The sequence below is a fragment of the Arthrobacter globiformis genome, from assembly GCF_030818015.1.
In the GTDB taxonomy this organism is placed as follows: Bacteria; Actinomycetota; Actinomycetes; order Actinomycetales; family Micrococcaceae; genus Arthrobacter; species Arthrobacter globiformis_C.
In genome coordinates this window covers 1535758-1592440 of the sequence record NZ_JAUSZX010000001.1, presented here as the reverse complement: position 1 = coordinate 1592440, position 56683 = coordinate 1535758, and the positions used below count along the sequence as shown (strand labels likewise).

The window sequence follows — 56683 nt, the reverse complement described above, 5'->3', positions numbered from 1 at the left end:
GCACGCTCGGCATCACCGTGCAGGCGTATGTGCTGGTGGACATGGACGGCTTCGCGAAGCTGATTGACGCGATGGGCGGCATCCGGATCAAGGCCGGCGGCTGGGTGCCCATCAGCGGCGACATGATTGACGAGGCCAACGGCATCCACGGCATGCCGCTGGGCTGGATCCCGGCCGGAGAACAGAAGCTGGACGGCTACCACGCCCTCTGGTACGGCCGCTCCCGGGAATTCGTGGACGACTACGCCAGGATTCAGCGGCAGCAATGCGTCCAGCAGGCCATGCTGAAACAGCTGGACCCCGCAACTCTGCTGGCGAAATTCGAGGACATCGCCAACGCCGGCACGAAGGTGGTGGACTCCAACATCTCCGCCAGCCAGCTCGGCAGCTTCGTGGACCTGGCCATGAAGGCCAAGGGCCAGGACGTCAAGCGGCTCACCATCGGCCCACCTGACTTCGACGCGTCCTTCTCCACGGTGCCCAACTTCGACCAGATCCATGACCGGGTCAAGAAGCTGCTCGCGTCTGCCAGCTCCGGGTCGTCGCCAGCCGCCGCGTCTGAAGACACGTTGCTGCAGCCGGGTGCCGTGCCCGGCAACGGGCTCTCCGCCGCAGGCGCCGCAGCAGGTCCCCTCGCGGGCCTTCCGGCCACCACCCCCTCACCGTCACCATCGTCGGCGTCGGACTTCACCCCGGTGACCACCACCCCTGAGGGGGAACCGATCACGGAAGCGATGCTGAACCAGTTCAAGCGCGAGGGCAACGAGCAGGCCATCCGCGACCTCGTGGCCACCAACGGCCAGTGCGCACCGCTTTGAGCAACACCTACAGCACGCTTTGAGCACTACGTACATCAAAAGAGGGGGGACACCAGGCGTGTACCAGATAGAGAATGTCCTGCGGCGGTATGCCTGGGGATCGACGACGGCGATCGCCGGCCTGCTCGGCCGGCCGGAGTCCGGCGGTCCGGAAGCCGAGTTGTGGATAGGTGCCCATCCTGATTCGCCGTCGGTGGCCATCCGGCCGGACGGCACGACCACGCCGCTTGACGCACTCATCGGTGAGGACCCGGAACATTTTCTGGGCGCGGCTTCGGTGGCCGAGTTCGGTCCCCGGCTGCCGTTCCTGGCTAAGCTCCTCGCTGCAGCCAAGCCGCTGTCCCTGCAGGTGCACCCGAGCCTTGAGCAGGCCAGGGCCGGGTACGCCCGCGAAAATGACGCCGGCATTCCGGCCGACGCGGCGAACCGCAATTACCATGACGACAACCACAAACCCGAAATGATTTTCGCGCTGACCCCGTTCGAGTCGCTGTGCGGATTCCGTGAACCGGAGAAGTCCCGCGACATCTTCCTCCACCTCGCAGGCTGCCTGGAGCTTCCCGGGAACGGCGTCCCGCAGGTTCTGAAGGACGTCATCGACGACCTCTCGCAGCCCGAGGAGGCGACAGCGCTGAGGTCGGCGTTCGAACGGCTGATCGCCGGTGGCGAGGAAGTCAGGGAAGCTACGTCCCGGGTGGTCGATGTGCTGGCCTCGGGTGCACCCCTTGCTCCCTACCAGCCGGAGCTTTCCACGGTACTGAGCCTCAACAGCGAATACCCCGGCGATCCCGGCGTGCTGATCTCCCTGCTGCTGAACCGGCTGTCCCTGAAACCCGGCGAGGCCGTATACCTCCCTGCAGGCAAGATCCATGCCTACCTGCACGGCCTCGGCGTCGAGGTGATGGCGTCCTCGGACAACGTGCTCCGCGGCGGACTGACTCCCAAGTTCATCGACATTCCCGAGCTGCTGAACACGATCGCCTTCGAATCGGTGGACGTTCCCATGCTCCGGCCGGAGACCTCCGAACTCGGACAGGAACTGTACTTCCCGCCCTTCCGCGAGTTCCAGCTCCAGCGGATCGAACTGCAGCCGGACGGCGAGCCTGTTCCGCTGGCGCAGTCGGGCGCCGCGGTGGTTATTGTCGTCACCGGTTCCGTGATCCTTGACTCGCCGAAGGGCGACCTCCAGCTGGGCCACGGCGCAAGTGCCTTCCTGCCGGACGCCGACGCCCCCGTCAACGTCCATCCCGTGTCCGGGGCCACGGAGAACGCCGTGGCCTTCGCCGTGACCACCTCGACGAAGGCCTGACCCGCTGTGGAATATTTCCTGCAAACAAAAGCCTGGGAGGACTTCCAGAAGTCGCTGGGACGCCACGTGCACCGGCAATCCGGTCCCGGCTGGAGTTTCCTGGCCATTGAGGAGAAGAACCCCGCGGGCAAGGTCCTGTATGCGCCGTACGGCCCTGTGGCCGAGTCGGTGGAGGCGTTCGACGCCGCACTGGCGGCCCTCCGGACGCTGGCGAAGTCCTGTGGCGCCGTCTTCATCCGGATCGAGCCTGTGACTGCGGGTCTCGATCCTGAGGGCGCGCCCGAGGCGCTGCGGAGCCGTGGCCTGCAGCCGGCCCCGGTCAACCAGCAGCCCGAACTCAGCTGGATCGTGGACCTTGACCGGGACTTCAAGGAGGTCCTGGCGGAGATGAAGCCAGTCAACCGCAACCTGTACCGGAATATTCACAAGAAGGGCGTCACGTTCCGCGCCACGCAGGATCCCGAGGACATCCGCGTACTCCTGAACTTCCTCCACATGACCGCACGGCGGAACGGCTTCAAGCCGCAGAGCGACGAGTACCTGACGCAGGTGGCCCAGTCCCTCATGCCGGCGGGCGCGGCCACGCTGTTCATCGCCGACCTGCACGGCGGCCCAGTGGCGGCAGCCCTGGCCTACGATTCGGCGGACACTCGGACGTACGCCCACGCTGCCATGGATGACACCCACCGCAAGCTCAGTGCTGGCATTCCCCTCCTCGTGACGCTCATGGCCGATGCCCAGGAGAGGGGCCTGAAGCATGTGGACCTTTGGGGCGTGGCCCCCGCCGACCAGCCCGACCACAAGTGGGCAGGGTTCACCGCGTTCAAGAAGTCGTTCGGCGGGCGGGAGATCGCCTACCCCGGCACCTGGGACCTGCCCGTCAACCGGCCCCGGTACGCGGCCTACCAGGTGGCCCGCAAACTCCGCGAAAGCATCAAGGCCCTCATCAAGCGCCCCACCTCCTGAGCGCGAAGAGCGCGAACGGACACTTGAGCCCGCAGTTCAGGGCCACAAGTGTACGTTCGCGCTCTCCCGGAGTTTGCGTCTGTGGATAACCTCCCCGCGGCCCTTTGCCCGGTGCACACTGGAGCATGCGTCTCTCACCACTGCCCCAGGATCTGGCTGCGGGATCATTCACTTCTTCCGACGCTGCCGCCTGCGGTGTGTCCAGGAAGCGCCAGCGGCAACCGGACCTGGCCATTCCCTCCCGCGGGATCCGCGTTCCGCTGAAAGGTGAGGCCACCACGTCCGCGAACCTGCGCGCTTACACCTCGCTGGACGACGCGTCTACACTCACGCACCGCTCCGGCGCGCGGATCTGGGGTTACGGCCTTCCCGCCTGGATGCAGGAGGACTGGAGAATCCACGTCGCACGCGAGAGAAACGGCAGCAAGCCCCGCCGGCGGAACGTCGTTGGTCACCGTATGACTTTCAAACCCGGCGAGGTGGTGATCCACGACGGCGTCCGGGTCACCTCGCCTGCAAGAACCTGGCTCGACCTGGCGAACCTGCTGAGCGTCGACGAACTGATCGCCGCGGGAGACTCCGCGGTGGTTGCCCATGGATCGGAATTCCCGGTACCGCGGCTTGCACTGGCGACGATCGAGGACCTGCGGCGCATGGTTGCCTCACACCCGGGCATGCGTGGCATGAAGACGGCGCGGCTCGCACTCCCCGAGATCCGCATTGGGGCTGACTCCCCGCAGGAGACCAGAATGCGCCTGGTTCTTGCCCGCACCAAGCTCGGCGAACCAGTTCTAATCCATGTCATCCGCAATAGTTGGGGCCAACCGGCTGTATGGCCGGACGCCGCCTATCCGGAACACCTCCTCGCGCTCCAATACGACGGCGGGCACCATTCGGATCCGATCCAGACGGCACGCGACAGGAAGCGCAAGGAAACCACGGAGCGCCTCGGCTGGACCGAGCTCAGAATATTCAAGGACGATCTTGACGGCGAGAAGCCCTTCGTTCTCGAGAAGGTCAGGGCAACGTTGCAGGGGCGGCTCCGGCGCCAGGCATAGGGAACCTGGGACGCCTTCCGTTGAAAGGCCCGCGAACGTACAGTTGTGGCCCCTAATCCGGTCGGAAAAGGGGCCACAACTGTACGTTCGCGCTAGGAGGGCGCTGGGAGCGGCCGAAGCCGGAGGGGCTAGCTCTTGCGGGCGTAGCCTTCCCACTTGCTGGCCTGGTGCTCGCCGTCCACGAAGCGGATGGTGCCGGACTTGGAGCGCATGACGATCGACTGCGTCAGCACCTTCTCCTTGTTGTAACGGACGCCGCGGAGGAGGTCGCCGTCGGTGATGCCGGTGGCGGCGAAGTAGCAGTTGTCGCTGGTGACGAGGTCGTTGGTGGACAGGACCCGCTCGAGGTCGTGGCCGGCGTCGATCGCCTTCTGCTTCTCGTCGTCGCTCGTGGGCCATAGCCGGCCCTGGATCACGCCGCCCAGGGACTTGATGGCACAGGCCGCCACGATGCCTTCCGGGGTTCCGCCGATACCCATGAGGGCGTCCACGCCGGTGCCGGAGCGGGCAGCGGCGATGGCACCTGCAACGTCTCCGTCCATGATGAACTTGGTGCGCGCGCCGGCTTCACGGATTTCCTCGACCAGCGGCCGGTGGCGGTCACGGTCCAGGATCATGACGTTGAGCTGGTTGACCTTCACGCCCTTGGCCTTGGCGATCAGGTGCAGGTTCTGCTTGACCGGCAAACGCAGGTCAACCATGTCGGCGGCCTCAGGCCCGGTGACCAGCTTCTCCATGTAGAACACGGCGGAGGGGTCGAACATGGAGCCGCGCTCGGCGACGGCCAGGACAGCCAGGGCGTTGTTGATGCCCAATGCGGTCAGGCGGGTTCCGTCGATGGGGTCGACGGCGACGTCGCACTCGGGGCCGGTGCCGTCACCAACCTGTTCGCCGTTGAACAGCATCGGGGCTTCGTCTTTTTCGCCTTCACCGATGACCACGACGCCGTTGAAGTGGACAGTCTGAAGGAACGAACGCATTGCGTCGACGGCGGCGCCGTCCGCCTTGTTCTTGTCGCCGAAGCCCACCCAGTGGCCGCCGGCGATCGCCGCTGCTTCGGTGACGCGGACAAGTTCAAGGGCGAGGTTGCGGTCCGGCTCGTCAATGCCGACGGCGAGCGACGGGGAAAGTGTTGAGTACTTCTGGGTAATGGACGCTGGTGACACGTGAACCTCTTCTTCGAGTGGCGATCATTGGGCCCGCTAGGCCTGAGTCGACCATCGCGGTGATTCCTCTGTAACTGATCATAGTCTCCGCCGCGGGGCCCTGGGCGTGGGATTACCCCGCCTCGTAACGGACCGCGGCCCTCACCGCCGTCGGCTTCGAATGTGAGTTCGGACCCCGCATGGGCGACTATAGAAGGGTGAGTGATACGCAGGACCAGTCCGCCCCCACGAGCCGCGCGCAGGCTCCCGCCCCGTCCCCGTCGCCGGCCAGCCAGCCCGTCAAGCCCGTGATCCCCGCTGCCGCCGCGAAACGGGCCAATGCCTCGGTGATCGGAATGATCATCGCCCTCCTGGTGAGCGTCGCAGCGTTTCTGCCCATCGTCCTGATGAATCCGTCACCGAAGTCGGATGGCTTCCGCCCCAACATCGATGTCAGCGCCGTCGCCCAGAACGCCGCGGGTGTGGCGGGATTCACACCGGTGGCCCCCGCGGCGGGCGACACATTCCACCCGAATTACGCCCGCTGGGCGGCAGCCGCCGGCACGGGCGTTGCGGCCTGGGAGGTCGGGTATGTGACCCCGAAGGAAAAATTCATCGGCCTGACCCAGACCAGCAAGGCCAACCCCACCTGGCTGGTGCAGCAGACCAAGAACGCCCCGGTCACCGGCACGCGCAACGCCGGCGGCAAGGAGTGGGAACTCCATGACACGGGCAAGGGCGAGAAGAGCATGGTGCTCGCCTACCGCGGCACCACCGTCGTACTGGCGGGCGACGCCCAACTGGAGGAGTTCGCGGTTCTGGCTGCCGCCGTCGTCAAGTCCCTGGAAAGTAACCCTGCTGTCATTGTTTCCCCCTCGGTGAGCCCCACGCCGTAAGGTGGGGCCGTGACAACTTACCTGACTCCTGCCCTGGCCTGGCGCCGTCTGCGTGAAGGCAACGAACGCTTCGTAACCGGTGAATCCTCGCACCCGAACCAGGACGCCTCCCGGCGGTCCTCGCTCGTGGAGAACCAGCATCCTTTTGCGGTGATCTTCGGCTGTTCTGACTCGCGGCTCGCCGCCGAAATCATTTTCGACGTCGGACTCGGCGACGTCTTCGTGGTCCGCACCGCCGGCCAGGTGATCGACGACGCCGTCCTCGGCTCGCTCGAGTACAGCATCGGCGTGCTGGGCGTGCCGCTGATCGTGGTGCTCGGCCACGACAGCTGCGGAGCTGTCAGCGCCACGAAGTCCGCCGTCGAAACCGGCCAGATGCCGGTGGGCTTCATCCGCGACCTCGTGGAGCGCATCACGCCGTCGGTCCTCACCTCCCTGCGGAACGAGCAGACGGAGGTCAATGACATGGTGGTGGAGCACGTCAAGCAGACCTCGCAGCGCCTCGTGGACAGCTCCCGTGTGATTTCGGACGCAATCGAGTCGGGCCGGGCAGCGGTCATCGGCCTCTCCTACAGCCTCGGCGAGGGCCACGCGGAGCTTGTTTCCGGAATCGGCGACCTCTAGAAGTGTCCCGAAAGCGCCCGGGCGGGCCGCCTGTAGCAAGTCGTTCACGGTTTTCGATGCGGCGCCCGGGCGTCCTAAGCTAGCCCCATGACTTCCACTGAAGAGTTCCGCATTGAACATGACACGATGGGCGAAGTCCGCGTCCCCGTGAACGCCCTGTACCGCGCGCAGACGCAACGTGCAGTCGAGAACTTCCCGATCTCCGGAAAAACCCTGGAACGCGCCCACATTGAGGCGCTGGCCCGGGTCAAGAAGGCCGCTGCCCAGGCCAACGCTGAACTGGGTGTGCTCGACGGCGAGCTGGCCAAGGCGATCGCGGACGCTGCCGACGAGGTGGCTGCGGGCAAGTACGACGGCGACTTCCCCATCGACGTCTTCCAGACCGGTTCCGGCACGTCCTCGAACATGAACACCAACGAGGTCCTCGCCGAGCTGGCTTCGCGCGCCCTCAAGGCTGCGGGCAGCGACAAGGTGGTCCACCCCAACGACCACGTCAACGCCTCGCAGTCCTCCAACGACGTGTTCCCCACCTCCGTCCACGTTGCAGCCACCTCGGCCCTGATCAACGACCTCATTCCGGCCCTCGGCTACCTCGCCGAATCGCTGGAGCGCAAGGCCGTCGAGTTCAAGGATGTGGTCAAGTCCGGCCGCACGCACCTCATGGACGCCACCCCGGTTACCCTGGGCCAGGAGTTCGGCGGCTACGCCGCGCAGGTCCGCTATGGCATCGAGCGCATCAACGCCGCACTCCCCCGCGTTGCCGAAGTTCCCCTCGGCGGCACGGCCGTGGGCACCGGAATCAACACCCCGGCCGGCTTCCCGGAGCGCGTCATCGAGCTGCTCGCCACCGACACCGGCCTGCCCCTGACCGAGGCCCGCGACCACTTCGAGGCGCAGGCCAACCGCGACGGCCTCATCGAAGCCTCCAGCCAGCTGCGCAACATTGCGATCTCCTTCATGAAGATCAACAATGACCTGCGCTGGATGGGCTCCGGCCCCAACACCGGCCTCGGCGAAATCGCCATTCCGGACCTGCAGCCGGGCTCCTCGATCATGCCGGGCAAGGTCAACCCTGTCATCTGCGAAGCCTCCATCATGGTCTGCGCCCAGGTCATCGGCAACGACACCGCCATCGCCTGGTCCGGCACGAACGGCGCCTTCGAACTGAACGTCGGCATTCCGGTCATGGCCGCCAATCTGCTCGAGTCCGTCCGACTGCTGGCCAACACCAGCCGCGTCATGGCCGACAAGATGATCGACGGCATCACCGCCAACGTCGAGCGTGCCCGCTTCCTCGCCGAGGCCTCGCCGTCCATCGTTACTCCGCTGAACAAGTTCATTGGCTACGAGAATGCCGCCAAGATCGCCAAGACCGCCGTCAATGAGGGCCTGACCGTCCGCCAGGCCACCGAGAAGCTGGGCTTTGTCGGTGAAGGCGAAGGCAAGGTTTCCGAGGCCGATCTCGACAAGGCACTGGACGTCACCACCATGACGGCTCCGGCCCACAAGGCCTGATTTACTGAAGTACGACGGCGGCCGCCCACCTTCCCAGCGAAGGCGGGCGGCCGCTGCATTTAAGGCAGTTCGGGGCCCACGGCAGTTCGGCGCCGCTCTAAGTGTCCGCCCGCAACAAATTGCACTAAAACCGCGGTCTCCGCGAGCGCAAGCGGGCGGCCACACGTGCGGCGATCAGGGACGCCGCCAGCTTAAGGACGACGACCGCGAGTTGGCCGGCCAGCGCCGCCGACCTGCCGCTTGGCTCGACCGAGGGCCCCGCGGCGTGTGCCTCGGGGCCCCAAGTGTCCGCTCGCGCTGTGGTTGGGGCCCCAAGTGTCCGCTCGCGCTGTGGTTGGGTTGCTGGTCAGGCGGGCAGCAGGACCATCGCCGCGGCCGCCCCGGCCAGCATGAACGGCCCGAACGGAATGGCCGACTTGAGGGTCCCGCGCCGCAGAGCCAGCAGGCCGATGCTCCAGAGGCCGCCGAGCAGGAACGCCGCGAACGTCCCCGCGAAAACGTGCGGCCAGCCGAGGTAGCCCAGGTACAGCCCCAGGACGCCGGCGAGTTTCACGTCCCCAAACCCCATGCCGGGCGGGTACACCACCCGCAGCACGAAGTAGAAGAGCCACAGCACAGCTCCCCCGGCCGCAATCCTCAGCGCGGGCACGCCGAAAAGGCGGGCCGCGCCGTCGGGCAGTCCGGACGGTTCCGCCGCTGCGAGGGCGAGCACAGCCCCCAGTAACAGCACACCGGCAATGCCATAGGAGGGGAAGACAATCCGGTTCGGCAGGAGGTGGTGCCGGACGTCGACGACCGTGAGCCGAACCGCCATCACAGCGAAGTAGGCGCACGCCGCCAGCAGCAGCCAGAATGCCGGCGGTGCTGCTTCCCATAATTCGCCAAGTCGTTGGATCACTCTCGGATGCTACTGGATTCGCCCGGCCTGCCGCTGGGAGCCGCGCGTAAACTGTGGATATGGGGACCTGGGACGCCAAACACCGGCAGGAACACGGCGGCGGTGCGACGCCCACGTCGGCCGCATCCTTTCGCAACCTGTGCCGCTCGTCCCCGTGGAAATGGCAGTCCCTGCGCTTCGAATACACCGAAACTCCCGGCAGCGGCACCGTCCGCGCCTGGCTGCGCCGCCCCGGCGCGCTCCGGCTGGAGTCCGGCGACGGCACCTTGCTCGGCAGCACCACCGGTATCAACGACTCCCGCGACGGCCTGTACATCAGCGCCACCCGCAAGTCGTGGCTTCTTCCTGCACATCTGGTGACGCCCGTCTACGACGACGGCGGGCTGGTGCGGCGCCGTCCGGAAGCCGCGTACGGCGAACCCTCATTCGGAAACGGCCGGTTCGCTGCTGCACTGGATCCGGTGGAGCTGGCGGGCAACGCCCCGGTACCGCTGGAGTTCCCCAACGCGAACGCCGTCGAGGTGCTGGAGCCGGTTCAACAGGTGACGCACGAAGGCCGTCCCGCGCTGGAAACTGTGGTCTCGCCGAACCCCGGGTACCGGCCTCTGGATCCGGCAGCGCCCCTCTGCGGCCCCGGCCGGACCAGGATCCGAGTCGATGCCGGAACCGGCGTGTGCGTGGCCGCCGAACCGGTCGACGGCGAGGGGCAGCTTCCCGGGCACCGCATCCGGATTCTGGCCGTGGATGAGTACATGCTGGACGATCTTTTCGTGGCCGAGCCGATGAACCTCACCGATGTGCGTGAGCACATCCAGTGGCCGTTGCGGCCCAACCCGGCCTGACAGGGCACCCGGAATGCGGGGGTCTACGCAGGCTTTTTCCAACCTGCCGGCCGCAGACTCGTGCCATGTCAACCACGGCTCCAGACGTATCGACGCCACCTGACGCGGCCGTCACCTTCAGGACCGGTACCCGGCGCCGCAGGAAGTTGCTGCTGATCCCGCTCTCCCTGCTCTGCGCCCTGGGGCTCGTGCTGGGATATCTCTTCCTCACCGCCAAGCCGGAGGCCAGCACTCCCCTGGGCGCCAGTGCGGTGATCCCCGGCGGAACGGCCCGGGTCAACGGCATCATCCCGCTGGAAAAGGACGGCTGGCTTCCGCCGGAACGCGTCCAGGTGCTGGACGAGGGCCCGTCCGCGGGGACCCACCGGGTGCGGATACTGGTGCAGTTCACGGCCCTGGAAGGCGAGGGCATCACGCTGGACACGTCGCAGTTCGCGGTAAAAGGGCTGGGCGCCAACAGCATTCATCCGCTGTGGACGTCACCTGCCCACTCGCAGCTCCGGCAAGGCGATTCGCTCGACGCCACCATGGTCTTCGAGCTTCCCAACCAGGCGATCGCCCTGGTGCTGGAGGGGCCCGGCAACACCCGGCTGTCCCTCGGCCTGTCGCACCACACCAGCTGACAGCGGCGGTCCCGGTATAGGCGGGCGCGCGGCTGCGGACACTTGTGGCGCGTCCATCGGCTAGGCTTCCGGCATGACCGAGCTGATCTCCGTGTGGCCTCCGTTCGCGCTCACGCTGGCCACTCCCCGGCTCACGCTGCGCCCACTGCGCGACGACCACATCCCCGCGGCTGTTGAAGCGGCTGCCAGCGGCATCCACGACCAGGGCCGCAATCCGTTCAGCACACCTTGGACCGCGGTTCCCGCCGACGAGCTGGGACCGAACATGGCCCGCTGGTACTGGCAGTGCCGCGCCGCCTGCACACCAAACTCCTGGACACTGACGCTGGGCATCTGGCACGACGGCACCTTCCTCGGCTGCCAGGACATCGCAGCGCGGGACTTTTCGGTTCTCCGCACGGTCACCACCGGATCATGGCTGCGGAGGAGCGCCCAGGGCCGCGGCTACGGCAGGGAGATGCGGGCCGCCGTCGCGTTTTACGCCTTTGACTGGCTTGGCGCCGAAGTCTGCGAATCCGAAGCCGCCGACTGGAACGCCGCATCGCTGGGCGTCTCCCGATCGCTGGGCTACGAACTGAACGGCGTTACCCGCACGTCCTCGGGCGGCAAGCAGGAATCTGTCCAACGGGTCCGCCTCACGCCGGAAGGGTTCCGCCGCCCCGATTGGAAACTCCAGGTGGACGGCCACGAACCCACGGCCAAGTTCCTCCTGGGGATCGCGGGCTCCCCACCCACCCCCTAACCTCGCAAGCTCGGCCGGGGAACCCGGTGGGCGTGGCCCCAAACGCAAGCGGCGAAGGGCCGTGGCCCGGCGAACCCGGCCACGGCCCGGCGCCCCGTCGCCCTTACGCCCCCTCGAGCAGGTCCGTGACGAGCGCCGCGATGGGCGAGCGTTCGGACCGGGTGAGGGTGATGTGGCCGAAGAGCGGGTGGCCCTTCAGGGTTTCGACGACGGCTGCGATGCCGTCATGCCGTCCTACCCGGAGGTTGTCGCGCTGGGCAACGTCGTGGGTGAGGACGATCTTCGAGTTCTGCCCGATCCGGCTCATGACGGTGAGCAGAACGTTCTTTTCGAGGGACTGTGCTTCGTCCACGATCACGAAGGCGTCGTGCAGGGAGCGTCCGCGGATGTGGGTCAGCGGCATGACCTCCAGCATGCCGCGGTCCATGACTTCCTCCACGACTTCCTGGCTCACGAGAGCGCCCAGGGTGTCGAAAACCGCCTGCGCCCAGGGGTTCATCTTTTCCGCTTCCGAGCCCGGCAGGTAACCGAGCTCCTGGCCGCCCACGGCGAAGAGTGGGCGGAACACGATCACCTTGCGGTGCTCGCGGCGTTCCAGTACCGCTTCCAGGCCGGCACACAGGGCAAGCGCCGACTTACCGGTGCCCGCACGGCCGCCCATGGACACGATGCCCACCGCGGGGTCCATCAGCAGGTCGATGGCGAGCCGCTGCTCCGCGGAGCGCCCGTGGAGGCCGAAAACGTCGCGGTCCCCCCTGACCAGGCGGACCTGCTTGTCGGCGCCGACGCGGCCCAGGGCCGAGCCCCGGCTGCTGAGCAGCACCAGGCCGGTGTTGACCGGCATCTCGGCAGCCGCCGGGATGAAGACCGGCTCGTGGCCGTACAGCGTGGAGATCTCCTCGTCGCTGGCGTCGATCTCCGCGACGCCGGTCCACCCGGAATCCTTGACGAGCTCGTTGCGGTATTCGTCGGCCAGCAGGCCCATGGCCGAGGCCTTGACCCGCATGGGGAGGTCTTTGGACACCACGGTGACATTGCGCCCCTCGTTGGAGAGGTTCTTGGCGACGGCGAGGATTCGGCTGTCGTTGTCCCCGGCACGGAACCCGGCCGGCAGGACTTCGGCCGAGATGTGGTTCATCTCGATCATGAGCGTACCGCCGGCGTCGCCCAGCGGGATGGGCCTGTTCAGCCCGCCGTGCTGGATGCGAAGGTCATCAAGGAGCCGGAGCGCCTTCCGTGCAAAGTAGCCGAGTTCGGGGTCATGCCGCTTCCCTTCAAGTTCGGTGATCACCACGATCGGCACAATGACTTCGTGCTCCGCGAACCGCAGCAGGGCGCGGGGGTCGGAGAGCAGCACGGAGGTATCGATGACGAAAGTGGAGACTGATGGCTGGGATTCAGTCCGTGGGCTGGAAACAGCAAGACCGGCTGCGGCGTCTTTCGTGTCCGCACCGGTCTTTGAATTGGCTCGCTTGGCGCGAGAGGTAGCCTTCTCACCCTTGTCCGTGATGACGTCGGGCAGTTGTTCAGAAATAGCCACATCGACTCCAGCCCCGGGGCACATGCCCGGAATTGTTATTGGTGAGGCGGCTCGGCCACGAGGCCGGATCCGGCCTCCCATACAACGGGTGCGAAGAATCGCTCCATGTACTGGCCTCCCCGATCAGCCGGCGGTTTGCCTGCTGATGGGTTTAACGTAAATCGCCGCGAACTAATTTCCAACGTCTTGTTCCGGCGATTCCTGTTGCCGGTGTGTGAATTCGGAGTGAACGGCGGCGGCCCGAAGGGCTGCCACCGACGCCGAAAAGGCTAGGAACCGAAGCGGCGCTGCCTGCCGGCGTAGTCGCGCAGGGCGCGAAGGAAATCCACCTTCCGGAAGGCCGGCCAAAGGGCCTCGCAGAAGTAGAACTCGCTGTAGGCACTTTGCCACATCAGGAAGCCTGAGAGCCGCTGCTCGCCGGAGGTCCTGATCACCAGGTCCGGATCAGGCTGGCCGCGGGTGTAGAGGAAGCGGGAGATATCCTCCACGCTCAGGGAGTCGGCGAGTTCACTGATGTCCGCCTTGTGCGCCACGGCATCGTGCAGCAACTCGCGTACCGCGTCTACGATCTCGCGCCGGCCGCCATAGCCGACGGCCACGTTCACGTGGAGTTTCTCGCGCACCGGCGTCCTGGCGGTGAGCTTGGTCAGCCGTTCCGCGAGGTAGTCCGGGAGCAGCTCCGGGGCGCCCATGGCGTGGACCGAAATGTCGGCGTCCTCGTCGAGCCGGTCCAGCGTGTTGGCGATGATGCCCATGAGCAGGTCAAGCTCCTCGCCGGAACGGCTCATGTTGTCCGTGGAGAGCATGTACAGGGTGACCACCCGGACGCCCAGCTCCTGGCACCAGCCGAGGAATTCATGGATCTTGTCTGCGCCGGCCTGGTGGCCCTGACTGGTGGGGGCATTGAACTGCCGGGCCCAGCGCCGGTTGCCGTCCACCATGACGCCGATGTGGCGGGGGATCCGTTCCGGCTCCAGGGAGCGCAGAAGCTTACGCTCATAGAAGCCGTAGAGGAACCCGGGCCATTCCATCCGGAGATTCACCTGACTTCCTGCTGTGCGACTTTTCTGCAAGTCCTAGGCTACCGCCCGGAGGCGGCCGCCGCGCGCAGGCGGCCGCCCGGAACCCCCCGAACGAGCCGCAACAACCCGGCAAATGTCACGTTACCGGGGAGTAACTTACTGAACCGTAGATTATTCTGGATGACATGAAAAACAACGCCCCGGACGGCGGACCGGAGCCGTCGAGGGCAGAACCCACCGCCGTGGACGACGCCGCGGAACGCATCGCGGAACTGCTGACGATCAAGCCCCAGTGGCGGGGGTGGATCCACACGGTCACCGCGCCGTTCGCCCTGGCTGCCGGGATTGCCCTTGTCGCGGTGGCTCCCACCGCGGACCGCAAGATCACGTCCGCCATCTACGCGCTCACCGGCGTGCTGCTGTTCGGCGTGAGCGCGGTGTATCACCGCGGCAACTGGTCCCCCGGCGTCAAGCGCGTCCTCAAACGGCTGGACCACACCAACATCATGCTGGTCATTGCCGGCAGCTACACGCCGCTCGCGTGGAGCCTGCTGGACAGACCGACGGCGGTGTTCTTGCTCTGGCTGATCTGGTCCGCCGCGATCCTGGGTGTCCTGTTCCGGCTGCTCTGGACCGACGCACCCCGCTGGCTGTACGTGCCCATCTACATCGGTCTCGGCTGCGGGTCCCTGTTCTACCTGCCCGCCTTCTTCGCGGCGAGCGTCCCGGCGACCCTGCTCATCTGTGTGGGCGGGGCGCTGTACATCGCCGGGGCCGTGTTCTACGCCCTCAAGAAGCCCAACTTCAGCTACCGGCATTTCGGCTTCCACGAGCTTTTCCACGCTTTCACGGTGCTGGCTTTTGCCGCGCACTTCGTGGCCATCCTCATCGCAGTGCTGAGCTGACGCGTTCCAGCGCCTCCACAACGGTCGCCGCGGGCCGGTCGCAGACCATGCCACGGCAGACGTAGACGAGCGGCGCACCGCCGGACCCGGCCGGCCTTTGCCGCAGCAGCGGCACGTCGGCCGGCTTCCCGCCGTCGTCCGTCTCAGCTTCCCCGACCGCCACCACCAGCCCCGGGCTCGGGGACAGCAGCAGCGCGCGGTGCAGGGCGTCCCGTTCGGGACCGGCAGGTCCGACGACGGCGGCCTCCAGCGGTCCCGCCAGCGCGGCCTGCGCTGTGGCCAGCAGCCAGCCCGCCACGCGCGGTGCACGCGTTGCGAGCGGGGGCACCAGTGACAGGATGTTACTGGCCATGATCCGGTGTTCCGCCGAGCCGGACAGGGCGGCATAGCTCAGCAGGACGCCGGCAAAGGCGGCCGCGCCGCTGGGAGTGGCGTCGTCAAAGGGGTTCAGTCCCGGCTTTCCGCCCTGGGCGCTGACCACCTGCTCCGATTCCCCGGCGGAATCGGCGAGCCTGCCGTCGTCCACGAACCGGGTGCGCGCCGCCTGGATCAGCGCCTCGGCCAGTGCGTACCAGCATGGATCGCCTGTGGCCGAGTACAGCGCCAGGAAGCCGTCGGCGCAGAACGCATAGTCCTCAAGCAGGCCGCCGATCCCCCTCGCCGCGCCGCCATGCGACACGCGGACCAGCTCCCCTGTAACCGGCTGCCCCGTATCCTGCTGCCCCGTATCCGGCTGCCAGTGGACCCGTTCCAGATAGCCGGCGATCCGGACGGCGGCCGCCACGAGGTCCGGCCGGTCCAGAACTGCCCCGGCCTCCGCGAGTGCGGCCACGGCAAGCCCGTTCCAGCCCGCCACCACCTTCTCGTCCCGCTCGGGCTGCGGCCGGCGTGCCCTGGTTTCCTGAAGGCGGTGCCTCACCTGCGACCAGAGCCGCGCCTCGTCACCGTCCAGCGCCCGTCCCGGGTGCAGTGGCGAGCCGAGCTCCGAGACGGTTCCCCGGGTGCCGACGTTCATCATCCAGGCGACAGCAGCGGCGTCCTCCGCACCGAGCACCCGCTCCAGCTCATCGGGGGTCCAGAGATAGCTCGCCCCTTCGTGGTGCTCCCCGTCCACCACGGAGTCGGCATCCAGCGAGGACGCCAGTCCCCCATCCGGCAGCCCGAGCCCGGAGAGCAGCCAGTCGGCGGTCCGCGACGCGATGTCCGCGGCCTCGGCTGCCGGGAACCCGGCCGTTCCGCCCAGCCTGATCCAGTGCACGTAGACGCGCAGCAACTGGGCGTTGTCGTACAGCATCTTCTCGAAGTGCGGAACGGACCAGTCGCGCGTCACCGAATACCGGGCGAAGCCGCCGTCGAGCTGGTCGAAGAGAGCAGAGCGGGCCATGGCCGCGAGGGTGCGTCCGGCCATCTCCCTTGCCTCCTCGGCAGTTTCCGAGGGCACCGCGGCGTGCCGGACCAGGAACTCCAGAACGGCCGACGGCGGGAACTTGGGGGCGGTGCCGAACCCGCCGTCGTCGGGGTCTTCGGACCCGGCCAGGGAGCGCACGGCGGCGGGCAGCAGTCCGGCGTCGAGCAGTTCCGGCGGGCGGGACACGTCCACGGCCGCCGCGAGCTGCACCTGGCCCATGTTCTGTGCGAGGGAGCGGGCGTTCTCTTCCACGGCGTCACGGCGTTCCGTCCAGGCCTCATACACGGCCTCGAGGACCTGGCGGAGGGAGGGACGCCCCGGCATGGGCCGGGGCGGGAAGTAGGTGCCGGCATGGAAGGCCAGGCCGCCTGGGGTCAGGAAGACGGACATGGGCCAGCCGCCCTCGCCGCTGATGGCCTGCGTGGCGGCCATGTAGACGGAATCGACGTCCGGGCGCTCCTCACGGTCCACCTTGACTGCGACGAAGTGGCTGTTCAGGTAGTCAGCGGTGGCCTGGTCCTCGAAGGATTCGCGGGCCATGACGTGGCACCAGTGGCAGGCGGCGTAGCCGATGGACAGGAACACGGGGACGTCCCGGGACGCGGCTCTCGCAAAGGCGGCGTCCCCGAACGGTTGCCAGTGCACCGGGTTGCCGGCGTGCTGGCGCAGGTAGGCAGAGGGTTCCGCGCCGAGGGCATTGCGCTCCCCCGGCCCGGGCTGCCCTGGTGCGGGCTGCCCCGATCCGGGGTCAGGTGTCGGCGCGGCCTGCATTGCCGTTGGTGGCATCGTCGCGGGCAATGTCAGCCGCCTCGGCGGCAGCCTGGCGTTCTTCTTCCACCTGGGCGCGGTACCGCACGCGGCGGATGCGGCGCACCATGTCCACGATCAGCAGCGCGGTAAGCACCACGATGAAGGCGGTCAGCAGGAATCCCAGCAGGCCGGGGGTGACCTGGTCCTGGGACAGGCCGGGGCGCAGCGACGGCGAGGGTGCCGGGGACGATGCCAGGGCGATGAGCAACTGGTGCACTGTTCAAACCTTCTCAAGGCTGGGGCCGCCGGGCTAACGTCCGGCCCGTTGGTACGCGCGCGCCGCGGCCGTTCCGGCCGCCGCACGGTCTTCTACGCGGGGTCTTCTACGCGGGATAGAAAATGTCTCTTGTCTCTATCTTAGCCCCGCGAAGAGGTCCTTTTCCGGCAGCTCAGAGGACACCTTGGATTGGATCAGCGTGTAGTCCTCCCAGGGCCAGACGCGCGCCTGCATCTCCGCCGACACGGCGAAGAAGAAGCCGAGCGGGTCCACCTGGGTGCGGTGGGCCCGGAGGGCGTTGTCGCGGGCTTCGAAGAAGTCGCCGCAGTCCACCTGGGTGGTGGTTTCGTGCGTGGGCGGCGGCGAGGTGTGCCCTTCGGCGTCGGCCTCAAGCCAGGCGGCAAGGCGCTGGGCATAGGGCGACTGGAGCCCGGCCTCCTCCAGCGCAAAGTGCAGGGCACGGAAGCGTTCCGGGCTGAAGGCACGGTCGTAGTAGAGCTTGCTCGGCTCCCAGGCCTCGCCGGTGCCCGGATACCGAGCAGGGTCGCCTGCGGCTTCGAAGGCCTCCACCGCGACCCGGTGCGCCATGATGTGGTCCGGGTGCGGGTAGCCGCCGTTTTCGTCATAGCTGACGATGACGTGCGGCTTGAAGTCCCGGACCAGCCGGACGAGCGGGGCCGCTGCCCGCTCCAGGGGCTGCAGCGCGAAGCACCCGGCGGGCAGCGGCGGGAGCGGATCTCCCTCGGGAAGCCCGGAGTCCACGAAGCCCAGCCAGCGCTGCCGGATGCCCAGCAGCCGGGCGGCCTCCTTCATTTCGAGCCGGCGGGCGCCTGCCATGTCCCGCTTCGGATGGGGCTCGGCCTCCATGGCCGGGTTCTGGATGTCACCGCGCGAGCCGTCAGTGCAGGTCGCGACCATAACGTCCACACCGGCCGCGGCATACATGGCCATGGTGGCTGCGCCCTTGCTGGATTCGTCATCCGGGTGGGCGTGGACTGCCAGCAGGCGAAGCGTGGACGACTGGCTGGTGGACGCTGTCATCTGGGACTGCTCCTCTTTCTCCTGGGACTGACTGCAATGCTGACGCCGGATATTTCCCCGGGTGATCGCCACTAAACTGGAAGGGTGACTACCGAGGACAAGTCGGGCACTGCCCAGCCTGCAGACATTAGCCTAGCCAATCGCTATGGCCGTCCAAAGCGCAGGCTGTCCCGAAAGGCCAGGCGTTGGGCCGTTATCGTTGCCCTGGCAATCGGGATGGGCTTTCTGGCCTGGGTCTCCACATCCAATGCCACGGCGTCGGTAACGTTCAAGGACATCGGCTACCGGACCACGGATGCCACGCAGGCCGAGGTGGACTTCCAAGTGACGAGGGAACCTGGCACGGCCGTCAAGTGCGCAATCAAGGCGCTCGATTCCAAGTTCGCAGTTGTCGGCTGGAAGGTGGTCGATATTCCGCCGGTGGAGCAGGAAGCGCATGAGGCGCAGGGCCAGAGTGCCGACGGCGGGCGCACCCTCGCCCAGCGTGTTGTCCTTCGCACCGAATCGCAGGCCGTCTCGGGCGTCGTGGACAACTGCTGGATTCCGAAGCCCGCGGCTTCCTAGGGCCAACAGGAAAACGCGCACCAGAAAAAGGGTATGTGACCCACGCCGCTTGGTTGTTGGGTTTACTCCACAGGATTGACTACAATGAATCAATACCTTTACCCCGCTGAGATGGTTACTGAGTTCCACAGGTGGCCACCGTGGCGGGGTCTTTGTTTGTAAGACCGCTTGTACACCCACTAGAGGAGAAGTCCGTGTCTACCACTAACAGCGCGCCTGCAGCTTGGCTTACCCAGGAAGCTTTTGACCGCCTGAAGGCAGAGCTGGACCATCTTTCCGGCCCCGGCCGTGCGGAAATCGTCCAGAAGATCGACGCTGCCCGTCAGGAGGGAGACCTCAAGGAGAACGGCGGGTACCACGCTGCGAAGGAAGAGCAGGGCAAGATCGAGGCCCGCATCCGCCAGCTGACCGTCCTGCTCCGCGACGCGCACGTCGGCGAGGCACCGGCCGACGACGGAATCGTCGAGCCGGGCATGATCGTCGTCGCCCGCATCGCCGGTGACGAGGAGACCTTCCTGCTCGGCTCCCGCGAAATCGCCGGCGACTCCGACCTGGACGTCTTCAGCGAGAAGTCCCCGCTCGGTGCCACGATCATGGGCCACAAGGAGGGCGACAAGCTCAGCTACACCGCCCCCAACGGCAAGGACATCCCGGTGGAGATCATTTCCGCCAAGCCCTACTCGGGCTAACACCGCCTCCGTCCGCGGTCGCAGCAAACGCACGACGCCGGCCTCCCCCGTTCCGGGGACGGCCGGCGTCGTGCTTTAAATCGCCGAAGTAGCGCACGCCGCTAACGCCGATCAGCGGCGGGACGCCCGTGCCCGCAGCACGACAGCGGCCAGGACGCCGCCTGCGGCGCCGCCGAGATGGGCCTGCCAGGACACGTACCCAGCCATGTTCGGAATGATCCCGAAAAGGATGCTGCCGTAGGCCATGAACAGCACCACTGAGAGCAGGATCTGCCACCAGCTGCGATTGAAAAACCCACGCACCAGGAGAAACGCGAAGAGACCGAAGACCAGGCCGGACGAACCCACGGTGACCCCGCCGGCGCCAAACAGCCAGACGGCCAGCCCGGAGCCCAGCCAGCTGCAGGCAACGGCCGTGAGGAACACCCGGATCCCGGACAGAAACACCAGGAACCCAAAGATGATCAGCGGCAGCGCATTGGACAGCACGTGGTTAACGTTGGCGTGCAGCAGCGGGAAGGTGAACACGTCAAGGATGCCGTCGGCGCTTCTGGGCCTGAGCCCGAAGACGCCGTTCAGCGAGTGCAGCAGCACCGTGTTCAGCAGCTCGATGGCGAACAGCAGCACCACAAAGGATCCCACCACCAGCAGTCCGCCCTTGGCACGGGCGGCAGCCGTTTCCCTGGTGGCGGGCGCCTCTTCCGGACTGTCCAGCACCGCGGTTCCTAGTGCACCACGATTGGCTGGAAGCCCTCCGCGCGCAGGGCGCCGAGGACCTGTTCGCCGTGTTCGTGGCCCTTGGTCTCCAGGTTCACGGTGATGGAGACGTCGCCCATGCTGATGGATCCGCCCACGCGGGTGTGGTCCAGGCCGGTCACGTTGGCGTCGTTCTCGGCGATGATGCGGGCGATGGTGGCCAGCGAGCCCGGCCGGTCATCGAGCATCATCCGCACGGTCATGTACCGGCCGGCGGCGGAAAGGCCGCGCTGGATCACCTTGAGCATCAGCATGGGGTCGATGTTGCCGCCGGACAGGACGACGGCGGTGGTTCCCGGGTTCTCGATCTTGCCGTCCATGAGGGCAGCCACGCCCACGGCACCTGCGGGCTCCACCACCATCTTGGCGCGTTCCAGCAGGAAGATCAGGGCCCGCGCCAGCGAGTCTTCGCTGACGGTAACCACGTCGTCCACCAGTTCGCGGATGATGCTGAACGGCAGCTGCCCGGGCCGGCCCACGGCGATGCCGTCGGCCATGGTGGAAACCTTCTTGAGCGGCACCAGGGCGTCCGCTGCCAGCGACGGCGGGTACGCGGCAGCGTTTTCTGCCTGCACGCCGATGATGCGGATTTCGCGGCCGAGTTCCTTCGCGCGGGCCTTGACGGCCACGGCGACTCCGGCGAGCAGGCCTCCGCCGCCGACCCCCATCAGGATGGTGTCGACGTTGGGCACCTGTTCGAGGATCTCCAGGCCGAGGGTGCCCTGGCCGGCCACCACGTCCACATTGTCGAAGGGGTGGACGAACACGGCTCCGGTGTCGTCGGCGTAGCGCTGGGCCTCGGCCAGGGCCTCATCCACGTTGTGCCCGTGCAGGACTACCTCGGCGCCGTGGCTGCGCGTGGCGGCGAGCTTGGGCAGCGCGACCCCGAGTGGCATGTAGATCCGGGCCTTGATGCCCAGGCTCTTGGCGGCGACGGCCACACCCTGGGCGTGGTTGCCTGCGGAGGCCGCCACCACGCCGCGCTTCTTTTCCGCTTCGGAGAGACGCGCCATCCGCACGTACGCGCCGCGTACCTTAAAGGAGCCGGCGCGCTGCAGGTTCTCGCACTTGAAGTAGACCTCGCCGCCCACCATGCCGCCCAGGGCCCGGGACGACTCCACCGGGGTCCGCGTAATAATCCCGTCCAGCAGCTTCTGCGCCTCAAGGACATCGTCCAGCGTGACGGGAAGGCTTTCAGGGGTGTTCACGAACTATTCTCCTTTGGGTGATTCGACGTCGGCGCCGGGGGCGGCTTTGCCGCCCGGGGCGCCGTGTGATGTGCCGGCAGCGTTGCCACGGCCAGACTGCGGGCCCGGCAGCCGGACTTCCTTGAAGGTGTTGTCCTCATCGGCAGGGGGCAGGCCTGCAGTACCCGCGGCAGCCGGCACAATTTCATGTTCCCACGTTCTGGCAGCAATATACCGAATCGCCGAGTTTGCTACGGCCAGGATGGGGACCGAGAACAGCGCCCCGGGGATGCCGGCGAGGTAGGAACCGGCGGCAACGGACATGATCACGGCCACCGGGTGCAGGGCAACGGCCTTGCCCATGACCAGCGGCTGCAGGATGTGGCTTTCCAGCTGCTGCACCAGCAGCACGATGCCCAGCATGATCAGGGCGTTGACCGGGCCGTTGGCCACCAGGGCGAGCAGCACCGCGATGGCGCCCGTCACGAGTGCACCGACCACGGGGATGAAGGAGCCAATGAAGACCAGCACCCCCAGCGGCAGCGCCAGCGGAACACCGATGATCGCGGCGCCCACGCCGATGCCCACGGCATCCACGAAGGCCACGAACATCTGGATCCGCGCGTAGCTGACCATGGACGCCCACCCGCGCCGCCCGGCGCCGTCGGCGGGGATCCTGGCCTGCCGCGGCAGGAGCCGGACCAGGAACGCCCAAATGCGGCTGCCTTCCAGGAGGAAGAAGATCAGGATGAACAGCGCCAGGACCAGTCCCGCCGCGAAATGTCCGGCCGTGCTCCCGAAGGACAGGGCGCCACTGAGGATGCTGCTGCTGTTGTTCTGCAGCGCTGCCGCGGCCTCCTGGATGTACTGGTCGATCTGCGCGGCCGTCAGGTGAAGGGGCCCCTGGGCCAGCCAGTCCTGGATCTGCTGGACTCCGGTCAAGGCCTCACTCCACAGCTCCTGGAAACCGAGGGCCAGCTGCCTGCCTACGAGGGCAAGGGAGCCTGCGATGAGTCCGATGAAGCCAAGGACCGTGATCGCGACGGCGGCGCCGTTGGGGATGCGCGACTCCCGCAGCCATTGCACCACGGGGCTCAGCAGGCCGGCCAGCAGTGCCGCCACCATGACGGGAATGATGAGGAAGCTGACCTTCGCCAGCAGCCAGACCAGGGCGCCGATGATGAGCAGGATCAGGCCTAGCCGCCAGGCCCATGCCGCAGCAATGCGGATGCCGTAGGGAATGTCCTGCTCGAGGTCCCGGTCGGTCCGGACGCGCCGCGGCTGGGGATGCCCAAATGAACCGCGTCCGTGTGGCAGGGCGACTCCTGTGGCGCTGCCTGTGTCGCCGGCGCTCGTGTTGGCTGCGTCGTCTGCTGTGGCGTCCTTTGCTGGCGTCATAGCCCAATACTTCCCTAGCCGCCCTGCTATGGGAAACGCGCCACGGCCCGACTGTGCACTACTCGGGTTGGGGGTACTGCTCTCTCAGGCACCGCTCAGGTCAGCGCGGATGCCCCACGTAATGGTGAACGAGTCCCCGGGCGCCAGCCAGCGGAGGCTGTCCCCCGAGTTAAAGGCGTTCGCCGGCCCTGTCATCGGTTCCAGTGCCACAGCCGCGGCCCGGCCCGGGTAGATGCGGCTGACAAACACGTGGACGAACGGGCAGGTCTCGTCCTGCCACAGGCTGACGCTGCGGCCGTCCGGCGCGGTCAGCGTGTGGCGGGCAATCCCGCCGTCGAACGCCAGATCCGTCAAGGCGGCGTCGAGATCCAAGTCCCCCACCGTCCTCCCCCGCCGCAGGTCGCTGTCCGCCGACACGGGTTCGGAGCTGCGCGGGATGAGCCGCTCGTCAGCCACCAGCCGCGTTGCGGCATCCACCGTCAGGGTGAGCTCCTCGGAGGGAACATCGCCGATCCGGAGGTACGGGTGCGCCCCCAGCACGAACGGCGCCTCGGTCTCGGAATCGTTGACCAGCGTTTGCCGCACCTCCAGGCCCAGGTCCTCGGCCAGGGAGTACTCCACGCGGTGCCGCACCAGGAAGGGATAGCCGTGCTGGGGGAATACTGGCGCCTCGAGCGTCACGGCAAACTCGGATTCGGCGACGAGTGAGTACGACGCATTGCGCAGCAGCCCGTGGCTTGCGTTGTTTTTGGAAACCTCGGTGATGTCCAGCTGCTGCTTCTTGCCGTTCAGGTGCCAGACGCCGCCCTCCACCCTGTTCGCCCAGGGCGCCAGGGTGATACCCGTGGCGCCGGGCGGAATCTCGGAATCCCCGTAGGACTCCGTCAGCTGGACGTCCCCGCGACTGTACCACCGCAGCCCGCCAGCGAGCTCGGTGACCACGGCGAGCGCGTCGCCCCGCCTCAGCTCGTACTGCCTGCCCGTGGCGTAGCGCCTCGAAGTCGTGTGGGGATCACTGGCCGTCGGGGCATGGTTGGACTTGGAGGAATGGCTGGTTTCGGAAGGGGCGCCGGAAGTCATGGACCTACCGTACAACGCACGCACCACTGCACATGCACCGCCCGCCACGACCATCTATTGTTATCTTTTGTTAGAAAGTATTTGTTTTTGATCGCTTTGTGGCACAATGGAAACAGCCACAAGTAGTGACCGGGCCCACAGCCGCCGGAGCAGGCACTGAGCCCGCAAGGAAAGGAGGAGCGACGTGCTCGCAACACAGCGGCAGCACCTCATCCTCCAGGAGCTCGATTCCGAAGGGACGGTCCGCGTCGCGGCACTCGCGGACCTGCTCCGTGTCTCCGAGATGACCGTCCGGCGCGACATCGACGCGCTCGACGCCGAAGGCCTGCTGCTGCGGGTTCACGGCGGCGCCACACGCGCCGCCGCGTCCAGCGCCCTCGAACCGGGCTTCGGCGCAAAGTCGGCCCGGGAAGCTGACGCGAAACGGGCCATCGCCGAGGAGGCGCTCACGCTGCTCCGCCCCGGCATGACCCTGCTGGTTTCCGGCGGCACCACCACCCATGAGCTGGCGCGGCTGCTCCCCCGGGATCTCGGGCTCACGGTGGCCACCAACTCCCTCATGGTGGCCAACGCCCTGGCGGCGGCCGGTGACGGCGGCATCCGCACCGTGATCCTGGGCGGTCAGCGCACACCGTCCGAGGCCCTTGTTGGCCCGGTGGCAGTGCACGCCCTGGACAACCTTCACGCCGACGTGTGCTTCATGGGCGTGCACGGCTTCGACCCGAAGGCCGGCATCACCTCGCCGAACCTGCTCGAGTCCGAGGTCAACGCCGCCATGATCACGGCATCGGACCAGCTGGCAGTGCTCGCGGACGCCACCAAGTACGGGACCGTGGGGCTCGCCGGGATCGCCCCGCTGTCTGCCGTCGGCACCCTCATCACCGACGACCGGATCAGCACGGGGTCCGCCGGCCCTGCCGCCGAGGAGCTGCTCCGGCAGTCCGTCGGCGAACTGCGGCTGGCGCGCCTAACTGCTGCCCCCGCCTCCCAACTGGGTAGCAGCTCAGGGCGTTCCCAAGGCTGGGAACGCCCTGAGCTGCTGCCCACCCCTCACAACGACCCCCTCCCCGCCCAGCCCACCAGCCTCCCGGACGGCCAGACGCCGGCTACCGCGTTCAAAGGAAATGACGCATGACCCACATCACCAGCACCCACCTCGCGGACGGCCGCGAACTGCTCTACTTCGACGACGCCGGCTCAAGCCGCCCGCGGACCATCGAAGAGGCGCAGGACCGCCGGGACCTCCCGCCCCGCGGGGAGCCCGGCGAAGTCCGGTATGACGCACTGACCGGCGAATGGGTGGCAGTGGCCGCGCACCGGCAGACGCGCACCCACCTGCCGCCGGCGGACCAGTGCCCCATCTGCCCCACCACAGACGCCAACCCGTCGGAGATCCCCGCGCCGGACTACGACGTCGTGGTGTTCGAGAACCGCTTTCCCTCCCTGGGCCCGGCCCTGGGACCGGTCCCCGCCAACCCGGGCTGGGGCACCACGGGCCCTGCCTTCGGGCGCTGCGAGGTGGTCACCTTCACCCCGGAGCACACGGGATCGTTCAGCGGCCTGAGCGAAACCCGTGCCCGCACGGTGGTGGAGGCCTGGGCGCACCGGACGGCAGCCCTCAGCGCGCTGCCCGGCATCAAGCAGGTTTTCCCGTTCGAGAACCGCGGCGCGGACATCGGCGTCACCCTGCACCACCCGCACGGCCAGATCTACGCCTACCCCTACGTCACGCCGCGCGCCGCCGTCATGGGCGCGGCCGCGCGCAGGTTTTATGACGACGCCGGGGGGCGGCAAACGCTGACCGGCTCGCTGCTGCGCTCTGAAGGGGAGGACGGCAGCCGGATGGTGCTGGAAAGCGACAGCTTCAGCGCGTATGTTCCGTTCGCGGCCCGGTGGCCCCTGGAGATCCACCTCGTGCCGCACCGCCAGGTCCCGGACCTGGCCGGGCTGACCGGGGAGGAGAAGGACGAACTGGCCCACGTCTACCTCGACCTGCTCAAGCGCCTCGACGCCCTCTACCCCACCCCGACGCCCTACATTTCCGCCTGGCACCAGGCCCCGGTGGATGACCTGCTGCGCCCCGCAAGCTACCTCCACCTGCAGCTGACCTCCCCTCGCCGCGCGGCGGACAAGCTCAAGTTCCTGGCCGGCTCCGAGGCGGCCATGGGTGCCTTCATCAACGACACCACCCCCGAACAGGTGGCTGAGCGGCTCCGCTCGGTCACCGTTCCGGCATCCCCGGCCGAGGCGCTCGCTCCGGCCGCGCCGGGCCTTATTGAACCAGACCTCATCGAAGGAGCCCACGCATGACCGCCCCCGCCACCACCGACCTCGAGGCCCGGTTCTTCGCCGCATTCGGCCGCCAGCCCGACGGCGTGTGGCAGGCTCCCGGCCGGGTCAACCTGATCGGCGAGCACACGGACTACAACGAGGGCTTCGTGCTGCCGTTCGCCATCGACCGGACCGCCCGGGTGGCCGTGGCGGTCCGCCCCGGTTCCGCCATTCGGCTGCTCTCGACCTACGGCGACCAGGGAGTCACGACGGCGGACACAGCTTCGCTGGAGGCCGGGACGGCCAAGGGCTGGACCAAGTACCCGTTGGGCGTCATCTGGTCCCTGCAGCAGCGCGGCATCGACGTCCCGGGCCTGGACCTGCTGCTGGACTCCGACGTGCCCCTCGGCGCCGGGCTGTCCTCTTCGCACGCCATTGAATGCGCGGTGATCTCGGCACTGAACGACCTCACCGGAGCAGGCATGGGCCCGGAGGACATGGTGCTGGCCACCCAGCGTGCGGAGAACGACTTTGTCGGCGCACCGACGGGCATCATGGACCAGTCCGCCTCGCTGCGCGGCTCGAAGGGCCACGCTGTGTTCCTGGACTGCCGGGACCAGAGTGTCCAACTGGTCCCCTTCGAGGCCGAGGCGGCCGGCCTTGTCCTGCTGGTCATCGACACCAAGGTGTCCCATTCCCATGCCGACGGCGGCTACGCGTCGCGCCGGGCGTCCTGCGAACTGGGCGCCGAAGTGCTGGCCGTCAAGGCGCTCCGGGACGTCACCCCGGGCGATCTGGAGGAGGCCAGCGGGCTGCTGGACGAGGTCACCTTCCGCCGCGTCCGGCACGTCGTCACCGAGAACGACCGCGTACTGCAAACCGTGGAACTCCTCGGGCAACAGGGCCCGTCGGCGATCGGCGACCTGCTCGACGCCAGCCATGCGTCCATGCGCGACGACTTTGAGATCTCGTGCGCCGAACTGGATCTCGCCGTCGATACCTCCCGGGCCAACGGCGCCATCGGCGCACGGATGACCGGCGGCGGTTTCGGCGGCGCCGCCATCGCCCTGACCCCGGTGAGCGAGGAACAGAAAGTGCGTACCGCCGTCGTACGGGCCTTCGCGGAGGCGGGGTACACCGCGCCGGACATCTTCACGGTCACCCCGGCGGCCGGGGCAATGCGGCTGGCGTAGCTGTTAATGCATGGCCACGGGCGTAGGCTGGTCGCATGTCTGAAGCAGTCATTGTTTCAACCGCCAGAAGCCCGATCGGCCGCGCTTTCAAGGGGTCGCTGAAGGACGAGCGGCCGGACGATCTGGCGGCGGCCATGGTCAGCGCGGCGCTGGCCAAACTGCCGGCGTTCGACCCCACGGGAGACAGCGGGCCGGGCCTGGACGACCTCTACCTCGGCTGCGCCGAACCGAGCGGCGAGGCGGGCTCGAATATGGCCCGCGTTGTCACCATCCTCACGGGACTGGACGACGTGCCCGCCGCCACCGTCAACAGGTTCTGTGCCTCCAGCCTGCAGACCCTCCGGATGGCCTTCCATGCCATCCGCGCGGGCGAGGGCCAGGCGTTCGTGGCGGCCGGCGTCGAAGCCGTCTCGCGCTACCAGGACTGGGCCGGGGCCGGTGAAACGGGGGCCCAGAACCACAACCCGCTGTTCGAGCCGGCCCGCCAGCGTACGGCCGCGCGTGCCGAGTCGAACACGCCCTGGACGGATCCGCGGCTGGGCGGCCGCATGCCGGACATCTACATCGCCATGGGCCAGACGGCCGAGAACGTGGCCGCGTCCTACGGGGTCAGCCGCGCGGACCAGGACGAATGGGCCGTCCTGAGCCAGAACAGGGCCGAGGCCGCGATCGCCTCGGGCTTCTACGCCCGCGAAATCACACCGTACCAGCGGCGCGACGGCACGGTGGTGGACCGGGACGACTCGCCCCGGCCGGGCGTGACCCTCGAAGCGGTGAGCGCCCTGCAGCCGGTCTTCCGCCGGGAGGGAACCGTCACGGCAGGCAATGCGTGCCCCCTCAATGACGGCGCCGCCGCCCTGGTCGTCATGAGCTACGACCTCGCCCGGGACCTGGGGCTGGAGCCGCTGGCCAGGATCGTCTCCACTGCGGCCACCGCCCTGTCCCCCGAGCTGATGGGGATGGGGCCGGTGGAAGCCTCCCGGCAGGCTCTGGCCCGCGCCCGCCTGGACATGCGGGACATCGACCTCGTGGAGCTCAACGAGGCCTTCGCCGTGCAGGTGGTGGCCAGCGCCCGCGAACTGAAAATCGACCCCGCGAGGCTCAACGTCCACGGCGGCGCCATCGCGCTGGGCCATCCGTTCGGCATGACCGGCGCACGGATGACCACCACGCTGCTCAACGGCCTGCGCGAGACGGACGGGACGATGGGCCTCGCCACCCTCTGCGTCGGCGGCGGGCAGGGCATGGCCGCGGTGCTGGAGCGCCTCACCTAGCCTTAACGCGGGAGTGCCTTAACACGGGAGTGGGCCCCGCCGGTTGGCGGGACCCACTCTCTTTAAGGACGCACGGCGGCGGTCTGCCGGGCTGGGTGTCAGTCGTCGCCGCGGAGGATGGCCAGCAGGCGGATGATTTCCACGTACAGCCACACGAGTGTGACGGTCAGGCCGAAGGCGGCGGTCCAGGAGAAGCGCTCCGGCGCTCCGCTGCGGACTCCGGCCTCAATGCTGGTGAAGTCCATGATCAGCGAGAAGGCAGCGAGGCCAATTGCGAGCAGGCCGATGAACACGCCCAGCGGAATGCCGGCGATCTCAAAGCTCGTGCGCAGGCCGAAGGGCGAATCCACCGCGCCGGTCCACATCATGATCATGTTGATCACTGCGAAGACCGCGTAGCCGATGGTGGCGATCATGAAGAAGCGCATCGCCTTGGGCGTCGCACGGACCTTGCCGCTCTTGAAGAGGACCAGCGTCACGGCGAAAACCGACAGCGTGCCGATGACCGCCTGCAGGCCGACGCCCGGGTACATCCCGTCAAGGATGCGGGTCAGGCCGCCGAGGAACAGTCCCTCGAGGGCCGCGTAGGCCAGGATGAGCGCAGGCGAGGGCTGCTTCTTGAACGTGTTGACCAGGGCCAGCACAAAGCCGCCCAGGGCACCGACGATCATGAGCATGCTGGCGAGCGGCAGGGCCACGACCAGCGTGACGGCGGCACCGGCCACCACTGCAGCGAGGCAGACGGCAGTCTTGACGATGACGTCGTCGAAGGTCATCCGCCCGGTTTCGGACGGCCCGGCGGCAGGCCGGTTGTACATCTGCTGCAGCTGGTCGTTGGACATGTTCTGCTGCTGTGACATCCAGCCGGACTGTGCGTCCATGACCTGGCCGGGGCCGCGGCCCTGGCCGTACGCCGGCTGGCCGAACTGGTTCTGGCCGTAGTTGTTGTGGCCGTACGCCTGCGGGACAGGCGGTGCCTGGGTGGCTCCACGGAAATTCTTTCCGTTGAAGATCGGGTTTCCGCCAAGTGCCATTGCGGGTGTCCTCCATGTATGGGGTCAAGTGATGAATCTACTGGTCACGCTATCAATTTCCACGGACCAGCGACCCGGAAAGTTCCTGCTGGTGGCGGGGCATTTCAGTTGTTACCGGATCGCTATCTGATGGTCAGCTCCGCCCCCGCGGTTTGTACTGCTTGCAATGTACGATAAGCGGATCAGGGTGACGAATATCACAGCTAGTCAATACCTGCTCCACCAGCAAGGATATACGCCACCCTCCGTTCGCAGCGGCTGCAATGAGGCAGCCGCAACCACCCCCACGTGGAGGTTTTCAATTTGAGACGCACACCGAGAGGGCTGCCTCTCTGGCGGCCGGCCGGGCTGCTGAAGGTTTGGGGGGCCATTGCCTCCGCCGTCGTGGCACTTTTGCTTGTCGCAGCGCCGGCATCGCAGGGCGCCACTCCGGCTCCGACACCACCCCCGTCGAACCAGCAGTTCCAGGACACCATCAGCGGGTTTCTCCGCGACGATACACGGCGCCCCATCGAAGGCGTGAAGATCACCGCCAAGAGCGGGACCTTCACCGGGGAGGCAACCTCGGGCGCCAACGGATCCTGGCGGATCGGTGTTCCCACCCAGGGCACCTACGAGATCCAGCTCGACGAATCCACGCTTCCGGAAGGAATCAAGCTCGCCGAAGGCCAGTCGAACCCCCGTACCGTCACCTTTAGCCAGACGTCAAACCTCTCGGTCATCTTCGCCTTCGGCAAGGGCATCGTGGTGCAGCAGCAGGACTTCGGCCAGAACCTGCTCAACAGGCTCGTGGCCGGCCTTAGCTTCGGCCTTCTGCTGGCCCTCGCTTCCGTAGGCCTGTCCCTGATCTTCGGTACCACTGGCCTCACCAACTTTGCGCACGGCGAGATGGTGACCCTCGGCGCCGTGCTGGTCTTTGCATTCAGCGCCATGAACCTGCCCTTCTGGCTGGCCATAATCCTGGCACTGCTCGGTGGCGGACTCTTTGGCTACGCGCAGGACGCCGGGCTCTGGCGTCCGCTGCGCCGCCGCGGCACCGGCCTGGTGCCGATGATGATCGTGAGCATCGGGCTGGCCCTGGCCGTCCGCTACATCATCCAGTTCTACTTCGGCGGCGCCACGCAGCAGCTTCCGTTTGCACAGAGCGCGGAAATCCAGCTCGGCCCGGTCTCCATCTCCCCCAACAACCTGTGGTCACTGGTCATTAGTGCCGTCGTGATCGCACTCATCGGCATCATCCTGCTGAAGACCAGGCTCGGCAAGGCAACCCGTGCCGTGGCCGACAATCCGGCCCTGGCCGCCGCCTCCGGGATCGATGTCGACGGCGTCATCCGCCTGGTCTGGATCGTGGGCGGGGTGCTGGCTTCACTGGGAGGCATCCTCTGGGCCTATTACCGGCCCGGCGTCACCTTCGACATGGGCTCGCAGATCCTGCTGCTCATCTTCGCCGGCGTGACCCTCGGTGGACTGGGCACCGTTTTCGGCGCTCTCATCGGCTCCGTCATCGTCGGCATCTTCGTCGAACTGACCACCGTGTTCGGCCTGGCGGCCGACCTCAAATACGTGGGAGCACTCTTCATTATGATCGTCGTCCTCTTGTTCCGGCCACAGGGCATCCTGGGCCGCCGCGAGCGCGTGGGTTAGGAGACAGCCATGGACTTCGGATTTATTCTTTCCAGCGCGGCTGGCGAACTTTTCAGCCCGACGACGGCGGCGTACGCCCTCGCCGCCCTCGGCCTCGCGGTGCACTTCGGCTACTCGGGCCTGCTGAACTTCGGCCAGGCAGGCTTCATGGCGGTGGGAGCCTACGGCTTTGCCATCTCCACACTCACCTTCCGGGTGCCATTCTTTGTCGGCCTCCTGATCGCCGTCATCTGTTCCGTGCTCTTTGCGCTGGTGCTGGGCATTCCCACCCTCCGCCTGCGGGCCGACTACCTGGCCATCGTCACCATTGCGGCGGCCGAAATTGTCCGCTACGTGGTCACCACCAACCAGCTCACGTCGGTGACCGGTTCCGCCAACGGCCTCGCCGCCTTCGAGGGCGGGTTCTATACGATGAACCCCTTCCCGGAGGGCTCCTACTTCGGCATGAACAACCGTGACTTCTTCATCCGGGTGGTGGGCTGGGGACTGGTGGCCGTCGGCTGCGTCCTCGTCTGGCTCCTGATGCGCAGCCCCTGGGGCCGTGTCCTGAAGGGCATCCGCGAGGACGAGAACGCCGTGCGCTCGCTCGGCAAGAACGTTTACGCGCACAAGATGCAGGCACTGGTGATCGGCGGCATCTTCGGAGCGCTGGCCGGGATGATCTTCACGCTCCCCCGCGGTGCCGTGCAGCCCGCCAATTACGGCACCGAGCTGACGTTCTTCCTCTGGACCTGCCTGCTGCTGGGCGGCATGGCCACGGTCCTGGGTCCGGTGATAGGCGCCATGATCTTCTGGGTGGTCCTGTCCCTCACGCAGGGCGTCCTGTACGGTCTCATCGAATCCGGCGCGGTGACCTGGCTGACCACGGTCCAGGCAGGCCAGCTGCGCTACATCCTGGTGGGCATCGCCCTGATGCTGCTGATGATCTTCAGGCCCCAGGGTGTCTTTGGCAACAAGAAGGAGCTGGCGTTCGCATGAGCAAGCACAGCGAAGAATCAATGGAAGCGGGCGTCGACTACATGACGGACGCCCGGCCGATCGCCGTCGGGGACAACACCCCGGGCTGCAAGAAGCGGGATGCGATCGTCGTCGCAGAAAACGTCACCCGCAGCTTCGGCGGCATCAACGCCGTCGACGTCGACTACCTGGAGATCCCGCGGCACAAGATCACCGCCCTGATCGGCCCCAACGGGGCCGGCAAGACCACCCTGTTCAACCTGCTCACCGGCTTTGACACGCCTAACTCGGGCAAGTGGCAGTTCGAGGGCCAGAGCATCGCCGGGGTGTCCTCCTACAAGGTGGCCAGGATGGGCATGGTCCGCACGTTCCAGCTCACCAAGGTCATGGGGAAGCTGACGGTCATGGAAAACATGCGGCTCGGCGCTTCCAACCAGCCGGGCGAGAGGCTGTCCAAGGCCCTGTTCAAGAACATCTGGGGCGGCCGCGAAAAGGAAATCACCGAGCACGCCAACGTCCTGCTGGAGAAGTTCAAGCTCGACACCAAGAAGGACGACTACGCGGCGTCGCTGTCCGGCGGCCAGCGCAAGCTGCTGGAAATGGCCCGGTCCCTGATGGTCCGGCCCAAGCTGGTGATGCTGGACGAACCGATGGCTGGGGTCAATCCGGCGCTGACGCAGTCGCTGCTGGACCACATCAAGAACCTCAAGTCCGAAGGCATGACGGTCCTCTTCGTGGAACACGACATGCACATGGTCCGGCACATCGCGGACTGGGTGGTGGTCATGGCCGAAGGAAAGATCGTGGCCGAGGGTCCCCCGGGCGAGGTCATGAAGGACCCCGCCGTCATCGACGCCTACCTGGGCGCCCACCACGACGTCGATCTCGGCGACACCGAGGGCATCAAGGCGCTCGAGCAGGAACTCGTCAAGGACGAGGAATCGATCGTCGGAACCGAGGACGCGGGCATCATCGCGGTGGACGCCGTGGCGCCCACGATCACCGAAGCCGGACCGGGCACCGACAACGGACCAACAGGTGCCGGATCCACAGCCGTCGGACGCACAGACGAGGACAAGGAATGAGTGCCACGAGCGCGGCCCCGGCCGCAAGCAGCGCAGCCGAGGACGGCGCCGTCGTCAAGGTCACCGATCTGGTGGCCGGCTACCTCCCCGGCGTCAACATCCTCAACGGGTGCAGCATCGAGGCCCGGAAGGGCGAACTGATCGGCATCATCGGCCCGAACGGGGCGGGCAAGTCCACACTGCTGAAGGCCATGTTCGGTCTGGTGAAGGTGCACTCCGGATCCGTGGTGGTCAGGGGACAGGACCTCACGGGCCTCAAGGCGAACAAGCTGGTGACCCAGGGCGTCGGTTTCGTGCCCCAGACCAACAACGTCTTCTCCACCCTCACCATTGAGGAAAACATGCAGATGGGCATGTTCCAGCGGCCCAAGGACTTCGCGCGGCGCTTCGACTTCGTCACCAGCCTTTTCCCGGAACTGGGTAAGCGCAGGGCTCAGAGAGCGGGCTCACTGTCCGGGGGCGAGCGGCAGATGGTGGCGATGGGCCGGGCCTTGATGATGGAGCCGGCCGTGCTGCTTCTGGATGAACCGTCGGCGGGACTCTCCCCCGTCAAGCAGGATGAGACCTTCCTGCGGGTGCACGAGATCAACCGTGCCGGCGTGTCCGTGATCATGGTGGAGCAGAACGCCCGCCGCTGCCTGCAGATCTGCGACCGCGGTTATGTCCTGGACCAGGGCAAGGATGCGTACACCGGCACGGGCCGTGAGCTGATGAAGGACCCGAAGGTCATCCAGCTGTACCTCGGCACGCTGGCCGACGAGGACTAACTGTCCCGGAAAGCAACAAGAAGCCCCCGTCCGGCTGGACGGGGGCTTCTTGTTGTGCCGTGGGAAGCGGCTTACAGCTTGCCGAATTCCTCCCGGGCCGGCGTGTACTTGTTGTCGTCCTGGTACTCGTAGATGCCAATGGAGGCTTCCGTCGGATCACCGGCGTCCGAGAAGGTCACGGGGCCTGACTCACCGTCGTAGTCGATGTCCTTGCCGTTGCGGAGCAGCGTGACACAGGACGCGAAGTCCGTGCACTTCTCGCCGCCCTCGGAAACTGCCTTGAGCTGCTTGGCGATCTCCGTGCCCTTGGTGCTCTTGGCGGCCTCCGCTGCCAGTGAGATCAGGTTGACGGCGTCGTAGGACTCACCGGCGTAGCTGTAGTCCTTCAGGGCGGGATCGATGGCGAGGAGCTTCTTCTTGAAGTCCTCCTTGGCGAAGGTGCCGGGGATGGTTCCCTGTGCGCCCTTCAGCGTGCCGGCCTTGAAGTCCTTGCTGTAGTCGGACGTATTGCCGTCCACCATGAACAGCTGCGTCGGCTTGATGCCCTTGCCCGTGATCAGCGGGACGATGCTCTTGGCCTGGTCAAAGGTGATCAGGGCAATGGCGTCCGGCTTGGCGGCGATGACCTTGTCCACCTGGCTGCTGAACTGCGAGTCGCCCTCATTGAAGAGTTCCTCGGCCACAACCTGGCCACCGGCTGCTTCAAACGCGGCCTTGACGTTCTTTGCCAGGCCGGTGCCGTAGGCGTCGTTCAGGACGATCATGCCCACTGTCTGGGCACCACACGTTGCGATGTAGTTGCCCAGCACCTTGCCCTGCAGGACGTCGGACGGAGCCGTACGCCAGTACAGGCCCTTGTCATCCCAAGTGGTGAAGTCCGGCGACGTGTTCGCCGGGGAGAACTGGATCACGCCCGCACCCGTGATCTGGTTGATCACGGTCTTGGACACACCCGAGGATGCGGCACCGATGATGGCGCTGACACCCTGGCCGAGAAGTGCCGTGGTGGACTGCGTGGCGATGTCCGTCTTGGTGTCGCCGGAGTCGCGGTGGACCACCTGGACCGGCTTGCCGAGCACACCGCCGGCGGCGTTGACTTCCTTGATGCCGAGGTTAACACCGGCGATTTCGGGCGGGCCGAGGAACGCCAGCGACCCCGTCGTCGGCAAGAGCGATCCAAGTTTCAGCGGAGTGGGGGTGGTGGTGGTTGCTGCCGGCACGTTGCCGGTCTCTATGGCGGTGCTGCTTGCCCCGGCCGTGGCACTGGGAGCGGGGCATGCGATGCTGCCTGCCGCTGCAGAGGATTCGGTCGCGCTTGGGGTGGAACCGCCACCACAAGCCGTGGCCAGAAGGGCGACGCCGATGCTAAGCGCTGTGAGCTTAGCCACCCTGGGCGCCGCCTGGGGGAGTGAAATCATTTAGAGTCTCCTCGATCGAAAGGTGCGAACGGCCTTTGATGCGATTTTTGGTCAGGGGTTCCTGAGCTAAGTTCAAGCTAATCCAATTCGAGCGTGAACATAAGTGACTAAGGTCACATCCTCATAACACTCGTTGCATATTGGAACACCGGCGACGTGGAGGAGAAAAGTTGTACCCCAGGTGGGACTCGAACCCACAACACGCGGATTTTAAGTCCGCTGCCTCTGCCAATTGGGCTACTGGGGCGCCCGGTCAATGGTATCGCCTCAAACGGCGGCCAGCGGCCCCGCGTAACGGAATGTGCCGTGCACACCGCCGGGCCACATGGCGAGGGGCAGCAGCTGGAAATGGTCGCCCCAGTTCCTGTCCGGCGCCTCGACGCCCAGGGACGACGCCGGAACGAAGCCGAACCGCGGGTAATACTCGGTGCTTCCAAGCAGCGCGATACCCTTCTCCCCCGCGGCGTTGGCACGGACGACGGTTTCGCGCATCAGCGCCGAGCCGATGCCGTGGCGCTGCAGTCGGGGCGTCACGCCGATGGGCCCGAGGCCCAGCAGCTCAAGGTCATCGACCCATGCACGGGTGCTGATCACGTAGCCGACGATTTCGCCGTCGAGTTCTGCGACGATGCTGAACTCGGGCAGGTATTCCTCGGCGACGAACAGCTCGCGGAGTACCTTGACCTCAACAGGCTCCCCGGCCACGGGCAGGCCGGTGACCGGGGAAACAGCGAAGGCTTCGGCGGTCAGGGCAAGGAGGGCGTCGCGGTCCCCGGGCTGTTCGCTGCGCAGGACCACTTCCCGCACCGGCTCGGGCTCTGGGGCGTTGGCGGCCGAGAGCTCGGCCAGGGCCTCCAGCGCCCGCGCCGAGTCAGCCACCGGCACCAGCAGGTGGTCGTGGTGGAAGCCTGCGAGAACGTTGCAGCTGATCCGGGCCTGGGTCAGTGCCCTGCTGACGGCCGCGGTCAGGCCCACCGCCTCCAGGGCCGAGTGGACCTCCAGGGTGATCCAGGCGGCCACGAAATCGTAAGGCAGGTCCAGCGCGTCTGCTTCGGCCCGGGGCAGGACCACAGTGAGCCCCTCGGCCTCCCGGACGGCGGCCTCAATGTGCCCCGCCAGCGGCTTGCCGTGCGGCCAGAGAACGTAGACGTACTCCCCTTCCCGGAGCACCGGACGCATCGAGGCTAGGAGAGTTTGGAGGTTCTTTTCACCCGTCATGGAGCCAGTCTATGTGTGCACCCTGCCGTGCCCGGGAGGGCCGCACCAGGGAAGACCGCCCGACCCAGGGAAACGCGAAAGCGGCCGTCCCCGGAAGGGAACGGCCGCCGTCGTCGTTTGCGGGGCCGCCGCCTGGGCCCACACTGCCGAGGGGACCCAATCGAGCTTGCGAGATTGGGGAGGCAGCGGGGAGGGTTCCCCGGCTGAGCGGAGCGAAGCGAGGGAGGCGGTGGGGACCTACTTGGCCTCAGCCGTGACAGCATCCTTGGCGCCGCCCTGGGCAGGGGCAGCGGACTTCTCCGGAGCCTTCTCAGCCGGTGCGGCCGGAGCCGGAGCGGCGGGCTTGGGCGCCGGGGTGGCAGCGGCCACGAAGGCGCCGCGCGGGTTGTCCAGGTCCAGGAGCTGGGTGGTGTCGCGGCCCGCGAAGAAGCTAAGGATCCAGTTGAAGATTACGCGGAACTTGCGCTCGAACGTCGGCATGGCCATGCCGTGGTAGCCGCGGTGTGCCAGCCACGCGAGGGGGCCCTTGAGCCCGATACGGCCGAGCAGGTTGATGTTGGCAACACCCTTCCACTCGCCGAAGCCGGCCACAGCACCGAGGTTCTTGTGCTTGTAGTCCACCAGCGGCTTGTCCCAGCGGGAAGCCCACAGGTTCTTGGCGAGGCGCTTCGCCTGGCGCAGCGCATGCTGGGCGTTGGGAACGCAGGTGCCGTCCGGCAGGCCGCCGCCCGTCAGGTCGGGAACCGCGGCGATGTCACCGGCAGCCCAGGCGTTGTCGATGATGCCTTCGTCGCCCGAGATGCGCAGGTCCGGCAGGACGCGGACGCGGCCGCGGGGCTCCAGCGGGAAGTCGGTGGAGCGGACCATCGGGTTGGCCTGCACACCGGCGGTCCACACGAGGGTATCGGTTTCGAATTCCTGGGCCGGCGTCTTGTCCGGCAGGTTGATGAGTTTGAGGGAACCCTCGGCGTTGTCCAGCGAGGTGTTCAACAGAACCTCGATGCCCCGGCTGCGGAGGTGCTCCACAACCCACTCGGCCTGCTTCGCGGTGACCTCCGGCATGATGCGGCCCATGGCCTCGACCAGGACGAAGCGGACTTCCTCCTGCTTGACGCGCGGATTGTTCCGGACTGCAGCGCGGGCGAGGTCTTCCATTTCGGTGATGCATTCGATGCCGGCGAAGCCGCCACCCACCACCACGAAGGTCAGGGCGCGGGCGCGTTCGGCGGGGTCGGTCATGGTGGAGCCGACCTCGATGCGGTCGAGGACCTTGTTGCGCAGTGCAACGGCTTCCTCGATGGTCTTCAGGCCGATGCCCTTGTCCGCCAGGCCCTTGATGGGGAACGTGCGGGTGATGGCGCCGGCGGAAAGCACGACGTCGAAGTACGGCACCTCAAAGTTGTCGCCTCCGTCAGCCGGGGCAACCACGGCCGTGCGGTTGGCGTGGTCGATCGACACGACGCGGCCCTGGATGAGCTCGGTCTGCTTGAGGTGCTGGCGGTGCGAGACCACTGCGTGGCGGGCCTCGATGTTTCCGCCGGCAACTTCCGGCAGGAAGGGCTGGTACGTCATGTAGGGCAGCGGATCAACGACGGTGACGATGCCGCCTGCGTTCGCGATCTTCTTCTGCAGTTTGAGGGCTACGTAGAGGCCGACGTACCCGCCGCCGACGACGAGCACACGCGGACGATCCTGGAGCTGTGGGGTGGTTGCCATAACTCCAGCGTACAGTACTTTGTGAAAATCTTCACTAACTTGGCCGGTCCGCCGAATCCGCCCTCGTCACGGCACCGGTTTCCGGCTCTTCCATTCCCCCGCCGGACGCCCGGTAGGCCCGTCGCAACTGGACCGCGCCCGCCGCAATAATGGCTATGAACAGCCCGCCAAACCCGATGACTACCGCGGCCGGCAGTGCACTGTCCAGCTGCGAGGGCGGCACCGCAACCGGCACAGTCGCCTTTGGCAGCGTGGCCTGAGCGGTGGGCGCCGGGGCCGTCGGCTCGGGGGCGGGCGTCGCGAGGTTCCCGCGCCGGTGGACGCGGATCCAGTCCGCGATGGAACCCAGCGGGTTGGTCTTCGTTTCGGCCACATCGTCCTTGAGTGCCGCCTCCGCGTTGAGGACGCCGAAGCCGTACAGCGGGTCCTTGCCCGGCGTGCCCTCGTCCCTGGCGGTGGAGACGATCCTGTTGATGACCTGCTTGGCGCTCATCTCGGGCCATCTGGAGCGGATCAGCGCCGCAACGCCGGAGACGATGGGGGTGGCACCGGACGTGCCGGCCCATTCCGCGTAGCTGCCGCCGGGCAGTCCGCCAGCGAGTTTCTCCGCAGGCGCTGCCACTCCGATGCTGATGCCCTGGGAGGAGGAATCGGTGCTCGCCTGTCCGCTCCGGTCCACGCCCGCGACGGTCAGCACGCCGGGAATGGTGGCCGGAGCCCCCACCTGGACGTTGCCGCCCACCCGGTTGCCGGCCGCGGCCACGATGACCACGTCCTTCTGCTCGGCGTACAGGAAGGCGGCGTCCCAGCTTTGCGGCCACTCAGGCGACGTGCTGCCCAGCGAAATGTTGATGACCTTGGCGCCGTTGTCCACCGCCCAGCGCACAGCCTCCGGGATCTGGTCCTGGTCGCTCTTGCCGCCGGGGTTGGCCGATCCCAGCCAGGTGGATACGGAGAGGATCTGCGCCTCGGGGGCCACGCCCATGATGCCGTCCGGCATGGCTTTGGACGCCGTTGCGGTGGCGCTCGGGGAAGGCTTGGCCGCCGCCTTCTTCGCAGGCTGGTGTCCGCGGCCCGCGAGCATGGTGGCCACCAGCGTGCCGTGCTCGGGCTTGGCACCGATGCTCTTCTCGCCGTCGGGGGCACCGGCACCGGAAACATCGTGGCCGCCCGCCAGCACGCCCTTGAGGTCGGGATGGCCGCCGTCCACGCCGCTGTCGATCACAGCGACCTTCACGTTGGCGCCTTTGGAGACCTCCCAGGCCTTGGTGATGCCGGCTTCCTTGAGCCAGTACTCCTTGTCCCGCCAGGAATCGGCCTGCGCGGCCGGTGCGGTGGCGACGGCGGACGCGGCGATGCCACCGGCAAGCACCGCGGACAGAAGGGCCGAGACCGTCCGGCGAAGCCGGGCTGTTGCTCTGGTCATTCAGGATCCAATGCTTGGTTAACTCGGTGCCACGGCACTCAGGGCAATTCCATCAAGAATATCGTGCTCGCTGGCGGTGGCCGTAATGATGCGGCCGCCGCTGAGCTCACCCATGCGGGTGAGGATGCGCCGCCAGACCAGCGCGCCGGCGCCAATGACGTCCACGCGACCGGGGTGCATATACGGCAGTTCGGCCCTCCGCGCACGCGGCATCTGCAGCAGGTCGGTGGCCGCCGCCTGGACTGCAGAGATGGACAGTTCGGCGCCATGGATGGCCCCCGGCAGGTATTCGGGCAGCTTGAGCGCGTGCGCCGTGATGGTGGTGATTGAGCCGGCAACCCCGACGACGGCGGTGCTGCGTTCGAGCGGAACGTCCAGCCGCGCTTCGGCGATGGCGGCGTCGACGTCGGCCTCCGCGGCGGCGATCTGCTCCGCTGTGGGCGGGTCCGACGTGAGGTGGCGTTCGGTCAGCCGGACGCAGCCGATGTCCACGGACTTCGCTGCGATCACGCCGTTGGCGTCACCGAGCACGAACTCGGTGCTGCCGCCGCCCAGGTCCACCACCAGCACCTTGTCCTCTGCCGAAATGGGCAGCACGCTGCTGGCACCGGCGAAGGAAAGCGCGGCTTCCTCGTGGCCGGTGATCACTTCAGGCTCCACGCCAATGAGGTTCTGAATGCCGTCGACGAATACCTGGCGGTTCCGGGCGTCCCGGCTGGCCGAGGTGGCCACGAACCGGACTTTCTGGGCCTGGTACTCGCGGATGAGCGCCGCGTAGTCGGCCGTGGCTGCGAAGGTTCGCTCCAGCGCTTCGGGCGCCAGCTCGCCGGTGGCGTCCACGCCCTGGCCAAGCCGCACTACGCGCATTTCACGCACGACGTCGGTGAGCTTCGTGGCCCCGTTGCTGCGGTCAATGTCGGCGATGAGCAGGCGGATGGAGTTGGTTCCGCAGTCAATGGCAGCCACCCGGGTCATGCGCCAGCCTCCGTTGTAGTTGCGTCGGTTGTGGCTGCATCTGCCGTGGCTGCGTCCGAGGTCCTGGCGTCCGTCTTGGATTTGCGGACGGGCGCCGGCCGGCCGACGATGTCCGGCAGCCCCTGCGGGCCGTGGCGGCTGAGGTCCCTGGACGGCACTTCGCCGGCCGTGTCCCAGGCACCTTGGCAGTAGCAGCGGTCGGCGGTCCACCATTCGCTGATGGCCGCGATGGCTTCGTCGCCCAGCGGATTCACGCCCTGCCCGGCGGCCAGCGAGTGTCCCACCAGGACGTGCAGGCACTTGACGCGGGTGGGCATGCCGCCGGCGGAGACGCCGTCGATCTCCGGGACGTCGCCGATCCCCGACCGTGCCCCAATGGCGGCGCGGGCAGCCAGATAGGCCTCGTGGGCTGCCCGGTAGGAGGCAGCGAGAGACTCGTCGGCGGCAAGCCGGTCATTCATTTCGTTCATGAGGCCACCGGCCTCAAGCCGGGAGACCGCCGACGTGATGACGGGGTGGGTCAGGTAGAACGTGGTGGGGAAGGGTGTTCCGTTGCTGAGGCGCGGGGATGTTGCCGCCACGAGCGGGTTCCCGCAGACGCAGCGCGCCGGGATTTCCACAACGTCACGCACCGGCCTCCCCAGCTGGCGGCTGAGCACATCGAGATCCTGCGCTGATGGCTGCCTGGATTCACCGGGGGCGGTTGCCGTGTTGTCGTCCACTGGCGTGGCCGTCCTTCCTGCCCGGATCTGGCTGCCCCGAAATTCCGGTGGACAGTCCCGCGGCGGGCGCCGCTCCTAGTCTGTTGCCGAGCGCCTGATGGACTCCCAGAGGGAATCTACCCAGGGCACGTCGGCGGGGTCTTGTGTTTCTGCTGCGCTGGGCTGGCTGCCTGATGCGCCGGCCGGCAGGTCGCTGCCGAACACCCAGTAGCCGGTCTCTCCCGGCATAACCATGTTAATGCGGTCCCGGGCCTGCTGCTTGACGTAGTTGGGATCCTGCCACCGCGAGACCTGCCGTTTGAGGTTGTCCTGGTTCGCCTTGCTGTCCGCAATGTCCGACTCCAGGGCCGCGATTTCCGCCCGCTTGTCGATGAAGATCTTCACGGTGGGGGCCAGCATGATGGTGATGGCTACCATCACCACGGCCAGCGCCAGCATGCGCCCGGAAAACGCCTTGGCAGGAACGGGGTCGAGGTTCTCTTCCTCGGCCGCAACGGCTGATGACCCGGACTTCCCGCGGCTGTTCCCGGCACTGCCAGGCTTTCCGGTGCCCCCCTTGGCACCGGCGGCGGCCTTGGTGCCCGGGCCTGCTTTGGTGCCGGCGCCAGTCTTGGTACCGGCGTCGTTGGCGCTGCCCGCTGCTTTCGCCCCCGTGCCTCCGTGTCCCGTCCCGGCTTCATGGGTGGCCGGGACCGAACGCGGGCCGCCGAAGTCCGCCTGGATGACGTCTCCCCCGGCCGAGCCGGCGGAGGACTGCTGGGCTGGTGGGGTCACCCTGGGAACTTTGGGGCGGCGGGTAGCCATGACACTCCTGTAACGTGTGGGCGCCTAAAACAAAACCGGTGGCTATGGTCTTTCCACCATAGCCACCGGTCAGCTGTTTCTTTGGCTACTAGGCCTTGAAACGCGGGAAGGCGCTGCGGCCGGCGTAGCGTGCGGCGTCGTCGAGTTCCTCTTCGATGCGCAGCAGCTGGTTGTACTTCGCAACGCGCTCGGAGCGGGCCGGGGCACCGGTCTTGATCTGTCCGGCGTTGGTGGCAACGGCGATGTCGGCGATCGTGGTGTCTTCGGTCTCGCCGGAGCGGTGCGAGGTGATGGTGGTGTAACCGGAGCGCTGGGCCAGGGAAACGGCGTCCAGGGTTTCGGTCAGGGAGCCGATCTGGTTGACCTTGACCAGCAGGGAGTTGGCCGTGGCGGCGTCGATGCCCTGCTGCAGGCGCTCGGGGTTGGTGACGAACAGGTCGTCGCCCACCAGCTGGACCTTGTCACCGATGGTGTCGGTGAGGATCTTCCAGCCTTCCCAGTCGTTCTCGTCCAGCGGGTCCTCGATGGAAACCAGCGGGTAGTCGGCAACGAGTTCGGCGTAGTACGCGCTCATCTCGGCGGCGCTCAGGGCCTTGCCCTCGAACTGGTAGGCACCGTCCTTGAAGAACTCGGAGGAGGCGACGTCCAGGGCCAGGGCGATGTCGGTGCCCGGGGTGTAGCCGGCGTTCTGGATGGCTTCCTGGATCAGGTCCAGGGCAGCGCGGTTGGACGGCAGGTTCGGGGCGAAGCCGCCCTCGTCGCCGAGGCCGGTGGAGAGGCCCTTCTGCTGCAGCACGGACTTGAGGTTGTGGTAAACCTCAACGCCCCAGCGCAGGCCCTCAGAGAAGGTCTCGGCGCCGATCGGGGCGATCATGAATTCCTGGATGTCGACGTCGGAATCCGCGTGCGAGCCGCCGTTGAGGATGTTCATCAGCGGAACGGGCAGGACGTGGGCGTTCGGGCCGCCCAGGTACTTGTACAGCGGCAGGTCAGCGGAGGCTGCTGCGGCGTTGGCAACGGCCAGGGAGACGCCCAGGATGGCGTTGGCGCCGAGCTTGCCCTTGTTGGCGGTGCCGTCCAGGTCGATCATGGCCTGGTCGATGCTGCGCTGGTCGGTGGCGTCGAAGCCGGTCAGGGCCGGTGCGATCTGGTCGATGACGGCGTCAACGGCCTTCTGGACACCCTTGCCGAGGTAGCGGCCCTTGTCGCCGTCGCGCAGTTCAACGGCTTCGTGCTCGCCGGTGGACGCACCGGACGGAACGGCAGCGCGGCCGATCTGGCCGTCGGAGAGGAGAACTTCAACTTCGACGGTGGGGTTGCCACGGGAATCGAGGATCTCGCGGGCGTGGATGGCATCGATAAGCGCCATGGATGTGCTCCTTGTGGGCGATTTACTGGGGACTTTAGGGGAAAAATCTCGACGTCCTCGTCAGGGACTAGCGTAGTCGAGAGTGGTGCACGTTACGGAAACCTATCCAGAACCCGGACGTCATGATCCGGGCGCGGATGTTTCCGGGTGGCGGTTCTGGTATTGCCGGACGGCCCCGCGGAGGGCGCGTTCGGCGTCGAACCCCCTGCTCCGGGCTGAACGGACGACGGCGAGCAGCAGCTCGCCGAGTTCGGCTTCGGTTTCTATTGTTTCGGCGAGCTCAACCAACGGGGTTCGTTCAGCTACCGGGGCTTGCAGCCCGGCCCGCTCGGCCCGGTCCAGGGTTTTCTGCGCCTGCGCCAGTGCGGGCAGAGCCACCGGAATGCCCTCGAAGGGCGTGCTGCGCTGCGGGCTTTCGGCCTTTTTCACGGCATCCCACTTGAGCACGATCTCCTCCACCGTGGCAGGAAAGGAGTCCTGGAGGGATCCGTCCGGACGGAACACGTGAGGGTTGCGGCGGATCATCTTCCCGGTGAGGCCGCGCGCGACGTCGCCGAAGCCGAACACGCCTCGTTCCTCGGCGAGCCGGGCGTGCAGCACCACCTGGAGCAGCACGTCGCCCAGCTCGCCCTTCAGTTCAGCCTCGTCCGCACCGGTCTCGATGGTCTCGGCCACTTCATAGGCCTCCTCCAGCAGGTACTCCACGAGCGACTCGTGGGTGAGGGCGCCCATCCAGGGGCAGTGCTCGCGGAGGGCGGCAATCACCCTCAGCAACTCCCCCATTTCAGGAGCGGGTTCAGCAGGCTGGACGGTATCAGCCAAGGTCGCCGTAGGCATCGTTGATGTACTCCACGAGGGCTTCCTTTTCCTCCAGGGGCAGGAAGGACGCCTCGGCGGCGTTGAGCGTGAGCTCCAGCAGGTCGTCGAGGTCGTAGTCGAAGGTTTCCACCAGCAGCTCGAACTCGTCGGTGAGCGTCACGCGGCTCATGAGCCGGTTGTCGGTGTTGATTGTCACGTTGAAGCCCAGCTGGTACAGCATGTCCAGCGGGTGGCTTTCGATGCCCTCACCGAAACCGGCAATGGCGCCGGTCTGCAGGTTCGAGGACGGGCAGATTTCCAGGGCGATGCCGCGGTCACGGATCCAGCTGGACAGGTTGCCCAGGGTGACCAGGCCGATGTTGTCGCTATCCTCGTCGTCGGCGTCGTCCTCGTCGAACTCCACCATGATGTCCTCGGCGATGCGGACACCGTGGCCCAGGCGCAGGGCCCGGCCGTCAACCAGCGCGGACTGGATGCTGTCCAGTCCGGCGGCTTCACCGGCGTGCACGGTGGCGGGGAAGTTGTTCTCGGCCAGGTAGGTGAAGGCGTCCCGGAAGCGCGAGGGCAGGAAGCCGTCTTCGGCGCCGGCAATGTCGAACCCCACGGCGCCCTTGTCGCGGTGCCGAACGGCGAGTTCGGCAATTTCCTGGCCGCGGTCAGCGTGGCGCATGGCCGTGATCAGCTGGCCCACCTGAATCTCGCGGCCGGTCTCGGCCACGGCGTCCACGCCGGCTTCGAGGCCCTCCTGGACTGCCTCGACAACCTCGTCGAGCGTCAGCCCCTTCTGGAGGTGCTGCTCTGGTGCCCAGCGCACTTCGCCGTACACCACGCCGTCGTCCGCCAAATCCTCCACGAACTCCTTGGCGACGCGGAACAGGCCTTCCTTGGTCTGCATGACGGCCACCGTGTGGTCGAACGTTTCCAGGTAGCGGACCAGCGAGCCGGAGTCGGCGGATTCGCGGAACCATTCGCCCAGCGCGGTCGGGTCGGTGGACGGGAGGGTGTGCCCCACCGCGTCCGCCAGCTCGATGATGGTGGCGGGGCGCAGGCCGCCGTCGAGGTGGTCGTGAAGGGATACCTTGGGCAGGCTCTTCAGGTCGAAGTCAAGGGCAGGGGCGGCGTCAACGATTGGCTCAGTCACGTACCAACTCTAGGGTTGGACCGGCGGCATTGCCAACGCGCCCGCTGCACGGTGACGGGCGGCCCGAAAAGCCGCTCAGCCGCGCTGCTAAGCCACGCGGCTGGTCTGCTCCCGGCCGCCTTCCGGGACGCTGCCCTCTTCCGGCGCGGGGCTCCCTCCCGGCGCCGCGGCGGCATCGTTGCGGCCGAGCCGCTTGTGCCACCAGCGCAGGGCGTGGTCAATGACGATGCCCAGCAGGATGGCGAACACGACGGCGATCCCGGCGCCCAGCAGCGGGTTGTGGTGCAGCCACGGGAAGGAGCTGGCGACGAGGCCTATGCCTATCGAATAGCCCACCCAGGTGAAGCAGGCGAAGGCATCCAGCAGGAAGAACCTGCGGTGCGGGTATCCGGTGGTGCCGGCGACGTAGTTCACCGCCACGCGCCCCCACGGGATGTAGCGCGCCGTGAAGATCAGCACGGCGCCGCGCTTCTCAAGTTCGTACCGCGCCCAGCCGAACACCTTCTGCACCCTGGCCCGGCGCATCCATTTCCAGCGCTCCAGGCCGATCTTCCGGCCCAGCATGTAGGCCATGTTGTCACCGGCCATGGCGCCGGTCAGGGCAGTCAGGCCAAGGATCCAGAGATTGGGTTCGCCGCTGTGCCGGGAGAAGGCCGCCAGCGCCACGATGAGCGTCTCGCTGGGGACCACCATCGCGAACCCGTCAACAAAGAAAAACATGAGCAACACGGGATAAATCCACCACTGACCCGCTGCATGGAGCACGGCCTCATTAATAAACTCCACGCGGGTGTTGCTCCTAGGGACTATAACAGGACGGGAAGTGACCCAAATCGCTCTTTAGTGTCGCATGGCCGGAGGATAGTCCGCTATCCCTTGATTGGAAAGTCAACCTTCTTCGAGCGGATCCTGGACGCGGTTCCGGAGCCGGTTGATGCCGAGGTCCACCAGGATGCCCAGCACAATGGCGCAAACAATGGCGATCGCGGCCCCCAGCAGGTGGTTTTCCTCGAACCACTGGCCAAAGAACAGCCCGATGGCCACGGAGTACGAGGCCCAGAGCGTGGCTGAAAGCACAGTCAGCCCGATGAAGCGGGGATGGGAATAATGCGTGGCTCCTGCGGTCAGGTTGACTGCCACCCTGCCGATGGGGACGAACCGCGCCACGAGGATCAGCGACGCCGGCCGCTTGCGCAGCTCCCGTCCGGCCCACCGGAACGCGCGCTGCATCCGCGGCCCCCGCATCCACGCCCAGCGCTGCGTGCCCACGCCCCGGCCGATGAGATACGCGGCGTTGTCGCCGGTGAACGCGCCCAGTCCTGCTACGGCCGCGAGCAGCCACGGATTCGGAACGTCCGCCGTCGCGGCGACGGCGGCCAGACCCACCACCACCGATTCGCTGGGAATGGGCGGGAAGAAGCCGTCGATCACGCAACAGGCGAGGACTATGAACAGGACCCAGGGCTGGCCGGCGGCAGCCAGGATGAAGTCATTGATGGCCTGCACGGTCAGGCGATGCGGTCGATGATGAGCTGCTGGGAAGGCCTGGAACCTTCCGGCGCGATGGTGACGGCGTGGTCGAGCGCTTCCCTGGCCCGGGCAAACTTCTCCGGCGTGTCCGTCAGCAGTGTCATCAGCGGTTCGCCGGCACGCACAGCTGCGCCGGGCTTGGCGTGCAGGCGGACGCCCGCAGCTGCCTGCACCGCGTCTTCCTTTCGCGCCCGGCCGGCGCCGAGCCGCCAGGCCGCCACACCCACGGCGAACGCGTCGAGCTCCACAAGAACACCGTCGGCCGGCGCGTAAATGGTTTCCGTTTCCCTGGCCACCGGCAGCTTGGCCCGGGGGTCGCCGCCCTGCGCCGCGATCATCCGGTTCCAGACGTCCATGGCCCTGCCGTCCTTGAGCGCGGCGGCGGGATCGGCGTCGGAAACACCGGCACACCGCAGCATCTCCTCCGCGAGTCTCACCGTCAGCTCGACCACATCGGCCGGGCCGCCGCCCGCAAGGACCTCAACGGATTCCTCCACCTCGATGGCGTTGCCCGCGGTGAGTCCAAGCGGAGTGCCCATGTTGGTCAGCAGGGCCACGGTTTCCACTCCGGCGTCCTTGCCGAGGGCCACCATGGTCTCAGCCAGTTCGCGCGCGCCGGCCTCGTCCTTCATGAACGCCCCGCTGCCCACCTTGACATCCAGCACCAGCGAGCCCGTGCCCTCGGCGATCTTCTTGCTCATGATCGACGAGGCAAGCAGCGGGATGGACTCGACGGTGCCCGTGACGTCGCGGAGCGCGTAGAGCTTCCTGTCCGCCGGAGCGAGCCCCGCACCGGCGGCGCAGATCACCGCGCCCACCTCCTGGAGCTGGGCCAGCATTTCATCGTTGCTCAGGGATGCGCGCCAGCCCGGAATGGACTCGAGTTTGTCCAGCGTGCCGCCGGTGTAGCCCAGCCCGCGCCCGGACAGCTGCGGCACTGCCACTCCGAATACCGCGACGAGGGGCGCCAGCGGGAGGGTGATCTTGTCCCCCACGCCGCCCGTGGAGTGCTTGTCAGTGGTGACCTTCACGCCGCCGTCGGGCCGCCGGAGGCCGGAGAAGTCCATCCGCTCCCCCGAGGCGATCATCGCCGCGGTCCACTGCGAGATCTCGGCACGGTCCATGCCGTTGAGCAGGATGGCCATGTTCAGGGCGGCCATCTGCTCCTCCGCGATGACGCCGCGGGTGTACGCGTCGATGGTCCAGCTGATCTGCTCGGGGCTCAGCGCGCCCTTGTCACGCTTGGTCCGGATGATCTCGACGGCGTCGAACGCCTCGTTCTTCTGGGTCACCGGGTTCCCTCCAGGTGTTCGGGGCCAAATGCGTCGGGCAGCACCTGGTCCATGGTTTTGATCCCCTGCGTGGTCATCAACTCCATGCCGGGTGCCCGGAACTCGTGCAGCAGCTGCCGGCAGCGTCCGCAGGGCATGAGCACGTTGCCGGCGGCGTCGACGCAGTAGAAGGCGCGCAGCAGGCCGCCGCCGGTCATCTGCAGGTTCCCCACGAGGACGCACTCGGCGCACAGCGTCAGGCCATAGCTGGCGTTCTCCACGTTGCAGCCGGTCACCATCCGGCCGTCCGCCGTGAAGGCCGCGGCCCCCACCGGAAAGTTCGAGTAGGGCGCGTAGGCGGACTTCATGGCGTCGAGCGCGGCGGCTTCCAGGGCCGTCCAGTCGATGATGGCGCCCGCTTCGTTGGCGTCGTTCTGCACGGCCGTCACCCCTTGGCGTACGGGATGCCGCTGGCCGGCACCCGGGTGCACCGAAGCGCACTCATGAGCCCACTTTAGTGTCCTGCTCCATGTCCGGGTAGCACGCCCAGCGCGAACGGACACTTGCGGCCCCTCGAGCAGGGGCTTAAGTGTCTGTTCGCGCTGGGTGTTGAAGACTGTTGGACCGGCTAGAGCCTGACGAGCATCTTCCCGGTGTTCCCGCCGTCGAGCATGTCCATGAAGGCCTGCGGAGCGTTCTCCAGGCCGTCGACAACCGTCTCGTCGTACCGGACGGTCCCGTCGGCGAGCCAGCCGGCCATCCGCCCGGCAAACTCTGCGGCATGCTGCCGCTGGCCGCCCACCAGGAACCCGCGCAGCGTGAGCTGCTTGCCGATCGCCACGGCCAGGTTGCGCGGCGCGGCCGGCGGTTCCGTCGAGTTGTACTGTGCGATGGCGCCGCACATGGCCACGCGGCCGCCCACGTTCAGGACGGACAGCGCCGCCTCGAGATGGTCACCGCCGACGTTGTCGAAGTACAGGTCTATGCCGTTGCTGCCCGCAGCGGCCTTCAGCTGGTCCAGGACCGGGGCGTCGCGGTAGTTGAACGCCGCGTCGAAGCCCAGGTCCAGCAGCCGGGCAACTTTCTCCGGTGTGCCCGCGCTGCCAATCACCTTTGAGGCCCCCATCGCCTTGGCGATCTGCCCCACGAGCGAGCCAACGGCGCCGGCGGCACCCGAGACGAAAACGGCGTCCCCGGGCTTGAACTCCGCGACCTTCAGCAGGCCGGCGTACGCGGTGAGTCCGGTCATGCCGAGCGCACCCAGGAAGGCAGAGGCCGGGGCGAGGTTTGTGTCCGCGGTGGTGGTCCGCTCCGCGTCCACCACCGCGTGCTCCCGCCAGCCGAGTTGATGTACGACGACGTCCCCCACCTTGCGCTTATCTGACCGGGACGCGATCACCTCACCCACCGCACCGCCGTCGAGCGCTTCGTCCAGCGCGAACGGCGCTGAATAGGATTTGGCGTCGTTCATGCGGCCGCGCATGTAGGGGTCCACCGAGATGAACAGGTTCCGGACGAGGACCTGGCCGTCGTTGAGGGCCGGGACTGCTGTCTCGGCGAGCCTGAAGTTTTCCGGGAGGGGCCGTCCCGATGGGCGCGACGCCAGTTGGATCTCGCGGGTGGTCACCGGCAATGCCGTTGCTGCTCCGGCGCTCACGCTGCGAACTCCACGAGCGTTAGTGCGACGTCCATGTTGCCGCGCGTCACGTTGGAGTACGGGCAGATGCTGTGCGCCTTGGCCATGAGCGTCTCTGCGGTGTCTCGGTCCAGTGCTGGGAGGGCGACTTCCAGCTCCGCGGCCAGGCCGTAGCCCTCGCGGTCCTCGAGGGCGCCGAAGTGGATCTTGGCTGCGACAGCGGAGTCAGTGAGGTCTGCCCTGGCCTGCCGGCCCACCACGCGGAGGGCGGAGTGGAAGCAGGCCGCAAAGCCGGCAGCGAACAGCTGCTCCGGGTTGGTGCCCTGGCCGCTGCCGCCCAGCTCCACCGGGCTGGCGAGGTTGACGTCAAGTTTGCCGTCCTTGGTTCGCGCGGAACCGTCGCGGCCTTCGCCGGACGCGAGGGCCTCGGCTGTGTAGAGAGTCTTCAATTTGTTTCCTTCCGGGTGGGAGGTCTGGTGGTTTCTGTCTGCTGGTTAGAGCGAATCGTGCAGGGCTGCTGTGAGCTTGCCGAGGGTTTCGCGCAGCTGGTCAAGTTCGCCGGGGCTCAGGCCCGCTGCGGCGGCGAGGCGCTGGGGCACGCCGGAGGCCTTGCTGCTGAGGTCCTTGCCGGCGTCGGTCAGGTGCACGGCGACGCGGCGCTCGTCCTCCGCCGAGCGCCGCCGCTCCACGAGGCCCAGCGCCTCGAGACGCTTGAGGAGCGGTGAGAGTGTTCCGGAGTCGAGACCGAGCTCCTCCCCCAGTTCCCGCACGCCGCGCGGCTCGTTCTCCCAAAGCACGAGCATGACGAGGTACTGCGGGTAAGTCAGGCCGAGCTCCTCCAGGAGCGGGCGGTAGACGGCTGTGGCAGCCCGCGAAGCGGAGTAGAGGGCAAAGCACACCTGGCGGTCAAGACGGGGAGCATCGGGCATACCCACAACGGTAGCGTGCAATTAAATTGTGCACAACTTACTGGCGCAAAGGAAAGCGCGAACGGACACTTGCGGCCCTTAGAGCAGGGGCTTAAGTGTGCGTTCGCGCTGGAACCGGGGGCTTAGTGTCCGTTCGTGCTGGCAGGTGTTGCGGGGCCTAGAGGTCGCGGATGGTGCGGAGTGCTGCGGCGGTGAGGACCTGGATGCCGAAGCCAAGGGCCCGCTCGTCCAGAATGTAGTCGCCGCGGTGCAGGTCGTACTCCTCGCCGCCGGGAGTCTTGGTGCCGAGGCGCATCATGGCCCCCGGCAGCTCGGCCAGGAACCAGGCGAAGTCTTCCCCGCCCATGGACTGCGGCGTCAGCACCACTGCGCCTTCGCCGATCTCAGCGCGTGCAGCCGCCTCGATCAGCGCCGTCTCATGCTCGGAGTTGACCACCGGAGGAACGCCCCGGGTGTGCTCCAGCCGCACGTCAACGCCGTACGGCGCGGCCACCTGGTGCACCACTTCATCCAGCAGTTCGCCAGCGCTGTGCCAGGCATCGCGGTCCAGGCAACGCATGGTTCCGGCCATGTACCCGGTGCCGGGGATCGCGTTGGGCGCCGAACCCGCGGAGATGTGCCCCCACACCACTGAGACGCCGCTGCGGACATCCACCCGGCGGGAGAGGACGGCCGGCACGTTCACGGCAATCTGCGCGAGCGCGAAAACAAGGTCCTCGGTCAGGTGCGGGCGCGAGGTGTGCCCGCCGCGGCCGGACAGTTCGATCCGAATGGTGTCCGACGCCGAGGTGATGGCGCCGATGCGCGTGCCGATCTTGCCCACTTCTATGCGCGGGTCGCAGTGCAGCGCCAGGATGCGGGGCACGCCTTCCAGGACGCCCTGCTCGATGCAGGAGTGCGCCCCGCCGGGCATGGTTTCCTCGGCAGGCTGGAAGATGATGCGCACGGATCCGCCCAGCGGGGACTCCTGGTGCATGCGGTGCAGCACGAGGGCGATGCCCAGCATGGTGGTGGTGTGCACGTCGTGGCCGCAGGCGTGCGTGACGCCGTGGTTCTTCGAGGCGAACGGCAGTCCCGTTTCCTCGATGATCGGCAGGGCGTCGATGTCACCGCGCAGCGCCGTGGCGATCGGGCCTTCGCCGATGTCCACGGTAAGGCCGGTGCCCTCGAGCCGGCGGGGCTCGAGGCCGGCCGCCTCGAGCCGCTCCGCCAGCTTGTCCGTCGTCCGGAATTCCCTGAAGGACAGTTCGGGGTGCGCATGCAGGTCACGGCGAAAATCGATCAGTTCCGGCAGCAGGGGCTCGAGCCACGGCCCCACAAGTGCGGTCGGCTCAGTTTCAGTAGTGTAATTGCGCACACCTCAACTGTAGCGAGACCACAAAAATTAGCGGCATCGCCTTCTCCGCGTTACGTGTCCGCCGTCTCCGGTTTACGCATTACTGGGTATAACCGGAGGGCGGCGTGCTACTAGCCGTCGCGCTAGAGGACGTCGGTGTCGCCGCTGGCCTTCAGGGCGTCCACCGCCTGCTTCACCCGCTGCGAGTGCTGCTTGGTGGTAACCAGCAGCGCATCCGGGGTATCCACGATGACGACGTCCTTGATGCCGATCAGCGCGATGACACGCTTAGTGTCCGAGACCACCACGCCGCTGGCGTTTTCGGTGAAGACGCGGGCGCCCTCACCGAGGACTGTCACCTCGTCCACTTCCTTGGCGCTGTTCAGCCGGCCCACGGAGGCGAAGTCGCCGACGTCGTCCCAACGGAAGGAACCGGGCACGACGGCGACGTCCCCGGCCGCCGCTGCGGGCTCGGCGACCGCGTAGTCGATGGCGATCTTGGGCAGGGTGGGCCAGATACGCGCGGTGACTTCGTCACGCTGCGGGGTGTCCCACGCCTGGGCGATTTCCTGCAGGCCGTTAAACAGTTCGGGCTGGTTCGCTTCCAGGTGCTTGAGCATGAGGGAAACGGGCGCCACGAACATTCCGGCGTTCCAGACGTACTCCCCGCTGTCCACGTACTGCTGGGCCACGTCCTCGTCCGGCTTCTCCACGAACTCCACCACGGCCTGGGCGCTGGGCGCGCCCGGGATGTGCAGCGAGTTTCCGGACCGGATGTAGCCGAAGCCCGTGGACGGGTGCGTCGGCTTGATGCCGATGGTCACGATCTTGCCGGCCGCAGCGGTGTGGATGGCTTCCCGCACGGCATCCTGGAAGAGATCGTCGGGGCTGATGACCTGGTCCGCGGCGAAGGAGCCCATGATGACGTCCGGATCGCGCTGGTGCAGGATGGCTGCGGCCAGGCCGATCGCGGCACCGGAGTCCTTCGGTTCGCTCTCGAGCACGAGGTCGCCGTCCTGCACCTCGGGCAGCTGGCGGCAGACGGCCGTGCGGTGCGCCACACCGGTGACAACAAGGACGCGGTTGCCGGCCAACGGTTCGAGGCGGTCGTACGTGGCACGCAGAAGCGTGCTGCCCGACCCGGTGAGGTCATGAAGGAATTTGGGAGCTGCTGCACGTGACAGAGGCCAGAGGCGGGTCCCCACACCGCCCGCAGGAATCACAGCGATAAAACGGCTGAGAGGTGAATCCTGGCTTGTCACTTTGTCGTTACTCATCAGGCCCTACTTTAGCCGACGCACCTCAAGGCGGCCTTTCGCCGGTGGCCAGCATGCGGATACTGTGGCAACAGATGTGGTGTTCGTCTCAAAAAAGCCGAAAATCCGTACAGTACGTGGCGGGCAAGGACCGCCTGAATTGAATAAGCTGTGAGCGAAGCCTAGATTTAGGCCTGAGCTACGAGTGCTCTCGCAGTAGGCGTTCCCCCCGCGTGGATCCCACGCCAGCGCCGCTGTGTCGCAGGGAGGTTTATTCAGTGCCGACGAAACCAGCTGGCACCTTGTACCGCGGCCGTGAAGGCATGTGGTCTTGGGTTGGACACCGCATTACTGGTGTAGTGATCTTTTTCTTCTTGTTGGTCCATGTGCTGGACACCTCGCTGGTGAGGGTGTCGCCTGAGGCCTACACCGCCGTAATCGGTGCCTACAAGAACCCGCTGATGGCCCTGGGTGAAACGGGCCTCGTCGCAGCGATCGTGTTCCACGCCTTCAACGGCCTGCGGATCATCGCCGTCGATTTCTGGAAGAAGGGCGCCAAGTACCAGCGTCAGATGCTCTGGGTGGTGCTGGGCCTGTGGGTCGTCACCATGGTCGCCTTCGCCATCCGCCACCTGTCCCTCGCGCTCGGAGGTCACTAAGCCATGTCTGCTACTGAGATCCAGCCCCCGCGCAGCGGACAGATCGGCGGCAAGCCCGAGTCCGGCAAGATCGACCCGAAGTACCGCCGCAACGGCAGCTCGCGTGGCAATTTCGAAATGCTGGCCTGGCTGTTCATGCGTCTCTCCGGCGTGGTCCTGGTTGTGCTGATCTTCGGCCACCTCATCGTGAACCTCCTGGTGGGCGAGGGTATCCACGCCATCGACTTCGGCTTCGTTGCCGGCAAGTGGGCAGATCCGTTCTGGCAGTTCTGGGATCTGGCCATGCTGTGGCTCGCCATGCTGCACGGCACTAACGGCGTGCGAACCATCATCAACGACTACGCCGAGAAGGACTCCACCCGCTTCTGGCTCAAGATGGTCCTCTACGCAGCCTCCGCCGTCATCATCATCCTCGGCACCCTGGTGATCTTCACCTTCAACCCGTGCCCGGTAGTGGACGGCGTCCAGCTGCCCGGCGGCTTCTGCCCCGCGTAGCATCCCGTGGCGGCCCGCCATCCATTGGCGGGCCGCAATTTTGTGCGGAGACGGCTCAGACCGCCCGTTGTTTTATTGCGAATTTTGAGAGAAAGAGCGTCTGGTATGCAGGTCCATAAGTACGACGTCGTCATCGTCGGTGCCGGTGGCGCCGGGATGCGCGCCGCGATCGAATCCGGTCAGCGTGCGCGAACAGCAGTACTGACCAAGCTGTACCCCACCCGCTCCCACACGGGTGCGGCGCAGGGCGGCATGTGTGCAGCCCTGGCCAATGTCGAGGAAGACAACTGGGAATGGCACACCTTCGACACCATTAAGGGCGGCGACTACCTGGTTGACCAGGACGCCGCCGAGGTCATGGCCAAAGAGGCCATCGACGCGGTACTGGACCTCGAGAAGATGGGCCTGCCGTTCAACCGCACGCCCGAGGGCCGCATCGACCAGCGCCGCTTCGGCGGCCACACCCGTGACCACGGCAAGGCTCCGGTGCGCCGCGCGTGCTACGCCGCCGACCGCACGGGCCACATGATCCTCCAAACCCTGTACCAAAACTGCGTCAAGCACAACGTTGAGTTCTACAACGAGTACTACGTCCTGGACCTCCTGACCGTCGAGGAAGACGCCGTCCGCGAGGACGGCACGCCGTTCAAGCAGAAGCGCGTTGCCGGCGTCGTGTCCTACGACCTCGCCTCCGGCGAGCTGCACGTGTTCCAGGCCAAGTCCGTGGTGTTCGCCTCCGGCGGCGCCGGCAAAGTCTTCAAGACCACCTCCAATGCCCACACCCTGACCGGTGACGGCATGGGCATCGCGTTCCGCCGCGGCATCCCCCTGGAGGACATGGAGTTCTTCCAGTTCCACCCGACCGGCCTCGCAGGCCTGGGCATCCTCCTCTCCGAAGCTGCCCGCGGTGAAGGCGCCATCCTGCGTAACTCCGAGGGTGAACGCTTCATGGAGCGCTACGCCCCCACCATTAAGGACCTCGCCCCGCGTGACATCGTGGCCCGCTCCATGGCCAACGAGGTGCGTGAAGGACGCGGCTGCGGACCGAACAAGGACTACGTGCTCCTTGACCTGACGCACCTTGAGCCGGCCCACATCGACGCCAAGCTGCCGGACATCACCGAGTTCGCCCGCACCTACCTCGGCGTGGAGCCCTATACGGAGCCGGTTCCCGTCTTCCCGACGGCGCATTACGCTATGGGCGGCATCCCGACGAACATCACCACCGAGGTCCTGCAGGACAACGACACCGTGGTTCCGGGCCTCTACGCTGCCGGCGAGGTGGCCTGCGTTTCCGTGCACGGCTCCAACCGCCTGGGCACCAACTCCCTGCTGGACATCAACGTGTTCGGCAAGCGCGCCGGCATTGCGGCCGCAGAGTACGCCAAGACGGCTGACTTCGTGGAGCTGCCGGAGAACCCGGAAGCGTTCACCATCGAGCTGCTGGATGTGGCCCGCAACGCGAACGGCACCGAGAAGGTCTCCGCGATCCGCAAGGAACTGCAGGACACCATGGATGCCAACATGCAGGTGTTCCGCACCGCTGACACGCTCAACCAGGTCCTGAAGGACATCGAGTCCTTCGAGGAGCGGTACAAGCGCATTAACGTCCAGGACAAGGGCAAGCGCTTTAACCTGGATCTGCTGGAGGCCGTTGAGCTCGGCTTCCTGCTGGAACTGGCACG

Annotated in this window: 55 protein-coding genes and 1 tRNA gene (2 of these 56 running past the window's edge); 24 read left to right on the top strand and 32 right to left on the bottom strand. The window is 66.9% G+C overall.

What is annotated here, in order from left to right:
• The 4 genes from QFZ23_RS07390 to QFZ23_RS07375 form a co-directional block, all read left to right on the top strand.
• On the top strand, positions 1–818 hold the final stretch of the coding sequence (locus tag QFZ23_RS07390; protein ID WP_306921724.1) for an LCP family protein. The gene continues 835 nt to the left of window position 1, outside the view; 818 of the gene's 1653 nt are visible here — the last part of the coding sequence; its start codon lies beyond the left edge, outside the window; the stop codon is at positions 816–818.
• A gap of 58 nt (positions 819–876) precedes the next feature.
• Positions 877–2127, top strand: a complete 1251-nt coding sequence (gene manA, locus QFZ23_RS07385) for a mannose-6-phosphate isomerase, class I (protein WP_306921722.1) — start codon at positions 877–879, stop codon at positions 2125–2127.
• Between the two features lie 6 nt (positions 2128–2133).
• Entirely contained in the window at positions 2134–3093 is a 960-nt protein-coding gene (locus QFZ23_RS07380) for a lipid II:glycine glycyltransferase FemX (RefSeq protein ID WP_306921720.1), read from the top strand.
• 125 nt (positions 3094–3218) lie between these two features.
• A complete protein-coding gene (locus QFZ23_RS07375; RefSeq protein WP_306921717.1) occupies positions 3219–4151 on the top strand; it encodes an endonuclease domain-containing protein in 933 nt (310 codons plus the stop codon).
• A 128-nt stretch (positions 4152–4279) separates the two neighbouring features.
• Here the strand turns inward: QFZ23_RS07375 and glpX are convergent, their stop codons facing one another.
• Positions 4280–5317, bottom strand: a complete 1038-nt coding sequence (glpX, locus tag QFZ23_RS07370; RefSeq protein ID WP_003797994.1) for a class II fructose-bisphosphatase — start codon at positions 5315–5317, stop codon at positions 4280–4282.
• 179 nt (positions 5318–5496) lie between these two features.
• On the opposite strand from glpX, the gene QFZ23_RS07365 reads away from it, so the two are divergent.
• The 3 genes from QFZ23_RS07365 (at position 5497) to QFZ23_RS07355 (ending at position 8331) form a co-directional block, all read left to right on the top strand.
• Positions 5497–6192 carry a DUF4245 domain-containing protein gene (locus QFZ23_RS07365; protein ID WP_306921714.1) on the top strand — a complete coding sequence of 232 codons (696 nt, stop codon included), beginning with the start codon at positions 5497–5499 and terminating at the stop codon, positions 6190–6192.
• 9 nt (positions 6193–6201) lie between these two features.
• The gene (locus tag QFZ23_RS07360; protein ID WP_003797999.1) at positions 6202–6816 is read left to right on the top strand and encodes a carbonic anhydrase; all 615 of its coding nucleotides are present in this window, start codon (positions 6202–6204) and stop codon (positions 6814–6816) included.
• Between the two features lie 87 nt (positions 6817–6903).
• Positions 6904–8331: a class II fumarate hydratase gene (locus tag QFZ23_RS07355; RefSeq protein ID WP_306921711.1), complete on the top strand. Its 1428-nt coding sequence runs from the start codon at positions 6904–6906 to the stop codon at positions 8329–8331.
• A 346-nt stretch (positions 8332–8677) separates the two neighbouring features.
• On the opposite strand, the gene QFZ23_RS07350 is transcribed toward QFZ23_RS07355, so the two are convergent.
• Positions 8678–9229, bottom strand: a complete 552-nt coding sequence (locus QFZ23_RS07350; protein ID WP_306921709.1) for a prepilin peptidase — start codon at positions 9227–9229, stop codon at positions 8678–8680.
• Between the two features lie 59 nt (positions 9230–9288).
• Here QFZ23_RS07350 and QFZ23_RS07345 point away from each other — a divergent pair, with 59 nt between their 5' ends.
• From QFZ23_RS07345 to QFZ23_RS07335, 3 genes are all read left to right on the top strand, one after another.
• Positions 9289–10071, top strand: coding sequence for a hypothetical protein (locus QFZ23_RS07345; protein ID WP_306921707.1), 783 nt, complete (start codon positions 9289–9291; stop codon positions 10069–10071).
• 65 nt (positions 10072–10136) lie between these two features.
• Positions 10137–10694 (top strand): hypothetical protein, encoded by a 558-nt coding sequence (locus QFZ23_RS07340; RefSeq protein ID WP_306921706.1) that lies wholly within the window; start codon positions 10137–10139, stop codon positions 10692–10694.
• Positions 10695–10767: 73 nt separating this feature from the next.
• Entirely contained in the window at positions 10768–11436 is a 669-nt protein-coding gene (locus QFZ23_RS07335) for a GNAT family N-acetyltransferase (RefSeq protein WP_306921704.1), read from the top strand.
• A 103-nt stretch (positions 11437–11539) separates the two neighbouring features.
• Here the strand turns inward: QFZ23_RS07335 and QFZ23_RS07330 are convergent, their stop codons facing one another.
• Positions 11540–12976, bottom strand: coding sequence for a PhoH family protein (locus QFZ23_RS07330; RefSeq protein ID WP_306921702.1), 1437 nt, complete (start codon positions 12974–12976; stop codon positions 11540–11542).
• Between the two features lie 269 nt (positions 12977–13245).
• Complete coding sequence (locus QFZ23_RS07325) at positions 13246–14007, bottom strand: isoprenyl transferase (RefSeq protein WP_306926727.1); 762 nt, start codon at positions 14005–14007, stop codon at positions 13246–13248.
• Positions 14008–14261: 254 nt separating this feature from the next.
• On the opposite strand from QFZ23_RS07325, the gene trhA reads away from it, so the two are divergent.
• Complete coding sequence (gene trhA, locus QFZ23_RS07320) at positions 14262–14903, top strand: PAQR family membrane homeostasis protein TrhA (protein WP_306926726.1); 642 nt, start codon at positions 14262–14264, stop codon at positions 14901–14903.
• On the opposite strand, the gene QFZ23_RS07315 is transcribed toward trhA, so the two are convergent.
• The 3 genes from QFZ23_RS07315 to mca all read right to left on the bottom strand — a co-directional run bounded on the left by QFZ23_RS07315 (position 14884) and on the right by mca (position 18379).
• Complete coding sequence (locus QFZ23_RS07315; protein ID WP_306921700.1) at positions 14884–17097, bottom strand: thioredoxin domain-containing protein; 2214 nt, start codon at positions 17095–17097, stop codon at positions 14884–14886. The genes trhA and QFZ23_RS07315 overlap by 20 nt on opposite strands.
• Entirely contained in the window at positions 17060–17338 is a 279-nt protein-coding gene (locus QFZ23_RS07310) for a hypothetical protein (RefSeq protein WP_306921698.1), read from the bottom strand. The genes QFZ23_RS07315 and QFZ23_RS07310 overlap by 38 nt, the downstream gene beginning before the upstream one ends.
• Before the next feature lie 135 nt (positions 17339–17473).
• A complete protein-coding gene (mca, locus tag QFZ23_RS07305) occupies positions 17474–18379 on the bottom strand; it encodes a mycothiol conjugate amidase Mca (protein WP_306921696.1) in 906 nt (301 codons plus the stop codon).
• Positions 18380–18463: 84 nt separating this feature from the next.
• On the opposite strand from mca, the gene QFZ23_RS07300 reads away from it, so the two are divergent.
• The gene (locus tag QFZ23_RS07300) at positions 18464–18943 is read left to right on the top strand and encodes a DUF4307 domain-containing protein (RefSeq protein WP_306921695.1); all 480 of its coding nucleotides are present in this window, start codon (positions 18464–18466) and stop codon (positions 18941–18943) included.
• Positions 18944–19137: 194 nt separating this feature from the next.
• A complete protein-coding gene (greA, locus tag QFZ23_RS07295; RefSeq protein ID WP_306921693.1) occupies positions 19138–19632 on the top strand; it encodes a transcription elongation factor GreA in 495 nt (164 codons plus the stop codon).
• Positions 19633–19743: 111 nt separating this feature from the next.
• Here greA and QFZ23_RS07290 read toward each other — a convergent pair whose 3' ends face one another.
• The 4 genes from QFZ23_RS07290 to QFZ23_RS07275 all read right to left on the bottom strand — a co-directional run bounded on the left by QFZ23_RS07290 (position 19744) and on the right by QFZ23_RS07275 (position 24053).
• Positions 19744–20349 (bottom strand): rhomboid family intramembrane serine protease, encoded by a 606-nt coding sequence (locus QFZ23_RS07290; RefSeq protein WP_306921691.1) that lies wholly within the window; start codon positions 20347–20349, stop codon positions 19744–19746.
• A gap of 8 nt (positions 20350–20357) precedes the next feature.
• The gene (ilvA, locus tag QFZ23_RS07285) at positions 20358–21596 is read right to left on the bottom strand and encodes a threonine ammonia-lyase (protein WP_306921689.1); all 1239 of its coding nucleotides are present in this window, start codon (positions 21594–21596) and stop codon (positions 20358–20360) included.
• A gap of 3 nt (positions 21597–21599) precedes the next feature.
• The gene (locus QFZ23_RS07280) at positions 21600–22973 is read right to left on the bottom strand and encodes an AI-2E family transporter (RefSeq protein ID WP_306921687.1); all 1374 of its coding nucleotides are present in this window, start codon (positions 22971–22973) and stop codon (positions 21600–21602) included.
• 84 nt (positions 22974–23057) lie between these two features.
• On the bottom strand, positions 23058–24053 hold the full coding sequence (locus QFZ23_RS07275; RefSeq protein ID WP_306921685.1) for an aldose 1-epimerase family protein: 996 nt from the start codon (positions 24051–24053) through the stop codon (positions 23058–23060).
• A 184-nt stretch (positions 24054–24237) separates the two neighbouring features.
• Here QFZ23_RS07275 and QFZ23_RS07270 point away from each other — a divergent pair, with 184 nt between their 5' ends.
• From QFZ23_RS07270 to QFZ23_RS07255, 4 genes are read left to right on the top strand one after another with little or no spacing between them, the layout of a single operon-like run.
• Complete coding sequence (locus QFZ23_RS07270; protein WP_306921684.1) at positions 24238–25188, top strand: DeoR/GlpR family DNA-binding transcription regulator; 951 nt, start codon at positions 24238–24240, stop codon at positions 25186–25188.
• Positions 25185–26363, top strand: a complete 1179-nt coding sequence (galT, locus tag QFZ23_RS07265; protein WP_306921683.1) for a galactose-1-phosphate uridylyltransferase — start codon at positions 25185–25187, stop codon at positions 26361–26363. Before QFZ23_RS07270 ends, galT begins: the two co-directional genes overlap by 4 nt.
• Entirely contained in the window at positions 26360–27517 is a 1158-nt protein-coding gene (gene galK, locus QFZ23_RS07260) for a galactokinase (protein WP_306921680.1), read from the top strand. The genes galT and galK overlap by 4 nt, the downstream gene beginning before the upstream one ends.
• Before the next feature lie 35 nt (positions 27518–27552).
• A complete protein-coding gene (locus QFZ23_RS07255; RefSeq protein ID WP_306921678.1) occupies positions 27553–28791 on the top strand; it encodes an acetyl-CoA C-acetyltransferase in 1239 nt (412 codons plus the stop codon).
• Positions 28792–28889: 98 nt separating this feature from the next.
• Here the strand turns inward: QFZ23_RS07255 and QFZ23_RS07250 are convergent, their stop codons facing one another.
• On the bottom strand, positions 28890–29825 hold the full coding sequence (locus QFZ23_RS07250; RefSeq protein ID WP_306921677.1) for a Bax inhibitor-1/YccA family protein: 936 nt from the start codon (positions 29823–29825) through the stop codon (positions 28890–28892).
• A gap of 348 nt (positions 29826–30173) precedes the next feature.
• Between QFZ23_RS07250 and QFZ23_RS07245 the strand changes: the two genes are divergently transcribed.
• Genes QFZ23_RS07245 through QFZ23_RS07230 form a run of 4 tightly spaced genes read left to right on the top strand, consistent with a single transcriptional unit; the run spans position 30174 to position 34278 of the window.
• Complete coding sequence (locus QFZ23_RS07245; protein ID WP_306926724.1) at positions 30174–31469, top strand: branched-chain amino acid ABC transporter permease; 1296 nt, start codon at positions 30174–30176, stop codon at positions 31467–31469.
• 9 nt (positions 31470–31478) lie between these two features.
• Positions 31479–32447 carry a branched-chain amino acid ABC transporter permease gene (locus QFZ23_RS07240; RefSeq protein ID WP_306921675.1) on the top strand — a complete coding sequence of 323 codons (969 nt, stop codon included), beginning with the start codon at positions 31479–31481 and terminating at the stop codon, positions 32445–32447.
• Positions 32444–33511: an ABC transporter ATP-binding protein gene (locus tag QFZ23_RS07235; protein ID WP_306921674.1), complete on the top strand. Its 1068-nt coding sequence runs from the start codon at positions 32444–32446 to the stop codon at positions 33509–33511. The genes QFZ23_RS07240 and QFZ23_RS07235 overlap by 4 nt, the downstream gene beginning before the upstream one ends.
• Positions 33508–34278 (top strand): ABC transporter ATP-binding protein, encoded by a 771-nt coding sequence (locus QFZ23_RS07230; RefSeq protein WP_306921671.1) that lies wholly within the window; start codon positions 33508–33510, stop codon positions 34276–34278. The genes QFZ23_RS07235 and QFZ23_RS07230 overlap by 4 nt, the downstream gene beginning before the upstream one ends.
• 71 nt (positions 34279–34349) lie before the next feature.
• Here QFZ23_RS07230 and QFZ23_RS07225 read toward each other — a convergent pair whose 3' ends face one another.
• From QFZ23_RS07225 to QFZ23_RS07130, 20 genes are all read right to left on the bottom strand, one after another.
• A complete protein-coding gene (locus tag QFZ23_RS07225; RefSeq protein ID WP_306921669.1) occupies positions 34350–35696 on the bottom strand; it encodes an ABC transporter substrate-binding protein in 1347 nt (448 codons plus the stop codon).
• A 173-nt stretch (positions 35697–35869) separates the two neighbouring features.
• Positions 35870–35943: transfer RNA gene (locus tag QFZ23_RS07220), tRNA-Leu, on the bottom strand.
• A gap of 20 nt (positions 35944–35963) precedes the next feature.
• Positions 35964–36914, bottom strand: coding sequence for an N-acetyltransferase (locus QFZ23_RS07215; protein WP_306921667.1), 951 nt, complete (start codon positions 36912–36914; stop codon positions 35964–35966).
• Between the two features lie 237 nt (positions 36915–37151).
• Complete coding sequence (locus QFZ23_RS07210; protein ID WP_306921665.1) at positions 37152–38630, bottom strand: NAD(P)/FAD-dependent oxidoreductase; 1479 nt, start codon at positions 38628–38630, stop codon at positions 37152–37154.
• Positions 38631–38664: 34 nt separating this feature from the next.
• Complete coding sequence (locus tag QFZ23_RS07205; RefSeq protein ID WP_306921664.1) at positions 38665–40056, bottom strand: S8 family serine peptidase; 1392 nt, start codon at positions 40054–40056, stop codon at positions 38665–38667.
• Positions 40057–40074: 18 nt separating this feature from the next.
• Positions 40075–41031, bottom strand: a complete 957-nt coding sequence (locus QFZ23_RS07200) for a Ppx/GppA phosphatase family protein (RefSeq protein ID WP_306921662.1) — start codon at positions 41029–41031, stop codon at positions 40075–40077.
• Positions 41028–41753 carry a DUF501 domain-containing protein gene (locus tag QFZ23_RS07195; protein WP_306921660.1) on the bottom strand — a complete coding sequence of 242 codons (726 nt, stop codon included), beginning with the start codon at positions 41751–41753 and terminating at the stop codon, positions 41028–41030. Before QFZ23_RS07195 ends, QFZ23_RS07200 begins: the two co-directional genes overlap by 4 nt.
• A gap of 75 nt (positions 41754–41828) precedes the next feature.
• A complete protein-coding gene (locus QFZ23_RS07190) occupies positions 41829–42557 on the bottom strand; it encodes an FtsB family cell division protein (protein WP_306921658.1) in 729 nt (242 codons plus the stop codon).
• 88 nt (positions 42558–42645) lie between these two features.
• Positions 42646–43926, bottom strand: coding sequence for a phosphopyruvate hydratase (gene eno, locus QFZ23_RS07185; protein WP_236807650.1), 1281 nt, complete (start codon positions 43924–43926; stop codon positions 42646–42648).
• A gap of 120 nt (positions 43927–44046) precedes the next feature.
• A complete protein-coding gene (locus QFZ23_RS07180) occupies positions 44047–44709 on the bottom strand; it encodes a MazG nucleotide pyrophosphohydrolase domain-containing protein (protein ID WP_306921655.1) in 663 nt (220 codons plus the stop codon).
• 31 nt (positions 44710–44740) lie between these two features.
• Entirely contained in the window at positions 44741–45886 is a 1146-nt protein-coding gene (locus tag QFZ23_RS07175; protein WP_306921652.1) for an adenosine deaminase, read from the bottom strand.
• Positions 45887–45973: 87 nt separating this feature from the next.
• Complete coding sequence (locus QFZ23_RS07170) at positions 45974–46672, bottom strand: DedA family protein (protein ID WP_306921650.1); 699 nt, start codon at positions 46670–46672, stop codon at positions 45974–45976.
• Between the two features lie 102 nt (positions 46673–46774).
• Positions 46775–47392 (bottom strand): DedA family protein, encoded by a 618-nt coding sequence (locus QFZ23_RS07165; RefSeq protein ID WP_306921648.1) that lies wholly within the window; start codon positions 47390–47392, stop codon positions 46775–46777.
• A 2-nt stretch (positions 47393–47394) separates the two neighbouring features.
• The gene (locus QFZ23_RS07160; protein ID WP_306921646.1) at positions 47395–48708 is read right to left on the bottom strand and encodes a thymidine phosphorylase; all 1314 of its coding nucleotides are present in this window, start codon (positions 48706–48708) and stop codon (positions 47395–47397) included.
• Entirely contained in the window at positions 48705–49136 is a 432-nt protein-coding gene (locus tag QFZ23_RS07155) for a cytidine deaminase (RefSeq protein ID WP_306926722.1), read from the bottom strand. Before QFZ23_RS07155 ends, QFZ23_RS07160 begins: the two co-directional genes overlap by 4 nt.
• 179 nt (positions 49137–49315) lie before the next feature.
• On the bottom strand, positions 49316–50344 hold the full coding sequence (locus QFZ23_RS07150) for an NADP-dependent oxidoreductase (RefSeq protein ID WP_306921644.1): 1029 nt from the start codon (positions 50342–50344) through the stop codon (positions 49316–49318).
• Positions 50341–50772, bottom strand: coding sequence for an organic hydroperoxide resistance protein (locus QFZ23_RS07145; protein WP_306921642.1), 432 nt, complete (start codon positions 50770–50772; stop codon positions 50341–50343). Before QFZ23_RS07145 ends, QFZ23_RS07150 begins: the two co-directional genes overlap by 4 nt.
• Before the next feature lie 45 nt (positions 50773–50817).
• Positions 50818–51252, bottom strand: a complete 435-nt coding sequence (locus tag QFZ23_RS07140; RefSeq protein ID WP_306921640.1) for a MarR family winged helix-turn-helix transcriptional regulator — start codon at positions 51250–51252, stop codon at positions 50818–50820.
• Positions 51253–51409: 157 nt separating this feature from the next.
• On the bottom strand, positions 51410–52609 hold the full coding sequence (locus QFZ23_RS07135) for an amidohydrolase (RefSeq protein ID WP_306921638.1): 1200 nt from the start codon (positions 52607–52609) through the stop codon (positions 51410–51412).
• A 122-nt stretch (positions 52610–52731) separates the two neighbouring features.
• Positions 52732–53865: a mannose-1-phosphate guanylyltransferase gene (locus QFZ23_RS07130; RefSeq protein ID WP_306921636.1), complete on the bottom strand. Its 1134-nt coding sequence runs from the start codon at positions 53863–53865 to the stop codon at positions 52732–52734.
• Positions 53866–54122: 257 nt separating this feature from the next.
• Between QFZ23_RS07130 and sdhC the strand changes: the two genes are divergently transcribed.
• The 3 genes from sdhC to sdhA all read left to right on the top strand — a co-directional run.
• Positions 54123–54503 (top strand): succinate dehydrogenase, cytochrome b556 subunit, encoded by a 381-nt coding sequence (gene sdhC, locus QFZ23_RS07125; protein ID WP_076798412.1) that lies wholly within the window; start codon positions 54123–54125, stop codon positions 54501–54503.
• Between the two features lie 3 nt (positions 54504–54506).
• Complete coding sequence (locus QFZ23_RS07120; protein ID WP_306921631.1) at positions 54507–54998, top strand: succinate dehydrogenase hydrophobic membrane anchor subunit; 492 nt, start codon at positions 54507–54509, stop codon at positions 54996–54998.
• 105 nt (positions 54999–55103) lie between these two features.
• On the top strand, positions 55104–56683 hold the 5' portion of the coding sequence (gene sdhA / locus QFZ23_RS07115) for a succinate dehydrogenase flavoprotein subunit (protein ID WP_306921629.1). Its footprint extends 223 nt past the window's final position; the window shows 1580 of its 1803 coding nt (coding positions 1–1580); it begins with the start codon at positions 55104–55106; the stop codon falls past the right edge of the window.

Bases quoted from the DNA above. Each gene is read 5' to 3' on its own strand.
- QFZ23_RS07275 (WP_306921685.1), bottom strand. From the start codon at position 24,053: ATGACTTCCGGCGCCCCTTCCGAAACCAGCCATTCCTCCAAGTCCAAC.
- QFZ23_RS07280 (WP_306921687.1), bottom strand. From the start codon at position 22,973: ATGACGCCAGCAAAGGACGCCACAGCAGACGACGCAGCCAACACGAGC.
- QFZ23_RS07180 (WP_306921655.1), bottom strand. From the start codon at position 44,709: ATGGGGGAGTTGCTGAGGGTGATTGCCGCCCTCCGCGAGCACTGCCCC.
- QFZ23_RS07210 (WP_306921665.1), bottom strand. From the start codon at position 38,630: ATGGCAACCACCCCACAGCTCCAGGATCGTCCGCGTGTGCTCGTCGTC.
- QFZ23_RS07225 (WP_306921669.1), bottom strand. From the start codon at position 35,696: ATGATTTCACTCCCCCAGGCGGCGCCCAGGGTGGCTAAGCTCACAGCG.
- QFZ23_RS07365 (WP_306921714.1), top strand. From the start codon at position 5,497: ATGGGCGACTATAGAAGGGTGAGTGATACGCAGGACCAGTCCGCCCCC.
- QFZ23_RS07215 (WP_306921667.1), bottom strand. From the start codon at position 36,914: ATGACGGGTGAAAAGAACCTCCAAACTCTCCTAGCCTCGATGCGTCCG.
- QFZ23_RS07205 (WP_306921664.1), bottom strand. From the start codon at position 40,056: ATGACCAGAGCAACAGCCCGGCTTCGCCGGACGGTCTCGGCCCTTCTG.
- QFZ23_RS07250 (WP_306921677.1), bottom strand. From the start codon at position 29,825: ATGGCACTTGGCGGAAACCCGATCTTCAACGGAAAGAATTTCCGTGGA.
- QFZ23_RS07140 (WP_306921640.1), bottom strand. From the start codon at position 51,252: ATGCCCGATGCTCCCCGTCTTGACCGCCAGGTGTGCTTTGCCCTCTAC.
- QFZ23_RS07335 (WP_306921704.1), top strand. From the start codon at position 10,768: ATGACCGAGCTGATCTCCGTGTGGCCTCCGTTCGCGCTCACGCTGGCC.
- QFZ23_RS07235 (WP_306921674.1), top strand. From the start codon at position 32,444: ATGAGCAAGCACAGCGAAGAATCAATGGAAGCGGGCGTCGACTACATG.
- QFZ23_RS07325 (WP_306926727.1), bottom strand. From the start codon at position 14,007: ATGGAATGGCCCGGGTTCCTCTACGGCTTCTATGAGCGTAAGCTTCTG.
- QFZ23_RS07240 (WP_306921675.1), top strand. From the start codon at position 31,479: ATGGACTTCGGATTTATTCTTTCCAGCGCGGCTGGCGAACTTTTCAGC.
- galK (WP_306921680.1), top strand. From the start codon at position 26,360: ATGACCGCCCCCGCCACCACCGACCTCGAGGCCCGGTTCTTCGCCGCA.
- galT (WP_306921683.1), top strand. From the start codon at position 25,185: ATGACCCACATCACCAGCACCCACCTCGCGGACGGCCGCGAACTGCTC.
- QFZ23_RS07200 (WP_306921662.1), bottom strand. From the start codon at position 41,031: ATGACCCGGGTGGCTGCCATTGACTGCGGAACCAACTCCATCCGCCTG.
- QFZ23_RS07230 (WP_306921671.1), top strand. From the start codon at position 33,508: ATGAGTGCCACGAGCGCGGCCCCGGCCGCAAGCAGCGCAGCCGAGGAC.
- QFZ23_RS07355 (WP_306921711.1), top strand. From the start codon at position 6,904: ATGACTTCCACTGAAGAGTTCCGCATTGAACATGACACGATGGGCGAA.
- QFZ23_RS07190 (WP_306921658.1), bottom strand. From the start codon at position 42,557: ATGGCTACCCGCCGCCCCAAAGTTCCCAGGGTGACCCCACCAGCCCAG.
- QFZ23_RS07375 (WP_306921717.1), top strand. From the start codon at position 3,219: ATGCGTCTCTCACCACTGCCCCAGGATCTGGCTGCGGGATCATTCACT.
- mca (WP_306921696.1), bottom strand. From the start codon at position 18,379: ATGACAGCGTCCACCAGCCAGTCGTCCACGCTTCGCCTGCTGGCAGTC.
- QFZ23_RS07340 (WP_306921706.1), top strand. From the start codon at position 10,137: ATGTCAACCACGGCTCCAGACGTATCGACGCCACCTGACGCGGCCGTC.
- QFZ23_RS07345 (WP_306921707.1), top strand. From the start codon at position 9,289: ATGGGGACCTGGGACGCCAAACACCGGCAGGAACACGGCGGCGGTGCG.
- QFZ23_RS07120 (WP_306921631.1), top strand. From the start codon at position 54,507: ATGTCTGCTACTGAGATCCAGCCCCCGCGCAGCGGACAGATCGGCGGC.
- QFZ23_RS07255 (WP_306921678.1), top strand. From the start codon at position 27,553: ATGTCTGAAGCAGTCATTGTTTCAACCGCCAGAAGCCCGATCGGCCGC.
- QFZ23_RS07130 (WP_306921636.1), bottom strand. From the start codon at position 53,865: ATGAGTAACGACAAAGTGACAAGCCAGGATTCACCTCTCAGCCGTTTT.
- eno (WP_236807650.1), bottom strand. From the start codon at position 43,926: ATGGCGCTTATCGATGCCATCCACGCCCGCGAGATCCTCGATTCCCGT.
- QFZ23_RS07315 (WP_306921700.1), bottom strand. From the start codon at position 17,097: ATGCCACCAACGGCAATGCAGGCCGCGCCGACACCTGACCCCGGATCG.